Annotated in this window: 48 protein-coding genes and 1 pseudogene; 20 read left to right on the top strand and 29 right to left on the bottom strand. The window is 71.9% G+C overall.

What is annotated here, in order from left to right; all coding sequences use genetic code 11:
• Positions 1-50: 50 nt before the first annotated feature.
• The 3 genes from folB (at position 51) to TU30_RS25930 (ending at position 1,575) form a co-directional block, all read left to right on the top strand.
• A complete protein-coding gene (gene folB, locus TU30_RS25940) occupies positions 51-410 on the top strand; it encodes a dihydroneopterin aldolase (RefSeq protein WP_042174254.1) in 360 nt (119 codons plus the stop codon).
• Positions 407-1,018: a 2-amino-4-hydroxy-6-hydroxymethyldihydropteridine diphosphokinase gene (gene folK / locus TU30_RS25935; RefSeq protein ID WP_042174252.1), complete on the top strand. Its 612-nt coding sequence runs from the start codon at positions 407-409 to the stop codon at positions 1,016-1,018. Before folB ends, folK begins: the two co-directional genes overlap by 4 nt.
• 65 nt (positions 1,019-1,083) lie before the next feature.
• Entirely contained in the window at positions 1,084-1,575 is a 492-nt protein-coding gene (locus TU30_RS25930; protein WP_042174250.1) for a DUF3180 domain-containing protein, read from the top strand.
• A gap of 18 nt (positions 1,576-1,593) precedes the next feature.
• Here the strand turns inward: TU30_RS25930 and folE are convergent, their stop codons facing one another.
• The 6 genes from folE to dacB all read right to left on the bottom strand — a co-directional run bounded on the left by folE (position 1,594) and on the right by dacB (position 9,461).
• Positions 1,594-2,199, bottom strand: coding sequence for a GTP cyclohydrolase I FolE (gene folE, locus TU30_RS25925; protein WP_042174249.1), 606 nt, complete (start codon positions 2,197-2,199; stop codon positions 1,594-1,596).
• Between the two features lie 148 nt (positions 2,200-2,347).
• The gene (gene ftsH, locus TU30_RS25920; protein WP_042174248.1) at positions 2,348-4,387 is read right to left on the bottom strand and encodes an ATP-dependent zinc metalloprotease FtsH; all 2,040 of its coding nucleotides are present in this window, start codon (positions 4,385-4,387) and stop codon (positions 2,348-2,350) included.
• 188 nt (positions 4,388-4,575) lie between these two features.
• Positions 4,576-5,136 carry a hypoxanthine phosphoribosyltransferase gene (gene hpt / locus TU30_RS25915; protein ID WP_042174246.1) on the bottom strand — a complete coding sequence of 187 codons (561 nt, stop codon included), beginning with the start codon at positions 5,134-5,136 and terminating at the stop codon, positions 4,576-4,578.
• Positions 5,137-5,197: 61 nt separating this feature from the next.
• Positions 5,198-6,262, bottom strand: a complete 1,065-nt coding sequence (tilS, locus tag TU30_RS25910) for a tRNA lysidine(34) synthetase TilS (protein ID WP_042174244.1) — start codon at positions 6,260-6,262, stop codon at positions 5,198-5,200.
• Between the two features lie 302 nt (positions 6,263-6,564).
• Positions 6,565-7,722 (bottom strand): zinc-dependent metalloprotease, encoded by a 1,158-nt coding sequence (locus tag TU30_RS25905; RefSeq protein WP_042174243.1) that lies wholly within the window; start codon positions 7,720-7,722, stop codon positions 6,565-6,567.
• Positions 7,723-7,826: 104 nt separating this feature from the next.
• Entirely contained in the window at positions 7,827-9,461 is a 1,635-nt protein-coding gene (dacB, locus tag TU30_RS25900; RefSeq protein ID WP_042174361.1) for a D-alanyl-D-alanine carboxypeptidase/D-alanyl-D-alanine-endopeptidase, read from the bottom strand.
• Positions 9,462-9,540: 79 nt separating this feature from the next.
• Here dacB and TU30_RS25895 point away from each other — a divergent pair, with 79 nt between their 5' ends.
• The gene (locus tag TU30_RS25895) at positions 9,541-10,032 is read left to right on the top strand and encodes an inorganic diphosphatase (RefSeq protein ID WP_042174359.1); all 492 of its coding nucleotides are present in this window, start codon (positions 9,541-9,543) and stop codon (positions 10,030-10,032) included.
• A gap of 150 nt (positions 10,033-10,182) precedes the next feature.
• Entirely contained in the window at positions 10,183-11,892 is a 1,710-nt protein-coding gene (locus TU30_RS25890) for a threonine/serine exporter ThrE family protein (protein ID WP_042174241.1), read from the top strand.
• Between the two features lie 136 nt (positions 11,893-12,028).
• Here the strand turns inward: TU30_RS25890 and TU30_RS25885 are convergent, their stop codons facing one another.
• Positions 12,029-13,054 carry a DedA family protein gene (locus tag TU30_RS25885; RefSeq protein ID WP_042174239.1) on the bottom strand — a complete coding sequence of 342 codons (1,026 nt, stop codon included), beginning with the start codon at positions 13,052-13,054 and terminating at the stop codon, positions 12,029-12,031.
• A gap of 137 nt (positions 13,055-13,191) precedes the next feature.
• On the opposite strand from TU30_RS25885, the gene TU30_RS25880 reads away from it, so the two are divergent.
• On the top strand, positions 13,192-13,557 hold the full coding sequence (locus TU30_RS25880; protein WP_042174237.1) for a YbjQ family protein: 366 nt from the start codon (positions 13,192-13,194) through the stop codon (positions 13,555-13,557).
• Positions 13,558-13,620: 63 nt separating this feature from the next.
• Here the strand turns inward: TU30_RS25880 and TU30_RS25875 are convergent, their stop codons facing one another.
• A complete protein-coding gene (locus TU30_RS25875) occupies positions 13,621-14,382 on the bottom strand; it encodes a MerR family transcriptional regulator (protein WP_042174357.1) in 762 nt (253 codons plus the stop codon).
• A 370-nt stretch (positions 14,383-14,752) separates the two neighbouring features.
• On the opposite strand from TU30_RS25875, the gene TU30_RS25870 reads away from it, so the two are divergent.
• Entirely contained in the window at positions 14,753-16,162 is a 1,410-nt protein-coding gene (locus TU30_RS25870; RefSeq protein ID WP_042174234.1) for a glutamate decarboxylase, read from the top strand.
• Between the two features lie 17 nt (positions 16,163-16,179).
• Here TU30_RS25870 and TU30_RS25865 read toward each other — a convergent pair whose 3' ends face one another.
• The 6 genes from TU30_RS25865 to TU30_RS25840 all read right to left on the bottom strand — a co-directional run bounded on the left by TU30_RS25865 (position 16,180) and on the right by TU30_RS25840 (position 21,900).
• The gene (locus TU30_RS25865; protein ID WP_078878515.1) at positions 16,180-17,001 is read right to left on the bottom strand and encodes an ABC transporter permease; all 822 of its coding nucleotides are present in this window, start codon (positions 16,999-17,001) and stop codon (positions 16,180-16,182) included.
• Positions 16,998-18,020 carry a daunorubicin resistance protein DrrA family ABC transporter ATP-binding protein gene (locus TU30_RS25860; RefSeq protein ID WP_042174231.1) on the bottom strand — a complete coding sequence of 341 codons (1,023 nt, stop codon included), beginning with the start codon at positions 18,018-18,020 and terminating at the stop codon, positions 16,998-17,000. Before TU30_RS25860 ends, TU30_RS25865 begins: the two co-directional genes overlap by 4 nt.
• 117 nt (positions 18,021-18,137) lie before the next feature.
• On the bottom strand, positions 18,138-18,779 hold the full coding sequence (locus tag TU30_RS25855; RefSeq protein WP_042174229.1) for a PadR family transcriptional regulator: 642 nt from the start codon (positions 18,777-18,779) through the stop codon (positions 18,138-18,140).
• Positions 18,780-18,804: 25 nt separating this feature from the next.
• A complete protein-coding gene (locus tag TU30_RS25850) occupies positions 18,805-19,353 on the bottom strand; it encodes a DinB family protein (protein WP_042174228.1) in 549 nt (182 codons plus the stop codon).
• Positions 19,354-19,485: 132 nt separating this feature from the next.
• Positions 19,486-20,946 (bottom strand): aldehyde dehydrogenase family protein, encoded by a 1,461-nt coding sequence (locus TU30_RS25845; RefSeq protein WP_042174226.1) that lies wholly within the window; start codon positions 20,944-20,946, stop codon positions 19,486-19,488.
• A gap of 129 nt (positions 20,947-21,075) precedes the next feature.
• Positions 21,076-21,900 carry a helix-turn-helix transcriptional regulator gene (locus TU30_RS25840; protein ID WP_042174353.1) on the bottom strand — a complete coding sequence of 275 codons (825 nt, stop codon included), beginning with the start codon at positions 21,898-21,900 and terminating at the stop codon, positions 21,076-21,078.
• Between the two features lie 364 nt (positions 21,901-22,264).
• Between TU30_RS25840 and TU30_RS25835 the strand changes: the two genes are divergently transcribed.
• On the top strand, positions 22,265-22,744 hold the full coding sequence (locus TU30_RS25835; protein ID WP_042174224.1) for an ATP-binding protein: 480 nt from the start codon (positions 22,265-22,267) through the stop codon (positions 22,742-22,744).
• 186 nt (positions 22,745-22,930) lie between these two features.
• On the opposite strand, the gene TU30_RS25830 is transcribed toward TU30_RS25835, so the two are convergent.
• Positions 22,931-23,215, bottom strand: coding sequence for a DUF397 domain-containing protein (locus tag TU30_RS25830; protein WP_042174222.1), 285 nt, complete (start codon positions 23,213-23,215; stop codon positions 22,931-22,933).
• A gap of 399 nt (positions 23,216-23,614) precedes the next feature.
• Between TU30_RS25830 and TU30_RS25825 the strand changes: the two genes are divergently transcribed.
• Together TU30_RS25825 and TU30_RS25820 are read left to right on the top strand one after the other, a co-directional pair.
• Positions 23,615-24,244 carry a hypothetical protein gene (locus TU30_RS25825; RefSeq protein WP_370626711.1) on the top strand — a complete coding sequence of 210 codons (630 nt, stop codon included), beginning with the start codon at positions 23,615-23,617 and terminating at the stop codon, positions 24,242-24,244.
• A gap of 95 nt (positions 24,245-24,339) precedes the next feature.
• Entirely contained in the window at positions 24,340-24,879 is a 540-nt protein-coding gene (locus TU30_RS25820) for a DUF4232 domain-containing protein (RefSeq protein WP_042174220.1), read from the top strand.
• 426 nt (positions 24,880-25,305) lie between these two features.
• Here TU30_RS25820 and TU30_RS25815 read toward each other — a convergent pair whose 3' ends face one another.
• Positions 25,306-26,502, bottom strand: coding sequence for a DUF2786 domain-containing protein (locus TU30_RS25815; RefSeq protein ID WP_042174218.1), 1,197 nt, complete (start codon positions 26,500-26,502; stop codon positions 25,306-25,308).
• Between the two features lie 95 nt (positions 26,503-26,597).
• On the opposite strand from TU30_RS25815, the gene TU30_RS25810 reads away from it, so the two are divergent.
• On the top strand, positions 26,598-27,377 hold the full coding sequence (locus tag TU30_RS25810) for a Clp protease N-terminal domain-containing protein (protein WP_042174216.1): 780 nt from the start codon (positions 26,598-26,600) through the stop codon (positions 27,375-27,377).
• A 102-nt stretch (positions 27,378-27,479) separates the two neighbouring features.
• Positions 27,480-29,165 (top strand): bifunctional 3'-5' exonuclease/DNA polymerase, encoded by a 1,686-nt coding sequence (locus tag TU30_RS25805; protein WP_042174215.1) that lies wholly within the window; start codon positions 27,480-27,482, stop codon positions 29,163-29,165.
• 324 nt (positions 29,166-29,489) lie between these two features.
• Here TU30_RS25805 and TU30_RS25800 read toward each other — a convergent pair whose 3' ends face one another.
• Together TU30_RS25800 and TU30_RS36160 are read right to left on the bottom strand one after the other, a co-directional pair.
• The gene (locus TU30_RS25800; RefSeq protein WP_052479910.1) at positions 29,490-31,319 is read right to left on the bottom strand and encodes an HEXXH motif domain-containing protein; all 1,830 of its coding nucleotides are present in this window, start codon (positions 31,317-31,319) and stop codon (positions 29,490-29,492) included.
• A 9-nt stretch (positions 31,320-31,328) separates the two neighbouring features.
• Entirely contained in the window at positions 31,329-31,499 is a 171-nt protein-coding gene (locus tag TU30_RS36160) for a hypothetical protein (protein WP_158719364.1), read from the bottom strand.
• A 202-nt stretch (positions 31,500-31,701) separates the two neighbouring features.
• Between TU30_RS36160 and TU30_RS25795 the strand changes: the two genes are divergently transcribed.
• The 4 genes from TU30_RS25795 to TU30_RS25785 all read left to right on the top strand — a co-directional run bounded on the left by TU30_RS25795 (position 31,702) and on the right by TU30_RS25785 (position 35,263).
• On the top strand, positions 31,702-32,004 hold the full coding sequence (locus tag TU30_RS25795) for a trypco2 family protein (RefSeq protein ID WP_042174213.1): 303 nt from the start codon (positions 31,702-31,704) through the stop codon (positions 32,002-32,004).
• Positions 32,005-32,008: 4 nt separating this feature from the next.
• Positions 32,009-33,118 carry a trypsin-like peptidase domain-containing protein gene (locus TU30_RS25790; RefSeq protein ID WP_042174211.1) on the top strand — a complete coding sequence of 370 codons (1,110 nt, stop codon included), beginning with the start codon at positions 32,009-32,011 and terminating at the stop codon, positions 33,116-33,118.
• A gap of 127 nt (positions 33,119-33,245) precedes the next feature.
• Positions 33,246-33,422: a hypothetical protein gene (locus tag TU30_RS36155; RefSeq protein ID WP_158719363.1), complete on the top strand. Its 177-nt coding sequence runs from the start codon at positions 33,246-33,248 to the stop codon at positions 33,420-33,422.
• Between the two features lie 155 nt (positions 33,423-33,577).
• Positions 33,578-35,263 carry an HEXXH motif domain-containing protein gene (locus TU30_RS25785; RefSeq protein WP_052479909.1) on the top strand — a complete coding sequence of 562 codons (1,686 nt, stop codon included), beginning with the start codon at positions 33,578-33,580 and terminating at the stop codon, positions 35,261-35,263.
• A gap of 105 nt (positions 35,264-35,368) precedes the next feature.
• Here the strand turns inward: TU30_RS25785 and fxsT are convergent, their stop codons facing one another.
• Positions 35,369-39,400: an FxSxx-COOH system tetratricopeptide repeat protein gene (fxsT, locus tag TU30_RS25780; RefSeq protein WP_267889352.1), complete on the bottom strand. Its 4,032-nt coding sequence runs from the start codon at positions 39,398-39,400 to the stop codon at positions 35,369-35,371.
• 303 nt (positions 39,401-39,703) lie between these two features.
• A complete protein-coding gene (locus TU30_RS25775) occupies positions 39,704-41,176 on the bottom strand; it encodes a hypothetical protein (protein ID WP_141713814.1) in 1,473 nt (490 codons plus the stop codon).
• An 851-nt stretch (positions 41,177-42,027) separates the two neighbouring features.
• Between TU30_RS25775 and TU30_RS25770 the strand changes: the two genes are divergently transcribed.
• Complete coding sequence (locus tag TU30_RS25770; protein WP_042174207.1) at positions 42,028-42,270, top strand: type II toxin-antitoxin system VapB family antitoxin; 243 nt, start codon at positions 42,028-42,030, stop codon at positions 42,268-42,270.
• Positions 42,270-42,689 carry a PIN domain nuclease gene (locus tag TU30_RS25765; protein WP_042174205.1) on the top strand — a complete coding sequence of 140 codons (420 nt, stop codon included), beginning with the start codon at positions 42,270-42,272 and terminating at the stop codon, positions 42,687-42,689. Before TU30_RS25770 ends, TU30_RS25765 begins: the two co-directional genes overlap by 1 nt.
• 163 nt (positions 42,690-42,852) lie before the next feature.
• Here TU30_RS25765 and TU30_RS25760 read toward each other — a convergent pair whose 3' ends face one another.
• The 5 genes from TU30_RS25760 to TU30_RS25740 form a co-directional block, all read right to left on the bottom strand.
• A complete protein-coding gene (locus TU30_RS25760) occupies positions 42,853-43,017 on the bottom strand; it encodes a hypothetical protein (RefSeq protein WP_158719361.1) in 165 nt (54 codons plus the stop codon).
• Positions 43,018-43,435: 418 nt separating this feature from the next.
• On the bottom strand, positions 43,436-44,722 hold the full coding sequence (locus TU30_RS25755) for a TIGR02679 family protein (protein WP_042174202.1): 1,287 nt from the start codon (positions 44,720-44,722) through the stop codon (positions 43,436-43,438).
• Entirely contained in the window at positions 44,712-48,854 is a 4,143-nt protein-coding gene (locus tag TU30_RS25750) for a TIGR02680 family protein (protein WP_042174200.1), read from the bottom strand. The genes TU30_RS25755 and TU30_RS25750 overlap by 11 nt, the downstream gene beginning before the upstream one ends.
• Positions 48,851-50,275: a TIGR02678 family protein gene (locus tag TU30_RS25745; protein ID WP_042174199.1), complete on the bottom strand. Its 1,425-nt coding sequence runs from the start codon at positions 50,273-50,275 to the stop codon at positions 48,851-48,853. The genes TU30_RS25750 and TU30_RS25745 overlap by 4 nt, the downstream gene beginning before the upstream one ends.
• Before the next feature lie 40 nt (positions 50,276-50,315).
• Positions 50,316-51,848, bottom strand: coding sequence for a TIGR02677 family protein (locus tag TU30_RS25740; protein WP_042174197.1), 1,533 nt, complete (start codon positions 51,846-51,848; stop codon positions 50,316-50,318).
• A 338-nt stretch (positions 51,849-52,186) separates the two neighbouring features.
• Here TU30_RS25740 and TU30_RS25735 point away from each other — a divergent pair.
• Together TU30_RS25735 and TU30_RS25730 are read left to right on the top strand one after the other, a co-directional pair.
• Positions 52,187-53,215, top strand: a pseudogene (locus tag TU30_RS25735) (ISAs1 family transposase); the annotation flags it as partial.
• Positions 53,216-53,364: 149 nt separating this feature from the next.
• Entirely contained in the window at positions 53,365-53,661 is a 297-nt protein-coding gene (locus TU30_RS25730) for a hypothetical protein (RefSeq protein WP_234307990.1), read from the top strand.
• A 28-nt stretch (positions 53,662-53,689) separates the two neighbouring features.
• On the opposite strand, the gene TU30_RS25725 is transcribed toward TU30_RS25730, so the two are convergent.
• The 4 genes from TU30_RS25725 to TU30_RS25710 form a co-directional block, all read right to left on the bottom strand.
• The gene (locus TU30_RS25725) at positions 53,690-54,565 is read right to left on the bottom strand and encodes a helix-turn-helix transcriptional regulator (RefSeq protein ID WP_042174195.1); all 876 of its coding nucleotides are present in this window, start codon (positions 54,563-54,565) and stop codon (positions 53,690-53,692) included.
• A gap of 422 nt (positions 54,566-54,987) precedes the next feature.
• Complete coding sequence (locus TU30_RS25720) at positions 54,988-55,620, bottom strand: response regulator transcription factor (RefSeq protein WP_042174193.1); 633 nt, start codon at positions 55,618-55,620, stop codon at positions 54,988-54,990.
• A complete protein-coding gene (locus TU30_RS25715; protein WP_042174191.1) occupies positions 55,620-56,891 on the bottom strand; it encodes a sensor histidine kinase in 1,272 nt (423 codons plus the stop codon). Before TU30_RS25715 ends, TU30_RS25720 begins: the two co-directional genes overlap by 1 nt.
• 217 nt (positions 56,892-57,108) lie before the next feature.
• Positions 57,109-57,671: transposase (locus tag TU30_RS25710; RefSeq protein WP_042174188.1), on the bottom strand; the 563-nt coding region annotated here is incomplete at its 5' end.

Here is a 57,671-nt window from a genome sequence, read left to right as displayed (position 1 = left end):
CGCACCCGGCACCGACCGGCCGGACCGACGACTGACAGGAGTGGATTCGTGTGGATCGTGTCGCGCTGCACGGCCTGAAGGCCCGTGGGCACCACGGTGTGTTCCCCAAGGAACGCGAGGAAGGCCAGACCTTCATCGTGGACCTGGTCCTCGGCCTGGACATCCGGCCGGCCGCGACCGACGACGACCTGACGAAGACCGTGCACTACGGCATCGTGGCGGAGGAGGTCGTGGCGGTCGTCCAGGGCGAGCCCGTCAACCTCATCGAGACGCTCGCAGAACGCATCGCACAGGTCTGCCTCAAGCACGACGTGGTCCAGGAGGTCGAGGTCCGCGTCCACAAGCCGGACGCGCCGATCACCGTGCCCTTCGACGACGTGACCATCACCATCATCCGGAGCCGCGCATGACCAGGCCGTCCACCCAGGGCCACACCGACCCGACCGTCCAGCCCGTCCCCGCCTCCGTGGTCGAGCAGGTCGACGCCGCCGACACCACCCTGCACGACCCGAAGCGGGCGGTCGTCTCCCTGGGCGCCAACCTCGGCAACCGGCTGGAAACCCTCCAGGGGGCCGTCGACGCCCTCGAGGACACCCCCGGCGTCCGGGTCAAGGCGGTCTCGCCCGTGTACGAGACGGAGCCGTGGGGAGTCGAGCCCGGCAGCCAGCCCTCGTACTTCAACGCGGTCGTGGTCCTCAGGACCACCCTGCCCCCGTCCTCCCTGCTGGAGCGGGCCCACGCGGTCGAGGAGGCCTTCCACCGGGTGCGCGACGAGCACTGGGGCCCGCGCACCCTGGACGTGGACATCGTCTCCTACGCGGACCTCCTCTCCGACGACCCGCAGCTGACCCTCCCCCACCCCCGCGCCCACGAACGCGCCTTCGTGCTGGTCCCGTGGCACGACGTCGACCCGGAGGCCGAACTCCCCGGACGCGGCCCCGTCGCCGCCCTGCTCACCGCGGTCACCCACGAGGGCGTCACCTCCCGCGGCGACCTGGAACTCCGTCTGCCCGAGTAGCCGTTAAGGTCGACAGGACCGCACACCGGGGCACCGGGGGAACCGAAGGGACACCGAGGGACACCGTGAGAGAGCTGCGCATCAGGGTGCTGGTCGGCGTCTTCGTCGTGGCCGGGATCCTGTCCTGGGCCGGCGCCCGCCTCTGGAACTCCCTCGGCACCCTGCCGAGCGTCCCGCTGGCGGCGCCCGTCGTCCTCGCCCTGATCGCCGTGGTCCTCACGGCCACGGCGCTCTCCCTGCGCGCCCGCCTCAAGGACCAGCGCGAGCGCCGCCCCGACGCCAAGGGCGTCGACCCGATGATGGCGGCCCGCGCGGTCGTCTTCGGCCAGGCCAGTGCCCTGGTCGCCGCCCTCGTCGCCGGGATGTACGGCGGCACGGGCGTCTTCCTCCTGGAGTCCCTCGACATCCCCGCCCGCCGCGACCAGGCCGTCTACGCCGGTTTCTCGGTCCTGGCGGGAATCGCCGTCATAGCGGCGGCCCTCTTCCTGGAGCGCGTCTGCAAGCTCCCGGAGGACGACGACGACCACGACGGCAGGGGCACCGCCCCGGCCGTCTGACGCCCGCTCAGCGCGCTCTCAGCGCGCCATGATCAGGCTCATCGCCTCGTTGCGCGTCGCCGCGTCCCGCAGCTGCCCGCGCACGGCCGACGTGAGGGTCTTCGCGCCGGGCTTGCGGATGCCCCGCATCGACATGCACATGTGCTCGCACTCGACCACCACGATCACCCCGCGCGGCTCCAGAATCCCCATCAGGGAGTCCGCGATCTGGGTGGTGAGTCGTTCCTGCACCTGCGGGCGCCGGGCGTAGACGTCCACGAGCCGGGCCAGCTTGGACAGCCCCGTGATCTTTCCGCTGGTGGCCGGGATGTAGCCGACATGGGCCACCCCGCGGAACGGCACCAGATGGTGCTCACAGGTCGAGTACACCTCGATGTCCTTCACGAGCACCATCTCGTCGTGGCCGAGGTCGAAGGTCGTGGTCAGCACGTCCTCGGCCTTCTGCCGCAGGCCCGCGAACATCTCCTGGTACGCCCGTGCCACCCGGCCCGGCGTCTCCCGCAGACCCTCCCGGTCCGGGTCCTCGCCGACCGCGATCAGCAGTTCGCGGACGGCGTTCTCGGCCCGCTTCTCGTCGAACTCGCCGATCGTGGCCTCGCCGTCCAGCGTCACCGGGTCGGTCATGGGGTGCCTCGTTCCTGTGCCTGCGCGCGTGTCGGACCTGACGCACGCGCTCTCCACTGCGGATACACAAAAAAACCGCGCCCCCCAGGCTAGAACCAGGGGGGCGCGGCATCCATTCCGGGCCCGGTAAGGCCACCGGGAGAGCCGGTCAGCTCTCGGGGCGGTCCTCCGGGATCGGCTCGGGCGCCGGGGCGGGCTCCGCCGCGGTGCTCTTCACGGTGGAGATGGCCGGCGTCGCGCCGTTCGCCCCGTTCGTCAGTGCCAGCTCCTTGGGGGAGAGCACCGGCGGGCGGGTGGACGGCGTACGGCGGGAGGATCCGGTCCAGGCGGGCCTGGGCGGACGCTTGACGATCGAGGCGAAGACCTCGGCGATCTCCTCCTTGCCCAGCGTCTCCCGCTCGAGGAGTGCGAGGACCAGGTTGTCGAGCACGTCGCGGTTCTCGACCAGGATCTCCCACGCCTCGTTGTGCGCGGTCTCGATGAGCTTCTTGACCTCTTCGTCGACCAGCGCGGCGATCTCTTCCGAGTAGTCGCGCTGGTGAGCCATCTCACGTCCGAGGAACGGCTCGGAGTTGTCGCCGCCGAACTTGATCGCGCCGAGACGCTCGGTCATGCCGTACTGCGTGACCATCGCGCGGGCCAGGCCGGTGGCCTTCTCGATGTCGTTGGCCGCACCGGTGGTCGGGTCGTGGAAGACGAGCTCCTCGGCCGCGCGGCCGCCCAGCATGTAGGCCAGCTGGTCCAGCATCTCGTTGCGCGTGGTGGAGTACTTGTCCTCGTCCGGCAGCACCATCGTGTAGCCGAGGGCACGGCCTCTCGACAGGATCGTGATCTTGTGGACGGGGTCGGAGTTCGGTGAGGCCGCCGCGACCAGGGCGTGTCCGCCCTCGTGGTACGCGGTGATCTTCTTCTCCTTGTCCGACATGATCCGGCTCCGCTTCTGCGGGCCCGCGACCACTCGGTCGATCGCCTCGTCCAGCATGTGGTTGTCGATCAGCTTCTGATCGCTGCGCGCGGTCAGGAGCGCGGCCTCGTTCAGCACGTTGGCCAGGTCGGCACCCGTCATGCCGGGGGTGCGGCGGGCGACGGCCGACAGGTCGACGTCCGGAGCGACCGGCTTGCCCTTCTGGTGGACCTTGAGGATCTCCAGCCTGCCCTGCATGTCCGGGCGGTCGACCGCGATCTGCCGGTCGAACCGGCCGGGGCGCAGCAGAGCAGGGTCGAGGATGTCGGGCCGGTTCGTGGCGGCGATGAGGATCACGCCGCCCTTCACGTCGAAGCCGTCCATCTCGACGAGGAGCTGGTTCAGGGTCTGCTCGCGCTCGTCGTGACCACCGCCGAGGCCGGCGCCGCGATGGCGGCCGACCGCGTCGATCTCGTCGACGAAGACGATCGCCGGAGCGTTGGCCTTGGCCTGCTCGAAGAGGTCACGGACCCGGGAGGCACCGACACCGACGAACATCTCGACGAAGTCGGAACCCGAGATCGAGTAGAAGGGGACGCCGGCCTCGCCCGCGACGGCGCGCGCGAGCAGGGTCTTGCCGGTGCCGGGCGGGCCGTACAGCAGCACACCCTTGGGGATCTTGGCCCCGACGGCCTGGAACTTGGCCGGCTCCTGCAGGAACTCCTTGATCTCGTGGAGTTCCTCGACCGCCTCGTCCGATCCGGCGACGTCGGAGAACGTCGTCTTCGGCGTGTCCTTGGTGATGAGCTTCGCCTTGGACTTGCCGAAGTTCATGACGCGGGAGCCGCCGCCCTGCATCTGGTTCATCAGGAACAGGAAGACGACCACGATGAGGACGAAGGGGAGCAGCGACAGCAGAATGCTCACGAACGCGTTCTGCTTGGACGGCGAGACGGTGTAGCCGTCCGGGATCTGCTCGTTCTGGAACTTGTCCTGCAGCGTGTTGGCGATGGTGACGCCCTGGTCACCGATGTAGCTCGCCTGGATCTTCGAGCTGTCCTTGACCTCTTCGCCGTCCTTGAGCTGGACCTTGATGATCTGCTCGTCGCCGGTGGTCAGTTTGGCCGACTCGACTTTGTTCTCGTTGATCGCCTGGACGACCTCGCCGGTGTCCACCGTCTTGTAGCCGCCGGACGAGCCGACGACCTGCATCAACACGACCACGGCGAGGACGGCCAGCACGATCCACATGACCGGCCCACGGAAGTATCGCTTCACGTCCATCCATACGGAGCGGTGCCGCCCCGTCCCTCCTGCCATAGTGAGTTTGATAAAGACTGTTCTTCGGACGGTACCCCAGCATGGCCCACCGAAGCTGCGTGGGACTGCCGGTAATCGCGTCCACGCATGCTCCAACGGCGCGGAGGCCGCCGGGGTTCCCGATCTCCATACGGTGCCCCGGCCACGGTGTCTCAGCCGCCGTAGACGTGGGGCGCGAGCGTACCGACGAAGGGGAGGTTGCGGTATTTCTCCGCGTAGTCGAGGCCGTAGCCGACGACGAACTCGTTGGGAATGTCGAAGCCGACCCATTCCACGTCGATGTTGACCTTGGCGGCCTCGGGCTTGCGCAGCAGCGTGCACACCTTGAGGGAGGCGGGCTCGCGCGAGCCGAGGTTGGAGATCAGCCACGACAGGGTCAGGCCGGAGTCGATGATGTCCTCGACGATCAGGACGTGCCTGCCCTTGATGTCGGTGTCGAGGTCCTTGAGGATCCGCACCACACCGGAGGACTGGGTGCCCGCCCCGTACGAGGATACGGCCATCCAGTCCATCGTGAGGGGGGTGGACAGCGCCCGGGCGAGGTCGGCCATGACCATCACCGCGCCCTTGAGGACGCCGACGATCAGCAGTTCCTTGTCCGCGTACTCCGCGTCGATCTTCGCGGCCAGCTCAGCCAGCTTGGCGTCGATCTCTTCCTTGGTGATGAGCACCTTCTCGAGGTCGGCACCCATGTCTTTCGCGTCCACCCGCATCACTTTCGGTCGTCCCACCGGCTGTCCCGTACCGTCCGCGGCTCTGCCGAGGATACGTTTTTCAGCCTTGCCGAATCACCAGTCTGCCACCCTGACGACGGGCCACGACCCGGCCGGGGAGATTGATGGCCCCCTGGCCGCGCCAGCCGGTGATCAGCCGGTCGACCTCCTCGATGTGCCGGGCGAACAGCGAACCGGCCGGAGCCCCCGCTTCGATGGCCGCGCGGCGCAGTACACGGCGGCGCACCGCGGGCGGGAGGGCGTGGAGTCCGGCGCACTCCAGACGGCCGTCGGCGTCGCGGACGCCGGCTTCGGCGCGGCCGGCCCAGGCGTCGAGGGCGTCGGCGTCGTCGCGGGAGAGCTGCGCCGTCCGGGCGAGTGCCTCGACGACGCCTTTGCCGAGGGCCTTCTCCAGGGCGGGCAGGCCTTCGTGGCGGAGCCGGGAGCGGGTGTAGGCGGGGTCGGTGTTGTGCGGGTCGTCCCAGACGGGGAGGGACTGGGCCATGCAGGCCGTGCGGGCGGTCTGCCGGTCGAGCCGGAGGAAGGGCCTGCGGTAGCGGCCGGCGACCCCCGAGACCGCGGCCATTCCGGACAGGGAGCGGATGCCGGAGCCGCGGGCGAGTCCCAGCAGGACGGTCTCGGCCTGGTCGTCGCGGGTGTGGCCGAGCAGGACGGCTGCCGCCCCGTGCCGTTCGGCGGCGGCGTCGAGGGCGGCGTAGCGGGCGTCGCGGGCGGCGGCCTCGGGGCCGCCGCCGCGGCCGACGGTGACGGCGACGGAGTCGACGGGGCCGAGGCCGAGGCCGCGCAGGCGCAGGGTCACTTCGGCGGCGCGCAGGTCGGAGCCGGCCTGGAGGCCGTGGTCGACGGTGACACCGCCGGCGCGGACGCCGAGGCGGGGGGCTTCGAAGGCGAGGGCGGAGGCGAGCGCCATGGAGTCGGCGCCGCCGGAGCAGGCGACGAGTACGAGCGGGGACGGTTCACACGCGCGCGGGGCCCCGGGGGTACGGCCGGGGCCGGCGGCGACCCGGTCGTGTCCGCCGGGGTTTCGGTGGTGTTCGTCGAGGATGTCGTGGAGCACGCGGCGGACCGCCAGGCGTATCGCCGCGACCGCAGGATGGGGACCCATGTCCGGTTCCCTTCATGAAGTTTTCGGGGGTGAGCCCGGGGTTGATCACTCAGAGTGTGTAGATGGTGACAGAACCGGGGTGTTCCCCGAGCATTGCACGCCTACTCTTCGCTCACGGTCCCTCGGACGGGTGATTGAGGATCCGTCCGACTGCCGTACGCCGGATTCTCCTCGTGCCGTCCCCCCGCAGTCCCGTTCCCCCGCGGCCCCGTCCCGGACGTCGCGCCGCCCCGCGCCCCGCCCGGCGCACGCCGGGCGTCCGGAGGCACGAGCGGCGCACGCCCCACCGGGCGTCCGGGCCGTTACGCCTCGGGTTTGCGGTGCACGCGGGTGACCCACTCCGCGGGCTTGGAGATCTCCGCCTTGGTGGGGAGGGTGTTGGGGGAGGTCCACACCCGGTTGAAGCCGTCCATGCCGACCTCCTCGACCACCGCGCGGACGAAGCGTTCGCCGTCGCGGTACTGGCGGAGCTTGGCGTCCAGGCCGAGCAGTTTGCGCAGGGCCAGGTCCAGGCGGGAGGCGCCCTTCGCGCGCCGCTGCTGGAACTTCTCGCGGATCTCGGCGACGCTCGGCACGACCTCGGGCCCGACGCCGTCCATCACGAAGTCGGCGTGCCCCTCCAGCAGGGACATCACGGCCGTGAGCCGGCCGAGGATCTCCCGCTGGGCGGGGGTCTGCACGAGCTCCACGAGGGAGTGTCCGTCCCCCCCGTCCTCGCCCTCCTCGCCCTCGGGCCGGCCACCGGTGAAGGACTGGACGGCCTGACGGACGCGCTCCAGGACGGTCATGGGGTCGACGTCGGTCTCCCCCAGGAACGACTGGATCTCGCCCTGCATGTGGTCGCGCAGCCAGGGGACGGCGGAGAACTGGGTGCGGTGCGTCTCCTCGTGCAGGCAGACCCACAGCCGGAAGTCGTGCGGGTCCACGTCGAGTTCGCGCTCCACGTGGACGATGTTGGGGGCGACGAGCAGCAGCCTGCCGCCGCCGTTCGGCGCGCCGGGCGGGCCGCCGGCCGGCAGGTCGCGGGCGGCGGGGGCGAAGGTCTCGTACTGGCCGAGGACGCGGGAGGCCAGGAAGGACAGCAGCATGCCGACCTCGACGCCGGTGACCTTGCCGCCGACGGTGCCCAGGAGGACCCCGCCGGGTGAGGTGCCGCGCCGGTCCTGCATCTTGTCGAGGAGCGGCTTGAGCAGTTCGCGGAAGCCCGCGACGTTGGCCCGGACCCAGCCCGGGCGGTCGACGACGAGGACGGGGGTGTCGTGCGTCTCCTCGGTGCCCAGCCGGGTGAAGCCGCGGACGTGCGTCTCGGAGGCCTTCGCGTGCCTCCGCAGTTCGGTGACGATGGCCCTGGCCTCGTCACGGCTCACGTCGGGCCCCGGCCGCATGAGCCGGGTCGCGGTCGCGACCGCGAGATCCCAGTCGACCATCCCGGAAGAGGCAGCACCACCGAAACTCGTCATGCTGCAACGGTACGTGAGGAGCGAGGCGCGGGGCAGAGCTGCGGGACGGCCGGTGCCGGGCGTCCCTGCGGCGCCCGGCACGTGACCGGCGGGTCATCGGCGGGTCACCGGCAGCCGCACGCCGCCAGGGCCGTGGCGGCCTTGTCGAGGGCGGCCTGGGCGGCCGTCGGGTCGGTGGTGCCGGTCGCGAGGAAGGCGAAGGCGAGCAGCCTGCCCTCCCGGTCGACGACGGTGCCCGCCAGGGCGTTGACGCCGGTGAGGGTGCCCGTCTTGGCCCGTACGACACCGGCAGCGCCGTCGGCGTAGCGGCCGGTGAGGGTGCCGGTGAAGCCGGCGACGGGCAGGCCGGTGAGGACGGGGCGCAGTTCGGGGCGGGCGGGGTCGCCGGACTTCACGAGGAGGGTGGTGAGCAGGCCGGTGGTGAGCCGGTTCCTGCGGTCGAGGCCGCTGGCGTCCTTGAACGCGGTGCCCTTCAGGGGGACGCCGAGCTTCTGCAGCTGGGTGCGGACGGCGGCGGTGGCGCCCGCGAAGTCGGCGCGTCGGCCGGTGGCGATCGCGGTCTGGCGGGCGAGGGCTTCGGCGAGGTCGTTGTCGCTGTGGGTGAGCATCCGTTCGACCAGGGTGGCGAGCGGGGGCGAGGAGACCGTGGCGAGGGTGCCGGCGCGGGTCGTGGACTTCGACGGGCCGGGGGGTGTGACCTTGACGCCGTGTTCCTTCAGGAGCGCGCCGAACTTTTGCGCGGCGTCGGCCGCGGGGTCCGGGACGCGGTCCGCGGGGCCGCTGACGGAGTCGTCGGTGCGGGCCTCGTCGGCCATCAGCGGGGTGACGAGGGCGATGTTGGGGTTGACGCCGATCGGGTGCCGCTCGCTGCCCGGGTAGAGGGTGGTGTCGTAGGACAGGGTGACCTCGCGCACGCCGCGTTCGGCGAGGGCGGCGGCGGTGCGGCCGGCGAGGTCGCGCAGGCTCGCCGAGCCGGTGGTGTCCTTCTTCCGGGCGGTGAGGGTGGGGTCGCCGCCGCCGACGAGGATGACCTCTTTCGTGTCGGGTTCGTAGGTGGCGCGGGTGGTCAGGCGGTGGTCGGGGCCAAGCGCGGCGAGGGCGGCGGCGGCGGTGGCGATCTTCGTGGTGGAGGCGGGGGTGAACGCGTCCGCGGGGCCGTCGGCGTACAGGCTCCGGCCGGTGGACACGTCTACCACGGAGGCGGAACGGTCGCCGAACGCCGGGGTCTTCAGCAGCGGGGCGAGGGTGCCCGAGAGGGCCTTGCCGCCGGGCGCCGACTTGACGGTGGTGGCGCCGCCGCCGAGTCCGGTGAGCACGGAGGGGGCGCTGGGAGCCGTACGGGGGCCGCGGGGCGGTGTACCGGCGTTGCCGCGGGTGCCGCCGTGATCTGCGCCACGCGTGGCCTCCAGGGCCACGGCCCGGTCCTGCTCGGCCGTACGCTGACCGGTGGAGTCCCAGGGACCGGCGGCGGTCACCGCGCCTGCGGCCAGCACCGTTCCGGCGGCGGCCGCGACCACGGTGAACCGCCAGGTCCCCGACCAGGTTCCCGGCCGGGCCACCGACCGCGTGATCCGTGGCCCGGCGGTCGTGGCGACACCCGCGGGACGACTCGGCCGCAACCGCGCCAGACGCGGCCGGACAGCCGCCGCGGTCCGTGCCAGACGGGGTCGCACGGCGTCCGCGAACCGCGCCACATGCGGTCTCGCGGCCCGCCAAGGCCTCAGCTCCGGCACGACCACCAACCCCTTTCGCGATCACACACCTGCGTGAGGGACACTTAACCACCAGAACTATGTGCTGATCATGGAGGAGCCACCGGTGGAGTTCGACGTCACGATCGAGATCCCGAAGGGTTCGCGGAACAAGTACGAGGTGGACCACGAGACGGGTCGGATCCGCCTGGACCGTCGACTCTTCACCTCGACCGCCTATCCGACCGACTACGGCTTCGTCGAGAACACCCTCGGCGAGGACGGCGACCCGCTGGACGCGCTGGTCATTCTCGACGAGCCGACGTTCCCGGGCTGTCTGATCCGCTGCCGCGCGATCGGCATGTTCCGGATGACGGACGAGGCCGGCGGCGACGACAAGCTGCTGTGCGTCCCGTCGACGGACCCGCGGGTGGAGCACCTGCGGGACATCCACCACGTGTCGGAGTTCGACCGTCTGGAGATCCAGCACTTCTTCGAGGTCTACAAGGACCTGGAGCCGGGCAAGTCGGTGGAGGGCGCCAACTGGGTCGGCCGGACGGACGCCGAGATCGAGATCGAGCGGTCCTACAAGCGTTTCAAGGAGACGGGCGGCCACTGAGCCCCCGGGCACGAGACGCGAAAAGGGCCGCACGCATATGCGTGCGGCCCTTTTCGCGTCTCGTGCGCATACTGGCCCGTGGGGCCTGCCGGCCGGGCCCCACGGGGGTGCAAGCAGCAGGGACATGTCGTAGCAGGGAGCGCAGCGCAGGTGACGGACGCGGAGGACCGCAAACGCCGGTCGGACGAGGCGAGGAGCGGCTTCGGCTCTCGGGTCGGACTGGTGGCTCCGGTGGATACGGAGTCGTCGACGACGTCGGAGTTCGCCGTTCCGGAAGGGCTGGCGCTCATGAGGGCCCCGCGGGTCCCCACGGAGTCGGAGACGACGTCGGAGTTCGCCCTGCCCGAGGGCCTGGACACGGCTCCCCCACCGCCCGTCGAGACGGAGGGGTCGGCGTTCAACCCGCCGAGTACGTACCAGGTCAAGCAGGCTCCGCCGGCTTTCACCCCGCCCAACGGGATCCCGTCCGTCTCCCTGCACCGGGACGTGCCCTGGCAGGACCGGATGCGCACCATGCTGCGCATGCCGGTGACCGAGCGGCCGGCACCGGAACAGGTGCACCGGCACGACGACGACACCGGGCCCGCCGTGCCGCGCGTGCTCGACCTGACGCTGCGTATCGGGGAGCTGCTGCTGGCGGGCGGCGAGGGCGCGGAGGACGTGGAGGGGGCGATGTTCGCCGTCTGCCGCTCCTACGGCCTGGACCGCTGCGAGCCGACCGTCACCTTCACCCTGCTGTCGATCTCCCACCAGCCGTCGCTGGTGGAGGACCCGGTGACCGCGTCGCGCACGGTGCGCCGCCGGGGCACCGACTACACCCGCCTGGCGGCCGTGTACCAGCTGGTGGACGACCTCAGCGACGACGAGACGCACATCTCCCTGGAGGAGTCCTACCGGCGGCTCGCGGAGATCCGCCGCAACCGGCACCCCTACCCCACCTGGGTGCTGAACGCGGCCAGCGGGCTGCTGGCGGGTTCGGCCTCGGTACTGGTCGGCGGTGGTCTCCTGGTCTTCGTGGCCGCGGCGGTGGGCGCGATGCTCGGCGACCGGCTGGCCTGGAAGTGCGCCGACCGGGGACTGCCGGAGTTCTACCAGTTCACGGTGGCCGCGATGCCGCCGGCCGCGATGGGCGTCGCACTGACGCTGGCGCACGCGGACGTGAAGGCCTCCGCCGTGATCACCGGTGGGCTGTTCGCCCTGCTGCCGGGACGGGCGCTGGTGGCAGGCGTGCAGGACGGTCTGACGGGCTTCTACATCACCGCCTCCGCGCGGCTCCTGGAGGTTCTGTACTTCTTCGTGGGCATCGTGACCGGCGTGCTGGTGGTGCTCTACTTCGGCGTGCAGCTGGGTGCGAAGCTGAACCCCGACGCCGCACTCGTCCTGACCGACCGGCCGCTGCTGCAGATCACCGCGTCGCTCGGGTTGTCGCTGGCCTTCGCGGTGCTGCTCCAGCAGGAGCGGTCCACGGTGCTGCTGGTCACCCTCAACGGCGGCGTCGCCTGGGTGGTGTACGGCGCGATGCACTACGCGGGCGGCATCTCGCCGGTGGCCTCCACCGCCGCGGCGGCGGGGCTCGTGGGACTGTTCGGACAGCTGCTGTCCCGGTACCGGTTCGCTTCGGCGCTGCCGTACATCACGGCGGCGATCGGGCCCCTGCTGCCCGGTTCCGCCACGTACTTCGGTCTGCTGGCGATCGCCCAGAACGAGGTGGACAAGGGGCTGCTGTCCCTCTCGAAGGCGGTGGCGCTCGCCATGGCCATCGCGATCGGGGTGAACCTCGGTTCGGAGATCTCCCGGCTGTTCCTGCGGGTCGGCTCCGCCGAGAAGCGCAGGGCGGCGAAGCGGACACGCGGCTTCTGACCCCGGGCCACCGGGTACACGGGCCACCGGGCCACCGGTTCCTCGGATCCCCGGGCCACCGGGTACACGGATCCCCGGGGTGCGCGAGCGGTCGCGCACCCCGGGGACGTGTTCGGTACGGGTTCGGAACGGCGGTTCAGTAACCGCGGGGGTGGGGCGGCTGCTGGTTGTAGTCCTGGCCGTGCCCCTGACCCTGCGGTGCCTGAGGCTGCCCCTGCGCCCCGCCCTGGCCCTGGCCCTGGCCCTGGCCCTGGGGATACTGCTGCCCGCCGTAGTGCTGGTCGTACCCGCCCTGGCCTCCGCCGTAGGGCTGCTGGGGCTGCTGGGGCCGGGGCTGCTGGTGCGGGTAACCCTGGTTGCCGTAGGGCTGCTGGGGCTGCGGGGCCTGCTGCTGCCGGGGCCGCGGTCCGTCCGGGGTGATGCGGCGGAGCTGGGTCGTGGCGTCGTCCATGACCGGCTGCCGGGCGTACTCGGCGGCCTGCCGGCTGACGTACGCGTCGTACTCGTCCTGCTGCGGGGCGTCCGGGGTCTCGACGGCGCCGCGCTTCTTCTTCGCGCGTTCCCGCAGGTACTCGACGATGATCGGGACCACCGAGAGGAAGACGATCAGGATGAGGATCGACTCGACGTTGGTCTTGATGAACTCGATCTGGCCGAGCCAGTAGCCGGCGAGCGTGACGCCCGAGCCCCAGGCCACGCCGCCGATGACGTTGTACGTGAGGAACGTGCGGTACTTCATCCGGCCCGCGCCCGCCGTGATGGGGGCGAAGGTGCGCACGATCGGCACGAAGCGGGCCAGCACGATCGCCTTCGGGCCGTACTTCTCCATGAACTCGTGGGCCTTCTCCAGGTTCTCCTGTTTGAAGAGCTTGGAGTTGGGACGGCTGAAGATCCTCGGCCCGAAGAACTTGCCGATCGTGTAGCCGACTTGGTCGCCCAGGACTGCGGCGAGCACGATCAGCGTACAGACCAGCCACAGCGGCTGGGTGATGTAGCTGCCCTCGGCCACGAAGAGGCCCGCCGTGAACAGCAGGGAGTCACCGGGCAGGAACGCGAAGAATCCGGACTCGGCGAAGACGATCAGCAGGATGCCGGGAAGGCTGAAGGTCTCGATCAGGTAGTCCGGGCTCAGCCACTCGGGGCCGAGCGCAAGGGTGGTCACGGGGCTGTGGCTCCTGCTGGTTGAGGGGGGCGGGCGGGGGCTGGGTGCCAAAGCTATCAACGCAGCCGTCCCGGCCCGGGTTCCACGGGGCGTACCCAGGATTGCACCGTGCCCCCTCCCCGGCGAAGCTGGGGGCCATGGGAATCGAGGAGTACGGCGGTGGACAGGGCCCCGGGCCCGACGTCCTGGTGGTCACGACGAACGACGTCCCGGGGTACCGGGTGCAGGAAGTGGTCGGAGAGGTCTTCGGGCTGACCGTGAGGTCCCGCCACCTCGGCAGCCAGATCGGCGCCGGTCTGAAGTCGATGGTCGGAGGGGAACTCAAAGGGCTGACCAAGACGCTCGTGGAGACCCGCAACCAGGCCATGGAGCGACTGATCGAGCAGGCCCGCGCGCGGGGCGCCAACGGGGTGCTGGCGTTCCGTTTCGACGTCACGGACGCGGCGGACGTGGGCACCGAGGTGTGCGCGTACGGCACCGCGGTGGTCCTCGTACGCGAGTGACCGCGCGGCGCGCCGCCCGGCCCCCGGCAGGGCTCGGGCGGCGCACCGTGCGGCGGTACGGGCTCAGCCGTCGTGCCGGGCCGCGTTGGCCACGATCGCGTCGCGCAGGTAGACCGCCAGGCCGGGGCGGATGCTCTCGTACGTCCGCGTGAAACGCGGGTCGGCCACGTACATCTCGCCCAGGCAGGTGTGCATCTCGTGCCCGCAGTCGTAGTACGCGCGGGTGACGAAGAGCCGGTGCTCCTCCGCCGCGTCCATGGCATCCCCGGAGTCGGCCGGGGTACCGGCGGACATCAGGTCGGCCATGCGCCGGTGGAGGGAGTCGAGCTCCTCGGTGACGCGCTTCCAGTCCTCCTTGGTGTAGGACGCGGTCCGCTGCCGGGACTGCCGGTAGGCGTCGGTGTCGCCCCAGCGCTCCCGGACCTCGTCCTCGTACTGGTCCGGGTCGTGGTCCCCGAACACCTCGAACCGTTCCTCGGGCGTCAGGCTGATCCCCATCGTGCGTGCCTCCAAGGCGTGCTCCACGGCCGCCGCCATCTTCTGCAGCCTCTCGATCCGGGTGGTCAGCAGGTCGTGCTGCCGGCGCAGGTGCGCGCGCGGATCCGCCTGCGGGTCGTCGAGCAGGGCGGCGACCTCGTCGAGCGGGAAGCCGAGTTCCCGGTAGAACAGGATCTGCTGCAGCCGGTCGAGGTCGGCGTCGGTGTAACGCCGGTGACCCGCGCGGCTGCGCTCGCTCGGGGCGAGCAGGCCGATGTCGTCGTAGTGGTGCAGGGTGCGCACCGTGACCCCGGCGAAGCCGGCCACCTGTCCCACGGAGTGACTCACTTCCGCTCCCTCTTCGTTCTCGGTACGCACTCCACCCTGAGTCCTCACGCCACGTGAGGTGCAAGCCGGTTTCCCCGAACGCTCACCCCGACCGTTCACGCAGCCCTCTCCACACCGATCGTTTCGCACGGCTTCACACCATTGGTCCGTCTATCGTGTGCGCGTGGTCCAGGACAGCGCACGGCAGGCGCCCTCCGCCGCTCCGGCGCCCCGGGCACGCGCCCTGCCGCCGTCCGCCGCCCCCGCGCCGGTCGTGGGGGCGGCAGGCACTTCGTGCTCCCTTCCTCCCGCGCCCCCGCCCGCACGGCCTCCCGCACGAATCCCCGGATCTCCGGATCCCCGACCCTCCCTACGCCCCCCGGAGGCATCCATGCCGTTGCACGATGTTCCCCGGCGCGATGAGCGCCCCCTGTCCGTCAACCCCTTCCTGGGCCCGGCCAACCCCCTCGGGGACATGACCGAGGCGCCGCCCAAGCACCGGCTGCCCGACGCGCCGATGGCGCCCGCGACGGCGTATCAGCTGGTGCACGACGAGCTGATGCTGGACGGCAACGCACGGCTGAACCTGGCCACCTTCGTCACCACCTGGATGGAGCCGGAGGCCGGCCTGCTGATGGCGGAGTGCCGGGACAAGAACATGATCGACAAGGACGAGTACCCGCGCACCGCCGAGCTGGAGCGGCGCTGTGTGTCGATGCTCGCGGACCTGTGGCACGCGCCCGACCCGTCGGTGGCCGTGGGGTGTTCGACGACCGGGTCGAGCGAGGCGTGCATGCTCGCCGGGATGGCGCTCAAGCGTCGCTGGGCGCGGCGCAACGGCGACCGGTACCCGTCGAGGGACGCCCGGCCGAACCTCGTGATGGGCGTCAACGTCCAGGTCTGCTGGGAGAAGTTCTGCACCTTCTGGGAGGTGGAGGCCCGTCAGGTGCCCATGGAGGGCGACCGGTTCCATCTCGACGCGCGGGCCGCCGCAGCGATGTGCGACGAGAACACCATCGGCGTCGTCGGCGTCATGGGCTCCACCTTCGACGGGTCCTACGAGCCGGTCGCGGACCTGTGCGCGGCGCTCGACGGGCTCCAGGAGCGCACCGGCCTCGACGTCCCGGTGCACGTCGACGGGGCGTCCGGCGCGATGATCGCGCCCTTCCTCGACGACGACCTGGTGTGGGACTTCCGCCTCCCGCGCGTGACGTCGATCAACACCTCGGGGCACAAGTACGGGCTGGTCTACCCGGGCGTCGGCTGGGCACTGTGGCGGGACGCGGACGCCCTGCCCGAGGAACTGGTCTTCCGGGTGAACTACCTGGGCGGCGACATGCCGACGTTCGCCCTGAACTTCTCCCGTCCGGGCGCCCAGGTGGTGGCGCAGTACTACACCTTCCTGCGGCTGGGCCGCGACGGATACCGCGCGGTGCAGCAGGCCGCGCGCGACGTGGCGCGCGGGCTCGCCGGACGGATCGGGGAGACCGACGACTTCCGGCTGCTGACCCGGGGCGACGAGCTGCCGGTGTTCGCGTTCACGACCGCGCCCGGGGTGACGGCGTTCGACGTCTTCGACGTGTCCCGGCGGATGCGGGAGAACGGCTGGCTGGTGCCCGCGTACACCTTCCCGGCGAACCGCCAGGACCTGTCGGTGCTGCGGGTGGTGTGCCGCAACGGCTTCTCCGAGGACCTCGCCGACCTGTTCGCCGAGGACCTGACCCGGCTCCTCCCGGACCTGCGCCGGCAGCCGCGTCCCCTGACCGAGGACAGGAACGCGGCCACCGGGTTCCATCACTGAGCGGGCCGCGGGGCCCGCTAGCGGCTGAGCCGCGCGAACCTGCGTACCGCCAGCGGGAAGAACACCGCGAGCAGGGCCAGCGGCCAGGCGACGGCGGCCCCCACGTGCCCCGGCTCCCCGCCGGGGCTGCCGAAGAGGTCGCGGACGGCCGTGGCCGTCTGCGAGAGCGGGTTCCACTGGACGGCCGTGCCGAGCCAGTCCGGCATGGACTCGGGCGCGGCGAAGGCGGTGGACAGGAAGCCGACCGGCCAGACCAGGATCTGCACCGCCTGCACCAGTTCGGGCTTCCCCGCCACCAGCGCCAGGTGGATGCCGATCCACAGCATGGCGAAGCGGAACAGCAGGAGCAGCCCCACGGCGCCCAGGAAACCGGCCGGGCCGCCGCCGCTGCGCCAGCCGAGCGCGGCGGCGACGGCCAGGAGCACCGTGAGGCCGAGCGCCGACTGGAGCATGTCCGCCGCGGAACGGCCCACCAGGACCGCGCCGTTCGCCATGGGCATGGAGCGGAAGCGGTCGATGACGCCCTTGTCGAGGTCCCGGGTGACGGCGACCATGGTGCCCTCCAGGCCGAAGGCCATGGTGAGCGCGAGCATGCCGGGGACCAGGTAGTCGAGGTAGTCGCCGCTCACTCCCCGGCCGCCACCGACCAGGTAGCCGAACATCAGCAGCAGCATCACAGGGAAGACCAGGCCGACCACCGCCGCGACCGGCTGCCGCCGCCAGCGGGAGAGCTCACGGCGGGTCATGGTCCAGGAGTCGGTCAGGGCGTGCGCGGTCCGTACGCGGCCGGTCCGCGCGCGGGCGGCCGTCGGGTGTGTGAGCGGCGCGTGGGTGGTCATGCGGACCTGCCTCCTCGGGTGCGTCCTACGAGTTCGCCGGCCCGGTCGTCACCGGCCCGGTCGTCTCCGGTCGCGGTGAGCCGCAGGAACACCTCGTCGAGCGTGGGCCTGCGCAGGGCGACGTCCTCGGCCTCGACGCCGGCCTCCTCCAGCGCGCGGACGACCCCGGCCAGGGCCGCCATGCGGTCGGTGACCGGGGCGCTGAGCAGCCTGCGGTCGGTGTCCACGGTGATCTCTTCCTTCGGTACGGGCAGCAGGGCGACGGCCGCGCCCAGCTGCCCGGCGTCGCGCAGGACGACGTCGATGCGGTCGCCGCCGGTGGCCGCCTTGAGGTCGTCCGCCGTGCCGTCGGCGACGACCCGGCCGGCGTCCACCACGGAGATGCGGTCGGCGAGCTGGTCGGCCTCCTCCAGGTACTGGGTGGTGAGCAGGACCGTCGTGCCGCCGCCGACCAGGGAGCGCACCGAGGCCCACACCTCCGCGCGGCCGCGGGGGTCGAGGCCGGTGGTCGGTTCGTCCAGGAAGAGCACCTCCGGCTCGGTGATCAGGGAGGCGGCGAGGTCCAGGCGGCGGCGCATGCCCCCGCTGTACTGCCGTACCGGCTTGCGGCCGGTGTCGGCGAGGCCGAAGCGCGCCAGGAGTTCCTCGGCACGCGCGCGTGCCCGTCGCGTCCCCAGGTGGTGCAGGCGGCCGAACAGTTCGAGGTTCTGCCGGCCGCCGAGTTCCTCGTCGAGTGCCGCGTGCTGGCCCAGGAGGCCGATGCGCAGGCGCACGGCGTACGCCTCGCGCACCACGTCGTGGCCCGCGACCTCGATCCGGCCCGCGTCGGGCCGCAGCAGCGTGGCCAGGACGCGGACCAGGGTGGTCTTGCCCGCGCCGTTCGGGCCGAGCACCGCGTGCACCGTGCCGCGCGCGACCGTGAGGTCGAGGCCGGCCAGCGCGGGCCCGCCGCCCCCGCCGCCTCGCGTCGCGCCGTACGTCTTCCGTGCGTCCTCGACGGTGATCACCGCGTCGGTCATGGGAACGACCCCCTTGCTAGTCAAAGTTGACTACAGGTGCCACGGTAAGCCGGGGAAGGCCATGGGTCAAACTTGATTAACGCGTGAGGGGTGACCGGTGACCGGCGCGCGGACGCCTCAGCGGTCGCCCCCCGGGTGGCGCTCCCCCGTCGCGTACGGGTTCTCCTGGTCCTCGGCCAGGATGCCGACGAACGGCTCGCCCTCCCCCGCGAAGGTGTAGGAGCCCGCTTCGATCCGTCCGACCAGGCCCCTGGTCCACTCGGCCTCGGCGTCGGCCGTGTGCATCCACAGGTTCATGATCTCGCCGATGTGGCCCAGCAGTTCGGGACCGCCCTCGGGCACGTAGTGCTCGGTGACCGCGGCCCGCCACTCCTCGATCCGCCGGATCCGCTCCTTGAGCAGCGCCGTCGCCTCCTGCCGGGGCAGGTCGACGACGAAGCCGAGGGCCGCCGACTTCACGTCCGTCTTCTGGTCGTAGGCGACGAGGGCCTCGCGCAGCAGTGTGAAGTACTCCTCGTCGCCCGCCGGGGTGATCTCGTACTCGGTGCGCGGCGGGCCGCCGGCCGTCGAGGGCGCGGTCTCGTGCGCGTGCAGCAGCCCCTGCTTCGCCATCTGTTTCAGGGCGTGGTAGATCGAACCGGGCTTGGCGTTGGACCACTCGTGCGCGCCCCAGTACTCCAGGTCGTTGCGCACCTGGTAGCCGTGGGCCCGCCCGTGCTGGCGCACCGCGCCGAGCACCAGGAGACGGATCGCTGACATGGGCCCCAGCGTAGGCCGCGGGCGGTCACTCCCAGGAGCTGCCCTGCTCCTTCGCGACCAGCTCGAACGCGGTGGCGCCGTCCAGGGACTCGCGGACGATGTCGGCGTGGCCGGCGTGCCGGGCGGTCTCCCGGATCAGATGGAGACACAGCCAGCGCATCGAGAGCCACTCGTCCTTCGGGTTCCAGGACGTCCTCGCCATCAGGAAGGTGTCGTCGAGGCTGGGCACCGCGCGGATGAACGACTCCGTCCCGGCGGCCACCTTCTCGTAGTACGCGAGGTAGGACTCCACCGTTTCGTCGCCGACCAGCCGGAAGCACTCGTGCCAGTTCGACTCGTCCCGGTGGACGGCCGGCGGCTCGCCCTTGGCACGGGCGATCCAGCCCTGCTCGATCTCGGCGACGTGCTTGAGCAGCCCGGCCAGGGACAGCTCGCCGGCGCTGGGCCGCGACGTGGCCTGCTCGTCGGTGAGGCCGAGTACCGACCGGCGGATGCCCCCGCGCTGCTCCTCGATGAACGCCAGCAGCGCCCCGCGCTCGTCGCCCGGGGTCTCCGCGGGAACGTGAGTGACCATGACGGCCGCCTTTCGTCGGTGAGGGCTTTCACCCCGGTTGGCCTGACACCGACGACGCTACGGGCCCTTGCGGACAGGTGCTGTCCGCAAGGGCCCGGGGTGGAGGGGCGGGCTGGAACGGGAAGGGGCGGATCAGAAGGGGAACCCGCTGCGGCCGTGCTGCACCGAGATCCACTTGACCGTGGTGAAGGCGTCCAGCATCGCCTCGCCGTTCAGCCGGCCGCTGCCGGAGTTCTTCTCGCCGCCGAAGGGGACGATCGGCTCGTCGTGCACGGTGCCGTCGTTCACGTGGAACATGCCGGTGTCGATCCGCTTGGCGAAGTTCACCCCGCGCTCGACGTCCCCGGTGTGCACGGCGCCGCTCAGGCCGTACGGGGTGTCGTTGACGAGGCGTACGGCCTCCTCCTCGCCGTCGAACGGGACCAGGAAGGCGACCGGTCCGAAGACCTCCTGCCGCAGCAGGGCGGAGTCGGCGGGGAGGCCGGTGAGCACGGACGGCTCGACCAGGTTGTCGGTCCGGGTGCCGTGTACCAGGGCGGTCGCGCCCTCGGCGAGCGCCTGCTCGACGACACCGGCCAGCGCGTCCGCCTGCTGGGAGTTGATCACCGGGCCGATGACCGTCCCGGGGTCGCGCGGGTCGCCGGCCTTGAGGGACGTGACCTTGGCGACGAACTTCTCGGTGAACTCGTCGGCCACCGAGCGGTCCACCAGCACCCGGTTGGCGGCCATGCAGACCTGGCCCTGGTGGACGTACCGGCTGAACACGGCCGCGTCGACCGCGTAGTCGATGTCGGCGTCGTCGAGGACCACCAGCGCGCTGTTGCCGCCGAGTTCGAGGACCGAGCGCTTGAAGAGGCGGGCGCAGACGGTGGCCACGTGACGGCCGACCGCGTCGGAGCCGGTGAAGGAGATGACCTTCGGGACCGGGTGCTCGAGGAAGGCGTCGCCGATCTCCGCGATGTCCGTGATGACGACGTTCAGCAGACCGCCCGGCAGGCCCGCGTCCTCGAAGATCTTCGCGATCAGCGCCCCGCCGACGATCGGGGTGTTCTGGTGCGGCTTGAGCACCACGCCGTTGCCGAGCGCGAGGGCCGGGGCGACCGACTTCAGCGACAGCAGGAACGGGAAGTTGAACGGGCTGACCACGCCGACGACACCGACGGGCACGCGGTAGACGCGGTTCTCCTTGCCGTCCACCGGCGAGGGGATGATCCGCCCCTCGGGGCGCAGCGCCAGGTGCACCGACTCGCGGAGGAACTCCTTGGCGAGGTGGAGCTCGAAGGCGGCCTTCAGACGCGTGCCGCCGAGTTCGGCGATGATCGCCCCGGTGATCTCCTCCTCGCGCTCCTCGACCAGCGCGAGCGCCTTCTCGAGCACCGCGCGGCGGGCGTACGGGTTGGTCGCCGCCCACTGCTCCTGCGCGCGGGCCGCCGCCCGGTAGGCCTCGTCGACCTCGTCGACGGTGGCCGTCGTGATCGACGCCAGTTTCTCGTCGTCGTACGGGTTGAAGTCGATGATGTCCCAGGAGCCGGTGCCCGGACGCCACTCACCGTCGATGTACTGCTGGGCCAGGTCGGTGAAATACGACGACATGTGATCCCTCAACCCCTCAATCCCTCGCCGCCGAGGCGGGCCCGCCCCGCATCGGCCTCACGGTCCGGCCGCACGGGCCGGTGTCCGTCCGGTCCGCGCGGCCTGATCGAGCGTCATCGTACTGATGTTTCAGGAGAGTTGGCGGAGACCCCGCAGAAGGTCCCGGCTCTCCGAAGGCCCCGGGCTGTCCTGCTGGAGCTCCTTGAGCGCCTTCTCGTACTGGGCCACGTCCTCGGACTTGTCGAGGTACAGCGCGCTCGTCAGCTGCTCCATGTACACGACGTCCGACAGGTCGGACTCGGGGAAGCCGAGGATGGTGAACGCGCCGGACTCACCGGAATGGCCGCCGAACCCGAACGGCATGACCTGCAGCCGGATGTTGGGCCGCTCGGAGATCTCGATCAGATGCTGGAACTGCCCCCGCATCACCTCGCGGTCGCCGTACGGCCGGCGCAGCGCGGCCTCGTCGAGCACGACGTGGAACTCGGGGGCGCTCTCGGAGACCAGGTACTTCTGCCGCTCCAGGCGCAGCGCCACCCGGCGTTCGACGTCGGCCTCGCTCGCGCCGGCCATGCCGCGCCGGACCACCGCACGCGCGTACTCCTCGGTCTGCAGCAGGCCGTGCACGAACTGCACCTCGTACGCCCTGATGAGTGCGGCCGCGCCCTCCAGACCCACGTAGGTGGGGAACCAGCTGGGCAGCACGTCCGAGTAACTGTGCCACCAGCCCGCGACATTGGCCTCTCTGGCCAGGGAGAGCAGTGAGGTGCGCTCCTGCTCGTCCGCGATGCCGTACAGCGTCAGCAGGTCCTCGACGTCCCTGGTCTTGAAGCTCACCCGGCCCAACTCCATCCGGCTGATCTTCGATTCCGAGGCGCGGATCGAATAGCCCGCCGCCTCGCGCGTGATCCCCCGAGCCTCACGCAGTCGCCTGAGTTGTGATCCGAGCAGCATGCGCCGCACCACCGATCCCGGCTCTCCCGCGCTCACGTTCGCCAGCCTCCCCAACGTCTGTCAGGGGCCGAAGTCTGCCACTAAAACACTCCGAGCAGTACTCGCCCGGTTACGGAAAGGGAGCCAGGGGCGAGGTTTCGGGCAGGGAGAGAGGGAGAGCACGCCACGGAAGCGACAGGAGGGGCGTGAATATGGCGGAAAAATTGACCAACAAGCGGTACGGGAGTGCCTATTTCGGTCAGCTGCACGTGCATCTGCCCTTGCATCTGCCGTACGCATCCGAAACCATGGCCTTCGCACCACCGCCGCATCGCTACCACCGCGAATTCCGGGAGTGCCTCGCATGGGGACGAATGGATCGACCATGCTCGAGCCGTTACGGCAGGGCCTTCCGCCGCTGGACCCCGCGGCCGTGTCCGACACCGCCTCCTGCGCCCTCCCCGCCCGCCACGAAGCGGTGCGCGAGGCACGGCAGTTCACCCGGAAGATCTGCGACCAGTGGAGCGCGGAGGACCGTTTCGACGACGTGTGCCTGGTCGTCTCCGAACTGGTCACCAACGCCCTGCGGCACGGCCTGCCGACCGGCGCGCCGCGGCTGGCGGAGCAGGGGGCTCCGGTACGGCTGCATCTGATGCGGTGGACCGGACGGCTGGTGTGCGCGGTGCGCGACCCGAGCCGCGGCAGCCCCGTCGCCCGCACGGCGGACGACTTCTCCGCGGAGTCGGGCCGCGGGCTGCTCCTGGTCGAGTCGTTCAGCGACGGCTGGGGCTGGCAGCCGATGCGGAGCGGACGCGGCAAGGTGGTCTGGGCACTGTTCCTGCTGCGGCCTCCCGGCGGCGCATGACGAGAACGCGGCACCTCGGGACGCCGCGTTCTACGCGCGTCACGCGTGACACGTCACGCGTGACGCGGGGCCACCGGGCGAGGGAGCGGCGGGTGAGGCGCGCGCCACGCGCACGGCGGCGCCTTCGGGCGCGTTCGGGCGCGCCGGGCGCGTAGGGCGTGCTCAAGCACGTAGGGCGTGCCCGGGTCAGCCGACGACCAGGTGGTCGAACTCGCCGTCCTTGATGCCGAGGAGCATCGCCTCGATCTCCGCCCGGGTGTAGACGAGCGCGGGCCCCTCGGGAAAGCGGGAGTTGCGCACCGCCACCTCGCCGCCCGGCAGCCGGGCGAACTCCACGCAGGAGCCCTGCGAGTTGCTGTGCCGGCTCTTCTGCCAGGCCACACCGTTCAGCGCGGTGGCCGCCATGCCGTTGTACACGCGGGGCGCGCCGGCGCCGCCGTACACGTCACCCTCGTACACGTCGTGGTCCACAGATCGCTCCCCGTTGTGCACTGGCTGATGTGGCCATTGATGCAGTGGTCAACTGACCCGGATCATAGCTTTGTTCAAGTGCAAACGCATGGGCAGATGCACGTGCACGCGGGGTGTTCCCGCAGTTACAGCCCTGCGGCCCGGCCTGCCGGACCCCGCGTGAGGGGAGACGCGTACGAGGGCCCTCGTGTTCCCACGTCGGGACCCTCGTGTTCCTCGTTTTCTCCGTCTGTCCTCGCGCGGGCTCCTCAGTCCTGCAAGCGGTCTCCTTTCTCCGCCACCGCACGGTGGCGGAGGAGTGCGAGGCGGGTCACCCGGGCTGGTGGGGCGCCGGGTACGTCCTGTTAGCTGGCAGCGGTCGTTCCGGCCGACGGGGCCGGCTACAGGGAGGGGCCAGCGGTGACATCGGTGGATCAGGACGGTACGGGGGCGCCGGAGGGCCCGGGGGCGGTTTCGGAGGCGGTTTCGGGGACGGACCCGGCGGCGACGCGCTCCCGGCGCCCCCTGTCCCGCCGGCGCGTTCGGCTCGCGGCCGCGGCCGCGGGGCTGGCCGGCGCGCTCGCCCTCACCGGGTGCAGCAGCGACGGCGACTCCGGTGACGACCCCTCCACGCCCACCGCGGCGCCGTCCGCCCCGGCCGACGGCGATCCCGACGGCGGCACCGAAGGCACGGACGAGCCGGACGGTTCGGACGCGAGTGGCGCCCCGGCGGGTGAGCTGGAGGGCAGCTGGCTCACCACGGCCGACGGCAGGGCGGTGGCCCTGATGTTCACCGGCGAGCGGGCCGCCCTCTTCGCCACGGGCGGCACCGTGTGCAGTGGCACGGCACAGGAGGATGCCGGAACCGCGACGACGATCAGCCTCGACTGCGCGGACGGCGACGGGGACCGGGCGAACGGCACGGTCGACTCGGTGAGCGGGTCCGCCCTGAAGGTCACCTGGGAGGGCTCCCTCGGCACCGAGACGTACACGAAGGCCGAGGGCGGCCGGCTGCCGTCGGGACTTCCGACCGCCGGGCTCGGGTCGTAGAGCCTGCCGCGAGGCGTCCGCCCTCCGGGTGCGCCGGGAGGGCTCTTCGGGGTGTGATGATCTGTGGGCTGCTCCACGAACCCAGGGGAATCCTCATGCGCGCCATGCCGATCGCCGTCACCGCTGTCACCGCCCTCCTCCTGCTGACCGCCTGCGGCGGCGAGGACAGGAGTGACGGAGCGAAGGACGAGAACGACGCGAAGCAGGAGAGCGGGGCCTGTTCGAGCGCGACGGTGAACCTGGAGGCCGGTCCCGCGAGCGAGGCCCCGGCCGCCGGTGACACCGGCGAGGTCCCCATGAGCCTCGTCAACCAGGGCGCCGCCTGCGTCCTGGACGGCTTCCCCGAGGCGAGCCTGGTGGCCGGGGGCGAGCCCGTCGCGCTGCCCCCGGCCGAGGGCGCCACGGCGCAGGAGCTGACCCTGGCGGAGGGCGAAGCGGCCTCCTTCACGATCACCTACGTACGCGGGCCGGAGGGCACGGACGGGAGCCTGGACGCCACGTCCCTGCGGATCGGTCTCCCCGGCGACTCCGCCACCCGGGACTTCCCCTGGACATACGGCCCGGTGGCCGTCGAGGAACCGGGCGAGGCCGCGGCCGACGCGTCCGTGAGCGCCTTCCAGCGGACGGGCGACTGACCTGCGGGCGGAACGGGCGGCATCCGGGCAGGACGACGACCGAGACCCACGACCCGCGCGGAGCCCGGCAACCGGCACCCCCGCCCCCGCCCCGCGCGCAGCCGGACGGCCCGCACCCCACCACCACGCGGGGCCGGGCACCCCTCGGCCCGCAACCCGCGCGGGCTCCGGACCGGGCACACGGACCACATCGACCGCAGACTCTCCGTGTCCCGGACTGAAGGCTCCGCCTCCGGGCTCCGGGCTCCGGGCTCCGGACTCCGGACTATGGGCTCCGGACTCCGGGCTGCGGGCTGCGGGCTGCGGGCTATGGACTCCGGACTCTGGGCTGCGGGCTATGGACTCCGGACTCTGGGCTGCGGACTCCGGGATCCGGGCTGCGGACTATGGGCTCCGGACTCCGGGATCCGGGCTGCGCGCTCCGGTTCAGTCGAGTCGTCGGCGGGCTTCGACCTGGGCGTCGTCCGCCGCCCGCGCACCCTCCTCCCACCCCGCCGCGTCGCTCATCCCGCGCAGTCTGCTGGTCGTCGTCTCCGGGAACAGGCGGTCCAGCCGCTCGGTGACCGCGACGTCGCGGGAGGCGAGCACCGGGAGCAGGTCGTCGCTCAGCCCGCTCGTCCGGCCTTCGGCGGCAGCCGCCAGGCGTGCGCCCACGCGGTGGGCGTAGGCCGCGAGGAACGACTGCCGGAAGGTCTTGGTCCGCTTGCGGCCGCCCGCCTTCTGGGCCGCCTCCGCCTTCGTCATGGCCGTACCGGCCTGCACGAGCAGTGAGGTGTAGAGCAGTTCGACCGCTTCCAGGTCGGCGGCGAAGCCGACCACGGTGGAGAAGCCGAGGGGTTCGTTCCACACGGCCCGGCAGTGGTTCGCGGTGGCGATCGCGTCGAGCAGCACGGCCTTGGTCTGCTCGTACGGCGCCTCCACCCCGATCCGGCACGCGTCCGGCGCCGTCGCCGCGTGCGCCCGTACCGCGAGCAGGGCCTCGTCGACACTGTGCCGGGCCATCAGTTCCTGCGCCTTGGCGGTGAGCGCCTCCGCCTCCTCCGGGAAGCCGGTCGCCTCCGCCTTGGCGAGCAGTGCGCGGATGCGGCCGAGCATGCGGGACTCCGGACGCCGGTCGCCCTCCTCGGGGCCCGCCCCGCCGGCCGTCCCGGCGCTCCCCGCCGCCCCGGCCGCCGCCTCGTCGAGGGGCTCGAGCGCGGGCAGGCGCAGCAGCAGTCGGTACAGCTCCAGTACGGCCGTGGCGTGCGAGAAGCGGTCGGTGCGGGGCGGGCGCGGGGGCACGGGAGCGGCGCCGGTTCCACCGAGGGCGTCGAGCGCGTCGAGCTGGGCGGTCCAGCGGGGCCCCCGGGGCCGGTCGTGCGGCGCCTGCGCACGGATCAGCGCCGTGACGAGCCTCAGGTGCACGTCGTCCAGTTCACGCCGGACGATGCGTACGGCGTCGGCGGGCTGCCAGCCGCGCCGCCAGGCGTTCGCCACGAACTCCTGGCCCCGCCGGTCGAGTTCGGCGTCCGCCGCCGGATCGGCGGCGAGCAGGGACGCGCCGGTGTCGAGAGCGTCGTCGGTGGTGGCGTACAGGGCGGCCCGGAAGGCGCGTTCGACGGTGCTGGACGTGCTCGTGCTCACGAGCCGATCGTGCCATGCACCGGAAGTCCGCCGCTTCACCCCCCAAGCGTCAACTCGTGATTGACACCCATCCACTGTCAACCTACCGTTGACGCATGACGAAGAGTCCCGGCATCACCTCATCCGTACGTCTCGACGACCTCATCGCGGCCATCAAGAAGGTCCACGGGGAACCCCTTCAGCAGCTCCAGGACGCGGTGCTCGCGGGGGAGCACCTCGGCGACGTGGCGGACCACCTGATCGGCCACTTCGTGGACCAGGCCCGGCGCTCGGGCGCCTCCTGGACGGACATCGGCAGGAGCATGGGCGTCACCCGGCAGGCGGCCCAGAAGCGTTTCGTACCCAAGGAGTCGGCCGCCCTCGACCCGAACGAGGGCTTCAACCGCTACACGCCCCGCGCCCGCGCGGTGGTGATGGCCGCGCACAACGAGTCCAGGGCCGCGCGCAACGCCGAGGGCCTGCCCGAGCACCTGGTCCTCGGCCTGCTGGCCGAGCCGGGCGGCCTGGCCGCGAAGGCGATCACCGAGCAGGGCGTCACCCTGGACGCGGTCCGCGCGGCCGCCGCCGCGGCCCTCCCGCCGGCCGTCGAGGACGCCCCCGAACTGGTGCCGTACGGCCCGGCGGCCAAGAAGGTCCTCGAACTCACCTTCCGCGAGGCCCTCCGCCTCGGCCATCCCTACATCGGCACCGAGCACCTCCTGCTCGCCCTCCTGGAGCACGAGAACGGCAAGGGTGTCCTCAGCGGACTCGGCGTCGACAAGACGGCCACCGAGCGGTACGTCACCGAACTGCTGGCGCAGGCCGTGGCGACGCGGCGGGAGGACGGCCGGGAGGAGGGGGGCGACCAGAAGCAGGCACCCTCGCCGGAGAACTGACCCCGGCCGGTGTCCGCCCCGCGGCCGGACCGCCCGACCGGACACCCTGGCCGGACCCTCTGACCGGGCCCCGTTGTCAGACCCCCCTGCCACACTCACGTCATGGCCGACCGGTGGGCGCTCGCTCCGGCCGAGGACGGTGGCGTGGACGTCGCCCCCCTCGGCCCGGACGGGCTGCCCGCCGCCGCGGTGCGGCGGGAGGCGGATGCCGCCGAGGCCGTACGGAGCCGTCCCGGTGTCACGCGGTGGGTGTGGCGGTCCACCGCCGAGGTCCATCCGCGCCTGCTCGCCACGGGGGTGCGAGTGGAGCGGTGCTACGACGTCGAGGCCGCCGAGACGCTCCTGCTCGGTCACGAAGGGCGGTACGGGCAGCCCCGTTCGGCCGCGGCCGCCCTGGCCCGGCTCCGGGGCGGCCCCGTACCGCCCGATCCGCCGCAGCGTCCGGCCGAGCCGGGCGCGCAGTCGCCCCTCTTCGAACCCCGGGGCGCGCACGTCCCGCTGGCGGACCTCCTCACGGTCTACGCGGAGCAGCAGCGCCGGACCGAAGCGACCGCGCACCCGGACCGGATACGGCTGCTGCTGGCCGCCGAGTCGGCGGGGATGCTCGTCGCCGCCGAGATGAACCGCGCGGGGGTGCCCTGGCGGGCGGACGTGCACCGCGCGGTGCTGCACGACCTGCTCGGCGAGCGGTACGCGGGCGGCGAGCCCCGCAGACTGGCCGAGCTCGCCGACGAGGTGTCCGCCGCCTTCGGCCGCCGGGTCCGGCCCGACCTGCCCGCCGACGTCCTCAAGGCGTTCGCGCAGGCCGGGATCAAGGTCTCCTCGACCCGCCGCTGGGAACTGGAATCCCTCGACCACCCGGCGGTGAAACCGCTGATCGAGTACAAGAAGCTGTACCGCATCATGGTCGCCCACGGCTGGTCCTGGCTCCAGGACTGGGTGCGCGACGGCCGCTTCCGGCCCGAGTTCCTGGCGGGCGGGACGGTGACCGGCCGCTGGGTGACCAACGGCGGGGGCGCGCTGCAGATCCCCAAGGTGATCCGCCGCGCGGTGGTCGCCGACCCGGGCTGGCGGCTCGTCGTCGCCGACGCCGACCAGATGGAGCCGCGCGTCCTCGCGGCGATCTCCCGCGATCCCGGGCTGATGGAGGTGGCCGGCCGGGAGACCGACCTCTACCAGTCGGTGTCCGACCGCGCCTTCTCGGGTGACCGCGCGCAGGCGAAGCTCGCCGTCCTCGGCGCGGTCTACGGCCAGACGTCCGGCGACGGCCTGAAGAACCTCGCCGCCCTCAGACGCCGCTTCCCCACGGCGGTGGCCTACGTCGACGAGGCCGCCCGCGCCGGCGAGGAGGGCCGTCTCGTACGGACCTGGCTGGGCCGCACCTGCCCGCCGGCGGCCCGTACGACGGACGACGCGGTGGAGGAGGCCGGCATCCCGCTCGCGGAGGAGGAGCCCGACGCCGCCCGGCAGTGGATACCGGGCTACGCCTCGACCGACGCCCGCGCGCGAGGCCGTTTCACCCGCAACTTCGTCGTCCAGGGCAGCGCCGCCGACTGGACCCTGCTGCTGCTCGCCGCGCTGCGGCAGGCGTTGACGGAGCTGGCGGCCGAGCTGGTCTTCTTCCAGCACGACGAGGTGATCGTGCACTGCCCCGAGGAGGAGGCGGAGACGGTGGCGGGGGTGATCCGGGAGGCGGCCGAGCTGGCCGGACGGCTGACGTTCGGCCCGACCCCGGTGCGGTTTCCGTTCACCACGGCGGTGGTGGAGTGCTACGCGGACGCGAAGTGACCACGGAGCCCGGACTCCCCGCCGGGCCCGGGGAGGGGAACGGGGGCGGGTCGCGGGGAGGTCGGCCCGGAGGCGGGCCGGGCGGGGGCGGGCCCGGAGGCGGGTCCAGGAACCGGCTCGCCGGAGAGTTCACGGGTGCATCACGGTGACCGGCCGGACCGGGCCGTCGAGCAGCCGCCGCAGGCGGGCCACACGGTTGTGATGGTGCGGCGGGAACTGCGCGAAGACGAACGAGGGCCGCCCCGGAGGACGTCCTTCAACCCGTCGGCAAAGACGCCGCGCCCGGCGTCGAGCAACGGCACGGCATGCAGGGCCCGGACCCGGTCAGACGCCGTCGGCCTCCGCGGCCACGAGCGCGCGGCCCAGCTCCAGGGGGTCCGCTCGTCCCCCCAGTTCACCGTGTACGGCCATGGCCAGGTGCGGGCGGGCGAGCAGCCCCTCGCCTGCCGGGTCGCCCTCGGCCCGCGCCGCCAGACCGAGCCCCACCCAGGTCTCGGGGTCACCGTCGCCGCCGAGGATGCGGGCACGGAAGGCGCGCAGTGCCTCCGCCGCGCGGCCCGCGACCAGGGCGACATCCTCGGGACGGGCCCCGCTCACGGTGGCGCCGGGGTCTTCCCGCAGTCCGTCGAAGCCCGCCGGGTCGGCGAGCAGCCACCGCAGCAGGACCGCGCGCGTGTCGAGGCCACGCACCGGAGCACCCGGGACGAGCGTCGCCCCGCCCGGGGAGAGGACCGGTCCACCCGACGAGAGGACCGGTCCGCCCGTGACCGCGGAAGCCGGGCGGCCGCCCGCCCAGGCCTCCACGTGAGCCCGAACCATCCGTGGCTCGGGCCGCAGGTGGTAGGCCCGCCAGGTCGCCCGGTGGTCCGCGGTCGCGAGCTCGGCCGCGGACCGGGCCCCGGCGTCCACCGGTTCCTCCAGCAAGGGCTCCAGACGCCGGGTCAGTTCGGCCACCAGCCGCTCTCCCAGGTCGGTGAGCCCGTCCGCCCGGCCGATCGCGCGCAGCGCGTACGCCGTCTGGGACCGCCACAGTGCGAACTCGAACTGCCCGAGCGCATGGTGGCCGCGTCTCCGCCAGAACCCGGTGACGCCGAAGAAGGCGTACACGCCCTGGAGGAGTCCCCCCAGCGGCCGGGGGTCGTCGCGCCACGGTGCGTAGTACAGCCGGGCGGCACCCCGGTCGTCGTACAGCGTGAACAGGTGCATGAAGGCGCTGAGTTTGTTGTGCTGGAACTCGTGCACCAGGGTCGACGCGAGCTGTTCGCCGTCGTCCGGCACCGACGCCAGCGCCGCGCCGTACGCGTCACCCGACGAGGCGCTGTGCGGCCGGAACCGTTCGGCTCTCGGGCCGGGCACCAGCGACACCAGTCCACGCGCGAGGGCCCGCGCCTCCTCCCCGACGCGCGTACCGGAGTCGGCACCGGGGCTGATGCCGGTGCCGGTGTCCCGCAGGATCTCCCAGGCCTCGCGGAACAGCCGCTGCCAGTCGGCGGCGTGGTCGACCGGTTCGGCGGCCGCCGGGGCGCGCAGGGTGCGGTACGGGTCGGAGTCGTCCAGGAGCATGACGCATCCGTCGGCGCGCAGTTCGGTCAGTGGATGCCAGTCCGGCCCCGCCGGCCGACGCCCGGCGATCCGTAGGCCGTCGGTGCGGGCGACGACCTCGGCCACGGACCACTCCGACGGCCCGGGCACACGCATCGTCCCGAGCCCGGGCAGCGCCACCCAGCCGTGCCGTACCGGAAGGGCGGTACGGAACTCCAGGCCGGCGCGGACCGCCGCGCTCGCCGCGATCGCGTGGAGGTGCCCGGTGTGCACCCACAGCGGCGCGTCGTCCTCGGCCGTTCCGCGCAGCCGACGCAGGGTGTGGGCCGCCCACACCCCCACGGCCGGATAGGCCAGCAGCTCTTCCACCGACTCCGCGTCCACCGCCCTGGCCCTTGCCAGCAGCTGCCAGCCCGCGGCCGGCGGGGGCAGGGGGCCGGTGGGCGCCGATCCGGCGGCGTCCAGGAGCGCCCGTACGACGAGCAGCCGCCAACTGCGCTCACTCGCCCGCAGCGCGTCCACCGTCGCCGGGCCGCCCCCGCCTCCCAGCAATTCGTCGAAGGCCGGGGACGCGAGGACGTGCGGGCGGGCCGGACGGACCGTCTGATGCATGGAGGGCGCCTAGGATTCGCGCTGCGGGTTGTAGCCGCCGAGGCTGCTCGCGGGATCGTCGATGCGACCGAGCAGCCGCCGCATGGAACCCTCGGCCGACGGAAGGTCCAGGGCGGGCCAGTCATCCCATGAAATGCCGCTGAGGTCGATCAGCTCCGATTCGACTCCGGACTTCTCCACGGCGCCACCTTTGTGACAATAGAAGGACAATGCGTCCACCTCTGACATGCACCTGAAAATTACTGTTTCAGGTGTTTTCGGATCGCTTCAGTGAAGCTAGCGCATCATCCTCACCCCACAGGAAAACAGTGCCGAATATGCCCGGAACGAGTGACATGAAGGCCGGCCGCGTAAGGAAGGAGGGCGCGGGTATGAACCGGGCGTGATTGAACTCGCGGAAATGATCGAGGAGTTGCGCAGGGAGCTGACGGCGGCGCGGACCGCCTCGGCGGACGAGGACCTCTACTTCGAGGTGGGCCCGGTGGAGCTGGAGGCGGCCGTGGCGGTGGAGCGGTCGGCCACGGCGGGGGGCAAGGTCCGCTTCTGGGTGGTGGAGGCGGGCGCGGACGGCCGGCTGGCGGACAGCGTCACGCACCGGGTGAGGCTGACCCTCGATCCGCGCACCCGCAGCAGTGGCGGCCGGGCGCCGTGGGTGAGCGGCGACGAGGCCGAGCGGGAGCGCTGAAGAGGTGGCTTCGGGACTGGATCCGCTGCGGGTGGCGGAGGTGCTGGTGCGGCCGGCGGGCCGGGGCGCCGGACACGGCGGGTCCGGCGCCCCGGCCGGACGCCGCGGGTCCGGATACCGCGTGGGGCCCCGCTGGGTCCTCACTGCCGCGCACGTGGTCCGCGGGGCCGAACCGACCGACCCGACCGTACGGTTCGAGGCCGACCGCGCCGGCGAGTGGCGCGCGTCCGCCCGTGTCGCACTTGCCTCCGACAAGGCCGACGTGGCACTCCTGGAGATCACGGACCCGGTGCCGGAGGGCGCTCGTCCGGCCGCGGTCGCACCCCCCACGTACGGCGCCGTGCCCGACACGGACGCCGCCCTGCCGTTCACCGCGGTCGGCTTCCCCCGTTTCAAGCTGCGCAGGGACGCCACGTCACTGTCCGCCTTCTACCGCGATTCCTGCCACGCGGTCGGATTGATCTCGGCCCTGTCCAACCGCCGCGAGGGCACCCTCGAACTCGCCGTCACCCCGCCCGGCGCCGACTCCGACCCGGACCGCTCGCCCTGGGAGGGGATGTCCGGTGCGGCCGTCTGGCACGAGGGCACCCTGATCGGCCTGGTCAGCGCCCACCACCGCACGGACGGCCCGGGCCGTCTCGCCGCCGTCCGCGTCGACCGCTGGTACGAGCTGCTGACCAGCGACGAGCTGGACCTGCTGCACCGGCACGCGGGACTGCCCGCGACGCCCGCCGATCCGGCCCTCCCCGCCGAGCCGCAGGACGCGGCCGAGCGGCCGGTCGGCCTGACCGAACTGCCCGACAACCTCCCCCTGCGCGAACTCGATGGTCTGGCGACCGCGTTGACCGCCCTGCCCACCGTCGGTGACCGCACCGCCCTGGCGCTGGTGCTGAACAGCGTCGACCCCGTGGTCGCGGCCATGAGCCCCCGCTCCTCCGCGGTGCGCCTCGATGTGCTCGGCATCCTCAGAACCTGTCTGCGTTATCGCGGCACCTTGGACCAACTCCTGGAGGCGATACGGTTGGTGGAGGGCGACTCCGTCGGGGTGGCCCGTATGGACCAGGAGGCGGTGAAGCTGGCCCGGCGTCACCGCGGAGCAGACGACGGACGCTGAGCGGACGGCTGACCTGATATCGCGGCGCCACCGGGGTACGGGGTTTCATTCCCTGTACAACGGGCCATTATCAGGGGGATGCCAGCAGCCCGCACGACAAGAAGCCGGGGGAAGGGGTTTGGCTGTCATGGAGCCGTCACTGGCCGCCGTCGAGTCCAGCCTAGTCGATCTCGCGGGGGTGTCCCTTGAAACGCTGCGCTCCCTTGACGGCAGAACCCTCGCCGCGTCGTTGGAACAACTGCGGCAAGGAATCGACCACCCACTCGCCAGCGTCAGCGATTTCGGAACCCCGGAGCGGACCTGACGCCGCCAGGGGCATCCGTGCGTGCTGAACAGCCGCTCCCGCACCACCGCCTCCCGCCCGCCGGTCTGGCCGAACTCGTCCTCGGGGAGGGAGGCCCGGACACCGTGGGCCTCCTGCTGAGGTCCGAACGCAGCCGTCGGTTATTACTGTTGCGCATGCTCGACGAGGACACGGACCTCGGCCCCGCGTGGGACCTCCTCAGTGCGGCGCAACGACGCTCGCCCGCCACCGTCGACCACGTGCTCGTGTACCCGCAGACGGGCATGTGGCTGGCCACCGCGCTGCGCCGGCTGCGCGGAACGACCGCCCATCGGGACGAAACCCCCCTGTGGGTGGTACTCGGCCACGTCTCGGCACTCGCCGCAGCGGCCGCGCTCCGCGCGGGACTCGACTTCACCATCGACGTTCCGATGCGTCACGGCCGGGTGCCCCTGCCCACCCTCGGCTGCGCGGAGCTGCCCGCCACCGCGCCGTGGACGACGGCCACGGTGCGGTCCCAGGCCGGACGCGCCGTCGTCGAGGCCGCCGGTGCCACGGTCGCCGTACCGTCGGCGCCGGAGTCCCCGGGGCCGGGGTGGTATCCGCTGCGCCGGCTCGAGGTCGGACCTGCGGGCCGCCGGCTCGAAGTGGCACTGGACGACGTGGATCCGTACCGGACGTACTCGCAGCCGACCGAGCCGCGCCCGCTGTCCCACAAGACGGCGGCGCAGTGGCGCCGGGTACTGGAGCGGGCCTGGGAGGTGCTCCTGCGGGAGCAGCCCGAAACGGCGGGAGCCATGCGTCGGGGAATCCTGTCGATCAGTCCGACCCCGCCAAGGGAAAGGTTTCGGCCGCGCAGCGTGACATCGGGGGACGCCTTCGGCGGGATCGAGGCCTCGGAGCCCGACGACCCGGTGCAGCTCGCCGCCACGCTCGTGCACGAGTTCCAGCACACCAAGCTGGGCGGGCTGTTGCATCTGGCCCCCTTGCTGACGGGCGACGCCGACGACGGGAAGCTGTTCTACGCGCCCTGGCGGGACGACCCCAGGCCGCTGGCGGGAATGCTCCAGGGCGTGTACGCCTTCACGGGGATCACCCATTTCTGGCACACCCACCGCCGGTCCGCCGGCGAGCGGACCGCCGTCGCCCACTTCGAGTTCGCCCTGTGGCGGACGCAGACGGCACGGGCGCTGGAACAACTGCGGGACCACCCCCGCTCCACCCCTCTCGGCACCACCCTGCTCACCACCCTCCGCGACCGCTGCACCCGGTGGCTGGACGAACCGGTTCCCAGCGACGCGTCGGCGCTGGCCCGGCTGTGCGCGGCCGACCACGCGGCCCGCTGGCGGTGCCACCACCTCCGCCCCCCGGCGCGGGCCGTGGCGGAGACCGTACGCGCCTGGCTGGCCGGGGCGGAGAGTCCCCCGGCCTCCCTGACGGCCCGGCCCGAGGTCGTGACCGACACCTCCGCCCGCTGGCTGGACAGCCTGGCGATGCTCGTCCGTCACCGGCTCGGCCCCACGTCCGACGACCGTCCCTGGGCCGAGGAACCCGGCAAGGCCGCGGCAGGAGTCACCGGAGCCCTCCCCGCCGACGTCCTCCTGGTCGATGTCCTCCTGACCGGCGGCAACGCCACTGCCGCCGCCCGGGCCTACCCGGCCCACCTCGCCGAGGAACCGCGCCGGCCCACCGCGTGGGCGGGCCTGGGCCGGGCGCTGGCCCTCACGCGGACCGCGCCTGCCGCGGCCCGGCTGCTGTGCCACCACCCCGAACGGGCCCGAGCGGTGCACGAGGCCCTGGTCGACGCCACGGGCACCCCACCGGACCCGATCACGCTGGCCACCTGGCTGGGCACCCGCTAGAGCCTGCCGCGGCGGAGCATGCCGGACAGGGCAGGAGCCCACCGCCGGCGCCCCGGAACCGGCTTTGCCCACGGGACGGTCACGAGGGTTTCGCCGGCCACGCCGTCACAGCGGCATCGGATCGACGTCGCAGTTGGCCCGCTGCCGGGCGCGTACGTGCAGGGTCGCCGGGTGCGGCGCCGCCTCGGACGAGCGCAGCCGCGGCTCGTCCAGCACCCGGACCATCCGCTCCAGCGTCGCGGTCCGCAGTTCCTCCCCCTCCGCCTCCCGGCCCTGGACCTCGAGGTCCAGGGCGACGTTGGCCGCGCACACCAGGGTCGTGGGATGGTCCTCGCCCAGCCGTTCCCGGCACAACGCCAGCGTCCTCACGCCGAGTTCACGGGCCTCCTCCGAACGCCCCAGCGCGCTCAGGTCGCTCGCCAGGTTGATGGCACAGGCCAACGCGATCGGATGGTTCTCTCCGAGCCGCGGGACCAGCAGCTCCATCGCCGCTTCGTCCAGTTGCCTGGCCTCCTGAGCCCGCCCGAGCAGCCGCAGCGTCACCGCCAGGTCGATGTCGGCGGCCAGGACATTCGGATGGTGGGGCCGGAACAGCCTGCGGAACCGCTCGCACGCCTTCTCGCCCCGGTCCCGCGCCTCCTCCAGCTCCCCGTTGTGCCGTAGCGCGATCGACAGTGCGAGAGCGGCCGTCAGCGACTCCGGGTGGGTGTCACCGTAGCGGCGCATGAACTGGTTGAACGCCTCACGGCCCAGTTCCAGCGCGGTGGCGTGGTCGCCCTCCTTGCGACAGGACTCGCTCAGCTGCCGCAGGGTCTGCAGAGTGGTGGGGTTGTTCGGTCCGAAGACGACGCGATAGCCGTCGACCACCGCCTGCTGCAGGGAACGCCCGGCGACGTAGTCGCCCGTCTCCCGTACGTCGATGGCGATGCTCGCCTCGGTCTTGAGCGACAGCTGGTGGTCCCGGCCGAACAGGCGCGCCTTCATCGCGTGCGTGCGCCGGTCCAGTTCCAGCGCCCGCTGGAACTCGCCGACCAGCCGCAGGCTCACGCCGAGGTTGTGCGCGGTGTTGAGTGTGGTGGGGTCGTCCTCGCCGAAGGCGCGGCGGGCCAGGTCGTGGGACCGCTCGTCCAGTTCCATGCCGAGGGTGAAGTCGCCCTGAACGCGGCGGACGGCCGCTTCCAGGTTCATCGTCTCCAGCGCGTCCTCCCGGACGTCCTCCCGGTCCGTGGGCGCCGTACGGGCGTACACGTCCTTGAGCCTGGCCACGATCTGCGACGCCTCGTCGTGGCGGCCCACCTTCAGGTAGAGGAAGCCCAGCCACCACCCCATCAGGCAGGTCTGCTGGTCCTCCTCGCCGAACAGGCCCAGCCAGGTCTCCCAGGCCTGCTCGGAGAACTCGCGGGCCACCTTGTGGTCGCCCCAGAACCACAGGTACTTGGCGATGTTCATCACCAGCTCGCGCACCCACGGCTGGTCGGACTCGATCGCGCCGGAGGCGATGACGTGACCGTACAGCTCCGCGTAGCGGGACCAGTTGGCCGACTGGTTGGGCCCTTTGGGGTCGGCTGCCGCCAAGAGGGTGTGGGCCCCGTTGCGCATGCGTTCCTGTTCCTCGGGAGTCATCCGGTTGACGAGCACGGCCTGGACCAGGCGATGCATCTCGATGGAGTTGGTGCGGTGGTCTATGCGGGCGAGGGAGTAGCGGTTGATCTCCCTTATGGCCCGCGCGAGCCGCATCGGGTCGTTCAGGGCCCGGTCCAGTTCGGAGTCGATGCTGCTGCCGCCGAGGCCGGAGAAGATGGAGCGGGAGATGGGGTCCGGCGCGAAGTACGAGCACAGCTGGAGCAGGCGCAGGGCGGTGACGCTGCGGGTCTCCAGGTGGTCCAGGGAGACGTTCCACGCCGCCGCGACCGGCAGCTGGTAGTCCGGCGGCGGCGAGACCTCGAGCAGCTCACTGCGCTTGTGTTCGAACAGCCGCAGGTATTCGGACACCGGCATCCCGGTCTCCGCACGCCACGCCGCGGCCTGCTCCAGCGCCAGTGGCAGGTCACCGAGGGCATCCGCGAGGAGGTCCGCGTCGGTGTCGGCGAGTTCCTCCCCGTAGGCGTTCGTACGGCGCAGCAGTTGCCTGCTTTCCTCCCGGGTGAAGACGTCGACCTCGAGGGAGGGGCCGACCACACTCCAGCGGCGGTTGCGGGAGGTGACGAGGATGGTGCCACTGCCACCCGTCGGGAAATAGTCACGGACGCGCTCGGGGGTGTCCGCGTTGTCGAAGATCAGAAGCCAGCGGGAGTACGGCCGCCCCTCGCGCAGCGCCTCGCGCACCGCGGGCCCTGCGATGTTGGCCTCGGCGCTGGTGGACAGTCCCAGCCGCTGCGCGAGTTCCACCAGGGACTGGCCGATCTGGCCGGGACGCTCGGCCGGGATCCACCACACGACGTCGTACTCGGACTGGTGCCGGTAGGCGTACTCCACAGCCAGCTGGGTCTTGCCGACACCACCCATGCCGTGGATGGCCTCCGGCAGCACCGTGGTCGTGCCTTCGCGGAGGCGCTCGCTCAGTCGTTCCAGAAGGTCCACGCGTCCGGTGAAGTTCGGATTTCGCGGAGGGATGTTCCCCCAGACGCGCGGCGTCGATCGCACGCTCCCCACCGTGGGCTGCTGCGTGGTGGCACTCATCGCCGTGGCTCCTTCTGAAGTTGTCCCGGCCCCCCTCGGGGCTTGCTCGCCGTCCTGAGCCGGCCGGGGAGCTTGGTCCCGGTGCCCGGTGCGCAGATCCGCGCCCTTGCCCAGGCTGACGCTGTTCCGCCGGTCGTACGCGTCCAGTGCTTCGGCCAGCCGCCGCGCCCTCGGCAGGAACCTGCCGGACAGGGCCCGAAGCGCTGCCAGTTCGATGCGCAGGAAGGCCAGGTTGCGCCGGGTCACCGACGGCACCTCGGCCGTCCCGAACCGCTCCTGCGGGGTGAACGGAGCAGGCTCCACGCCGTCCTGGGCGGTGGCCAGCAGTGCCCGTACGTCGTGCAGCACGCGGAGGGTGTCCCTGCGTCGGGACAGCGCCAGTAACTCCTGGCGGATGTCCGGGCCGAAGGCGAAGGCCACGCCCGCCGCCCGTTCGACGTCCGTGCCCGCCGGCCGCACCAGGCCGCTCATCAGCAGTTCCGTGAGGTGGTCCGGCCCGGCGCCCGGCACCGACGCGGTCACCGCCCTCATCACCGGCAGGGTCAGCGGCGCCCCGGCGAGCCGGGTGGCCAGCGCGAACGCGGTCGGCGAGGCGACGGCCCGGAACTCCAGGACCCGCTCCCGCGGCTGTACGGCACTGTCGGGGTCGGGTACGTCCTCGAGCCACGGAACGGCCCTCGCGGCGTCCGCCCGCCGCTTCCAGGCACGGGCCCGGACGCCCGACGCCTCCAGCCGTCCGCCGGCCCGCCCGGTCACCAGGCCGACCCAACCGGGCAGGGAGCGCCCGGTCATCTCCAGGACGGGAACCGGGACCACGCCGGTGCGAGCGTCCGGATCGTCGACGGGCTCCAGCGGGGACGTGCGCAGTTCCCAGCCCAGCGCCTCGTTCGGCGCCCAGGGGCGGGGGGCCCTCAGCCGCATGCGGTGAACGTTCAGACCGGTGCGGTACCACAGCTGCTGCGGCAGCAGGTGCAGCACCGCGAGCGGTTCGGTCCGGCCGATCTCGCGCAGCAGCGGCAGCACCGCCTTCGACCGCCAGCCCGCGGCCAGCCCGTCGGTCAGCACCAGCACCACCCGGTGCCCGGACGGGGCGGGGGGCAGGTCCTCCAGCCGGACCCGGGTCGGCTCGGTGTCGTCCGAACCGCGCAGCCGTACGGTGGCGACCTCACCCAGCTGCTCCTGGCGGCGGAGTTCGTCGACCAGCCGGTCGACCGTCCGGTTCCAGACCCCCATCGTCACGTGGTCGTCGACGACCAGCAGGACGGCGGGGTGCTCCGCGCCGGCCGACCGCTCCAGTTCGTTCAGCGCGCGCGGAACAGCGCGGAGCGACGCTTCGTCATGCTCCGGTGCCGCCAGTGGTGGTGGGACGTCGTCAGACTGCATAAGCGCTCTCAGAGCGTCCGGTAGGGACCGAGGACGGAGGGAGTGCCGGCGAGGAGTCCCGCAGTCCGCGGGCATGCGTGACATCCACGTGCCAAGCCTGGCAGTGGTACGCATGCACTGCAAGACGGCAGGCCACGAGGGGAGAGGGCACAAACAGGACAGTTGACCACGCGATCGAACACGCGCCGTTCCGACGTCGAACACGCTGGGCGGCCGGTGATCCCCTCCGGGCACCGGCCGGGCATCGCACCCCGCGGGGTGAACGTCCCGCCACACGGTGTACAAACCTGTCCGCCGGCTTCCCCGGCCTGCCGCGGGGACGCCCGTGACGGCCCGTGACCCGCTCCGCGGAGGCCCGCCCTGCGGGGCCACGGCACCCTACACCGGTCCCGCTGGGCCCGGCTTGCGCTCCGGGTCGTCGAGCAGAATGGCGAGGTGGCGGCCGACGTGCCCGTCCCAGGCGTCGGGGCCGAGAGCCAGCGCTTCCTTGCGCCACCCGCCCACCCGCTCCACGAGACTGCCCAGACCCCGGTCCTGCAGGATCTCACCGATGGCGTCCTGAAAGGAGGGGTCCGCGCAGTCGCTGCGATGCCAGACCATGGCCGGCACCCCGGCCCGCAGCCCGGCGAGGATCTCGCGGCGCCCGGTGCCCGAGTCGTCGGTGGGAGGCTCGCTCAGCACCAGACACACCGCGTGCCGGTCCTCCTTCAACTCGCGTTCCAAGTGGAAGAAGTACGCCCCGTCCTGCGTCTGCCGGCCCCAGTGCGAGTGGCTGTCCGCCGGACGCTCGCGCAGTTGCCGCCATTTGGTGTGCCAGTGCCGGTGCCACGCCGCCCTGTGCAAGCGCTCCAGACTGCGCACCACCACCTGGTAGTCCATGGCCAGCGGGGTCGGCTCGGGGTGGTCGGACTCGGACGGCCACCACTCCACCGGCTCGTTCAGCAGCTCCCAGGGCAGCACGAACTCGAGGATGACCGGCTGGCTCAGTTCGGCCCATTTCGCCTCGGCCTCCCCGATCAGCCGTTCCACCGTGCCGGGCAGTTCCGCCCGGTGCAGGTTGACCGTCTCCCCGCGTACGGGGTGCCATCCCTCGGAGTCGGACTGGTGCCAGTGCGAGACGTTGTAACGGTCGGCCACCACGAGGTCCGGCTCGAACTGAATCATCAGATAGGCCGGGACCAGGGAGGGTGCGGGCTGCGGGAACTCCGAGTGCTGCCACTCGGCCAACAGGTCGTCCAGGCCGAGGGCCTGGGCCTGGACGCGGTTGAACCGGCGCAGTACCTCGGCATGCTCCACCTGCCCCTCGCGCACCAGCCGGTCGGCGGACAGGGCCAGGAAGGCCATGCTGAAAGGGAGTTCACCGGCCGAGGTGTTCTCGCCGGCCAGCCGCAGAAAGATCTGCCAGCCGCTCGTGCACCACCCGGGGAGTTCCTGGACCCTGGATCTGCTCGCGCGCCGGGCCATGGCGGCCAGCTCCGAGGCCGGCAGGGACTGCAGGGCGGGCCGCAGATGGCCCAGGTCCGCGCTGTTGAAGAAGTCGACGGCCTCCCACTCGTCCACGAGCGGCCACAGCGCGGCCACCGTCACCGACTGCTGCTCCACGTACTCGAGCGAGCGCACCAGACAGGCAGGCCCGTCACCGACCTGCGCGCACGCCTTCACCACCTGCAGCAGCCAGGGCCGCAGCGCCACCCCGCCGAACGGCTCCACGGGACCGTCCAACTCGTCGGCCAGCATCTCCCGCCACAGCTCACGGCTGCTCGCCTGGTTCACCGTGGACGAGCCCTGCAGGGCGTCGACGATGGAGACGACCAATCTGTTGCGGGCCCGTTCCGGACTGTGCCCTCTCACCCCGTTAACCTCCGGCCGGCCGACATGGTTCCCTGGTGGTGCCGACCAGCGTACGGCCGGGAAAGCCCGTACGGCAGAGGAAGCGCGGGCCGGGCGTGGCCCCCGTCCCCGCCCCGGCCGGGAACGGGGGCCTCCCCCCTCCCACGGGCATCACCCGCACGAGTTCACGCCCACCGGCGCACCGGCCCGCCGGGGCGCGCACTGCCCCGGTCAGCGCCGCCACCCACTCCCCTCGCCCCCTCGCCCCCTCGCCCCCTCGCCCCCTCGCCCCGGCCATCGTTGCCACCCCGACGTCCGCGTCATCACCAGCTCCACCGCCTTCGTCGAAACCCGCGCCCCACGACCGACCAGGCCCGCCTCGACTACGCCGTCCCACGCGTCAACGTCATCCCGCCCGTGCGACCCACCCTGTCCCAGGCAACAGAAAACCCCAGGTCAGCAACTATCTGACCTGGGGTTCGACGAAGCCGCCTTCGGGATTCGAACCCGAGACCTACGCATTACGAGACCATGAGCGATCATGTCGCCGGATGCCGCGTGATGCCGCCGAGCGTTGCCGTGCCTGATCAGAGCACTTGCGGCAGGTTGCCCCCTGCTACCTCGTACTGCACCGTCCAAAGGCGTCCGGCCACCGGGCGGCCACCGGATCGGGTACTCCCGAAGCAAAGGGCTCAAATCATTGAGAATGTCGGACTCGGACAAGACCCTCACCCACTGGGCGGCCGAGCCACCGCCGCCCAGCTAGCCGGGTGCATGGGCCCGAGAGAACAACCCACAGTGAAACGACATCACCTAGTTCGATGAAATGGTATCGTTTAGTAGGTCACTGTGACTATCCGGGAGGTGCCTTCGTGGCTCGTACTGTGATCGACCTCGACGAAGACATGGTCATCGAGGCCATGCGCATCTTCGGCACCAAGACCAAGGCCAAAGCCGTCCGTCTGGCCATGGAAGATGCCGTCAAGCGGCACCTGCGGCAGGAGGGCTTCGACGCCATGGAAGCCGGCGAGCTCGACTTCAGCGAGATCATCGAGAACACCGGCCCGCGCAACGCCGACGGAACCCTCAAGCGCCACGGCGGCCAGGCCGCCTGATGCAAGACCGTTACCTGATCGACAAGTCCGCCCTCGCCCGCTGGACGAAACCCAGCGTCCGAGAGGTGCTGAAACCACTTCACGAGCGCTACCTGCTCGCCGTCTGCCAACCCACCGAGTACGAGATGATCCACTCGGCACGGGACAGCGCGGAAGCAACGCGCATCAGCACCTGGCTCCACGCATTCGATTACCTGCGCACCGACGACGACGGCTTCACCCGCGCCCTGGAGGTCCAGCGGCACGCCCTCAACGCAGGCTTCCACCGCGCCCTGTCGCTCCCCGACCTCCTCATCGCCGCCACCGCCGAGCAGAACCGCGCCACGATCCTCCACTACGACGGCGACTTCGACATGATCGCCTCCCTCACCGGCCAACCCACCCAATGGGTCGTCCCGCCAGGCAGCGCCGACCACTGACCCCGCCGGCCCGACATCTTGACGCCAGCCCGAAGTGTTCCTGGTGTCCAACCAAGCGGTCGGGGTGCACCGGACGGAACCCCCCTGCTCAACGACCTCGGACAGCTACCCGGCCACCCTGCTGAGCTGGCGAGCCGTGCGGGGCAGGTGCGGCATGGCCCGGTCATCTCGGGCCGTCCTCGGAGCCCCACGGCAACGACCTGATGGCGGTGACGGTGAGATGGCGGCAACGGATGCGCTCGTCCAGCCACTTCGCTGTCTCGGGGCGTTCCAGCACCCCGAGCAGTTCCCGACAGCGATCGATCCCCGCGGACTTGGGGCTGGCCACAATCAGACGATTGTCCACCGCCACGGGCTCGTCTCCGAGCACGAGCACCCCCGCCCCCTGCGTCCACCCCTACTGCCCTGACCAGGGCGTGAGGTACGGCACAGGACGACGAACCCGTCTCCCCCTGAGTGGCACGTGGAGGGCAAGATCGTCGCGCTCGACGCAGGGAAGCTGAACCACCTCCGTCAACGGCTCGCCCCGGCGCTTGGGGGGAAAGAGGCTGCCTTGGCCGCACTCGGCGCCACGGGCATGCTCGTGCACCCGGCGAGGGCAACGGGGCATCCGTCACCAGCGGCGAATGGATCCTCGACAAACTCAGCGTCCTCCTTTTCGGTGACCCGGACGAGGACACCGGAGACGAAAGTGACGACAGCGGAGACAGGTGACGCTGTTGCCACCGACAACGCGACTCGCCGGGTCAGATGCGGGAGAGGTCGGACAGGAGCGCGGGCAGGAGCCGTTCCTCCATGACCGCGCTGCCCGACTCCTCCATGGCTCGAGCCAGTTCGGGGTCCCAGGAGCTGGCCGCGGGCGGTCCCGCGAGCGCAGTGGACTCGCCCTGGCCGAGTGCCGCCGTGTAGTCGGCGGCGGTCATCCGCCAGGGGCGGGCACTGTGGCGAGCCACGGCATCCGCGGCGATGCGCAGGCCGGTCCAGTCGAAGTCGGCACGCCAGTGCAGCCGGGCTCCCGCGCGTACGGCGTCGCCGAGCAGCTTGTGGCAGGCGGCGGACGGCACGCCCTCGGTACAGACGAGGGCCGCGCTCGTGTCCTGGAGTTCGCCGGCCGCGGCGCGCAGTACGGCCGGGTTCTCGCAGACGAAGATGGTGCGGGCGGCGGGGACGACGGGGTCGGTGGTGAGCTGGTGGAGGGTGAGCCGGAAGGGGATGCCGAAGTCGGCGGCGTCGCGCAGCCAGTCACAGACCACGGTGTCCCCCTCGGCACCGATGTTGAGGACGAGGACCTGGCTGGCGAGGTCGTCCGCGATGGCGCCGACGCTCTCCCACAAGGCGCGCCGCCCTGCCCGCTGGCGAGGGACGGCGCACCCGTCACCGGCACGCTGGGCGAGAGCGCGCAGGACGAGCTGTTCCAGCGGAGCGCCGGGCACGAGGGCCTTGGTGTCGCCGGTGGCCCACTCGGCGAGCACCGGAAGCGGCAGGACACCGGGGACCCGGTTCGGGGAGCCCGCGGAACGGTCCCCGTCAACGGTCAGCCTTTCCAGGACACGTACCGCCGCGTCGAGAAGCGGCGCGTCCCCCCGGCGTACTAGACGGGTGAGAGTGCCGTCGGCGGCGACCCGCTCCAGCCAGGCGGCGAACCACCCCTGCCCGGCGAGCCGGCTGGAGTGGGCTGACTTCAGGGCCTGGTCGCGGCGCGCTTCCTCGTCGGCCCGTTCGGCCGGCCGGTCACGCAGCGGCCCGTGGAGACGGCCGAGGGTCTGGAGGAGACCGGTGCCGTAGCGGCCGTACAGATACCCGTCCAGATCACTCAGGGGTACGGCGAGGCGCTTGGCGGTCTCGGGCCGGTAGCGGCCGGTGATCCCGATGACGGTGCGGCGCTCGGCCTCGCTGGGCCCGGTGAGCCCGATGTCGCCGTCGAGCGCGCCACCGGTGTGCTCCAGCCTGCGGCGGGCGGCGGCGAGCAGCCGGGTCCATCCCTCGCCCCGCAACTCGTCGTACCCGTCGTCTTCGCGCCGCTCAGTTGGCAACCGCGGCCTCCTCGGGCGTCGGGACGCGCCGGGTGCCGGGTGAGCCGAGGGCGGTGGTCAGGTCGCCGGTGTCGTCGGCGAGGAGCCGGGCGCCGTCCCAGACGAGCAGCAGCGCGGAGACGGTGTGGTCGACGGCGGTGTGCGCGAGGTCGTAGTGGGCGGCGGCGGACACGGAGGCGTGGGCGGCCCACAGGTCGTAGCCGGTCATGAACAGGTCCAGGTCGAACTGCGCGGCCAGCGACATGAGCTCGCCGCGCCCGGTGTCGTCCACGCCCGCGAACGCCTCGTCCAGGGCGAGCAGACGCGGGGCGTGCGGGTCTGCGGAATTGAGCATGGCGTGCGCGGCTGCGAACAGCGGCAGGTGCAGCGACACGGACTGCTCACCGCCGGACAGGCGGCTGTGCCGGGCGCGGGTGAGTCGCTCCTCGCTCTTGTCCGGGCGCACGAGCTGGAACGCGAACTGCCGCCAGCGCCGGTAGTCGAGGGTCTCGGCGAGCAGTTCGCGGTAGGGCTGGTCGCGGTGACGGGCGCGGACGGTCTTGATCTGCGCGGCGAAGTGGACGCGCACCCGGGCGAGACCGTCCGGACCGAGGCGGGCGGCGTCGGCGTCGAGGAGGGCGCAGACGGCGCGCTGCTCGTCGTCGAGGTGGTCGGCGAGCAGCCAGCTCACCCCGACCGTCGTCCCCGAGGACATCGTGCGCCGGCGCATGTCGGTGTTCATCCGCCGGATCAGGTCGCGGGCGTCGACGGTGCGGTCGTGGATCTGCTGGGCGAGCCGGGTGAGCAGGGCGTCCTCCAGGATGCGCTGCTCGGACTCGGAGAGCAGTTCGGCCTGGTCACGGCGGTGGGAGGAGATCTTCTGGGCGAAGGCGGCGACGGGCAGCGGGCCCTCCTCGTCGGCCACGCGGACGAGAATGACCCCGTCGGATCCGTCCCATTCGGGCCGGTAGTCCTGCCCCGCGGCGGCGAGTTGCGCCTGGAGGTCGTCCAGGGCCTTGGTCAGGCGGGTGACGGACTGCTTGAGGCTGGTCTCGGTGGGAGTGAGGTCACGGGTCGCGGAGAGGATCGCCTCGTGCACGGCGGCCACGGCCGGCGGGAGTGCCTCGCCGGCCCAGTCGGCCTCCTGGGCGGGCCAGGCGAGACCCGGCGGACAGCGCAGGATGTCGAGGAGTTCACGGGTGGCGTACGGACGCAGGGAGCGGGCGGTGTCCTTCTCCTCCGCCGCGGCGACCGCCCCGGCGGAGGCGGCGGCCGTACGGCGGGCCTCGGCCGCGGCGGTGCCCGCGATCGCGCCGTGCTGGGCGGTGCGGGCCGCCTCGGTCTCCCCCACCAGTGCGTCGACGCCGTCCTCGGTCTCCCGCACGTGGCGCATCACCTCCTGCGCCTCGGCCCCGACGGCCTCCTGAAGGGCCTCAAGTCCCGCGGCCTCCTCCGCGTGCCGACGGCGCGCCGCGCGCTCGGTGTCAGCCGCCGCCTCCTCGTCCTCGGCGGCGGCGGTGAGCCGGTCGGCGCCCACGTGAGCGGCGTCGAACTGCCGGGCTTGTTCGCGGCGGCGTGCGGCGAGTTCGCGGGTCGCCGTCTCGAAAGCGCGGGTGGCGGTCTCGACGGCGTCGACCTGTTCTGGGCGCCCGGTCTCGATGCCGTGCTCGGCCGCCGTGCGGCGCAGGGCGCGCTCGGCGACCGAGCAGGCGGCCACCGACTCGTCGTACGCGCCCTGGGCGGCGTCGGCGGCATCGCGGGTGGCGCGCAGCCTCGCCGCGGCCCGGTCGAGTTCGCGCAGCGCCTGTGTGATGCCGGTGGTGCGGGGCAGGGCGGCGCGGGCGGCGGCGTACGCGTCGAGGGCGGCGTCCGTACGGGCCTGTGCGCGCGCCGACTCGTCGAGCTGGGAGGAGAGTTCGGCCAGCAGAGTCTCGCAGGCGGCGATCCGGGCGGCACGCCGACGGGCGCGGGCAGTCGCGCCGACGTACTCGGCGTGCTCCTTGGTGTGGGCACCGACCAGGACACCGGCCGCGTACCGGCCGTCGGGGCTGATCTGCGGGATGCCGGTGTCGACGTCTCCGGTGACTGCGACCGAGCTCAATACGGCGGTGATCCGGGCGGCGGTCGGGATCGCCGCGGCGCCCGCCGGGTTGTCGGGGTTGTCGGGGTTGTCGGGCCGCAGGAGATCGGCGAGGCTCGGTCCGCTCACCGGGGTGCCGGCACGGAGGTAGCCCTCGCTCTGCCCGGCCGTCACGGGGGTGTCCTCGGCCGTGACGAGTGCGTCGAGGAGGCCCGATGCCTCTAGGGCCGCTTCCAGGTCCGCTCGTTGACGGTCCGTCAGTTCGTTGTCGAAGTCGACGAGCCGCCAAAGGGGAACCCCGCCGCCGGGCGCCCGGGCGGCGGTGCGGCCACGGGCCGGGGGCGGGGCGTCGTCGTGCTCGGCGGCGATCCGGTCGCGTTCGGTCTCCGTCTCCGCGCGGCGGCGCTCGACTTCGGTGCGCTGGGCGCGCAGGGCGGCGAGGGTGTCACGCAGTTCCTGCACAGCGGGGGCCGTCGCCTCGGTGAAGGCATCGGTGAGAGTGAACGCATCGGCCTCGCCGGCGAGTTCGAGGGTCTCGGCGAGTCGGCCGGTCCCCTCCTCGGTCAGCAGCTCGCCGTGCGTCCCCACCCACTGTCGTAGCGCCTCACGGGCCTGCTCTCGGGCGGATTCGAGGGCCGACTCGGCTGCGGATTCCGCAGTTTCGGCATCGGTGACGGCCTCCTGCGCGCGGTCGAGCGAGACGCGGGCGAGGGCGCGGGTCTGCTCGGCGCCGCGTGCCGTCTGCTGGGCGGCGCGCACGGCCCGGACGTCCTCGTGACGGGCGGCGGCCAGCGCGGCGGAGCGGTCGGCGAGGCGGGCGGGCTCGGCGTCGGCCGGTGTCCAAGGCAGGCCCGCGGTGTGGGCGTGGTCGGCGACGGTCGCCGCGTCACGGGAGACGGCGGCGTCGAGTTCGGCGGCCAGCCGCGCGGCGTGTTCGGCCTCGGCGCGGGCGCGGCCGGTGGCGGCGCTGCGACGTTCGCGTTCAGCACTCGCCTGCCGGGCTGTCTGCTCGCAGGTGCGCACCAGGCGTTCCAGGTCGGCCAGTTGCTCGACGGCCTGGTAGGCGGCGGAGGAGCGCAGCTGGTCGAGCCGGGAGCGCTGGGCGGCGAGCGCCGCGTCGGCGGACTCGGCTCGCGTCTCGGCGGCGGCCTGCCGTTCGCGGGCCGCCTCGAGATCTGCCGCGGCGGCGCGCAGGGCGGCGGCGCGCTCGGCGGTCTCGGTACGGCGGGCGGTGAGCCGGTCGGCGGCGGCACGGGCGTGGACCCGCAGATAGGTGGAGTAGCTCGCGAGGAACGCGCGGGTGGCGTCGTCGGCGGCGACCAGCCCCTCCAGGGTGCGCTGCACGGACTCCATGTCGTCGAAGGAGCGGGCCGCCTCGGCGATCAGGTCGTCGTCCAGCGGGCGCAGACCGGCCGTGAGGGTGTCGGAGAGCTTGGCCGGGTCGAGGTTCTTGGCCAGCTGCGGGCGGCGCAACGTGAGGATCAGGGTGAGCAGTTGCTCGTACCGCTCCGGGCCGAGACCGAACAGGCGCTGGTCGACGGCGGCGCGGTAGTCGGTCGTGGAGGCGATCAGTTCGCGTCCGAGTTCGGCGGCGAGCTGCTTCCTCGTCATCGGCCGGTCGTCGTGGGTGAGGAGGGAGAAGTCCTCGCCGACCCGGCCCTCGGCGACGAAGTGCCAGCGAGCGGGGGTGTCGCGGTGCCGCTGGGCGTGCAGCCCGATGCCGCAGGTGACGGCCTGGCCGGTCTCCCGATGGGTGAACTCGATCCAGACGTAGCCGAGTGCGCTGTCCTGGCCGCGGAAGAGCAGGTTGGACTTCATCGTGCGGTCCTCGGCGGCGAACGGGTTGAGCCGCTTGGGGTCGATACGGCCGTCGAGGACGAACGGGAAGAGGACTTCGAGGGCCTTGGTCTTGCCCGATCCGTTGGGGCCGCGCAGCACCAGCCAGCCCCCCGCGAAGGAGAACTCCTCGTCCCGGTAGTCCCACAGGTTGATGATCCCGGCACGGGTGGGAACGAACCGGGCGGCGGGGGCAGCGGCCGAGAGGTCGGTCGGAGTGGGAGCGGGGGTGCTCACGGAGTCGAGTCCTTGGCGGTGGGGTCGGTGAACAGAGGTGTCTGGGAGGGCGGCCCGGCCGCCGTACGGGTTCTCACCCGGGCCGTGACCCCCCGGTAGCGGGCGACCAGCGGAAGAGCGAGAGCCCCGCCGTCGACCCGGACGATCAGCGACATGGCGGCCAGCAGGTCGAGAGCCTGACCGAGCAGCCGGTCCGGGTCGCCGCGCAGATCGGCGGCGAAGCCCGCGCCGTACTCGGCGGTGATCTCCCTGAGCCGGCCACGGAGCCAGGAGTCCGTGACGAAAGGGTAACGGGTCTCCGTCGGCTCCTGCCCCTCGACTCCGAGCGTCTCGTACGCCGACTCCTCATCGGACGGGGTGAGTTCGGCGAGTTCGGCGATCAGTCCGCGCGACGGCAGGGCGCCGTCGATACGCCGGGCGCGGGCCGCGAGGCGTTCGGCGGCGGTGGGCGCGGGCAGCAGTTCGAGGGCGTGCCGTCCGGAGCGCTGCACAGCGGCGCTGATCCGGGCGGCGAGGAGCAGCGCGGCCTGCGCGACGGTTCCGCCGCCGGGGAAGCGGATGTCGGACAGCCTGCCGGAGGTGTCGATGAGCGCCACGCCCTCGGCCCGCCGCTCCACCGTCAGCCCGGTCAGCCGTTCCAGGTCCTCGGCGAGGGCTGGGGCCCTCAGCTGGCCCAGGAGTTCACTGTCGGCGTCGGCGTAGTACGCGACCGGGTTCTCCAGCACCAGCCGGCGGGCCCGGCGTGCCTGGTCGCGGCGCTGGGCGGCGCGGCCCGCGGACAGACCCAGCGCGCCGGAGGAGTCGAGGAGCGAGGTGACCGAGGTCAGGTGCTGGAGCACGCGGGTCGGGTGGTGGACGGCGAGGAGGATCTCCCGGTCGATGTCGTACAGGGCCTCGGCCCGCTCGGGATCGCCTGCCCAGGCGGTGGCGGAACCGTCGGCGAGGGTGAGCGCGCCGCGTTCGGTGAGCCAGGTGACGGCGTCGACGAAGGCGTCCCGGTCGGGCTTGCGTGCGGTGTCGAGCCCGAGTCCGTCGATGCGTACGGCGTCGGCGGCGACCGCGTCGGCCAGTTCGCCCAGCGCCACCTGCGCGCCGTGGCGGCCCAGGGCGGCGAGGGCGAGGACGAGGTAGGCGTAGCGGCGGCGGTCGAAGGGGCGGCCCGCGCGGGTGAGGGCCGGGCGGGTGGCGTCCAGGCCGTCCTGGGCGCGCTGCAGCCGGGCGGTGTCGGCGGTGGTCACGAGCCGGTACCCGAGCACCTCCATCAGATCGGTGCGCAACTGATCGGCCCAGCGGCGCACGGTCGCCAGCGCCGCCCTGTCCGGATACCCGGGCGTGACCAGCGGATGCCGCAGGACGAGCCGTACCGCCTTCTGATAGTCGGCGAGTTCGAGCGGGGAGACACCCTCGGCGGCACGGCTCATACGGTCCCGCCTCGGCAATGACTCATGCGGCGAACCTCTCTCATGCGGTGACCTCCAGGCGCAGCCCGTCGAGATGGAGGCGGCCCCGCACGGTGTCGACGGTGGTGGAGCCCTCGGCGGGGGTGAGGGTGAGCCGCACTCCGTGGGCGGAGCCGGAGGCCGCGGTGACCCGGCGGCTGGCGGGGACTCTGGCGGCGAGGGCCACGTCGAGGAGGGCGAGCAGCGCCCGCGTCTCGGGCTCGTCGAGGGTCCGGCCGTACACGCCGTCCGACGCGAGGGAGTTCGCGGCACCGCGCCGCTCTGCCTGCTCCTTGAGCTGCTCGGCGCGCAGCAGCGCCCGCCGGTCGTCGTCGCGTTCGATGCGGCCGGGGCCGTGCAGGGTGGGGGTGCGGCCGGACTGGACCAGGGTGCGGGCGAGTTCGACCGGTTCCGCCTCCCACCAGGACGTACGCCCCGGGATCCGCTCGGGGTCGGCGTACGGGACGGCGATATGGCGCGGCGCGCCGAGCCCGAACACCGCCTGGAACAGGGCGTGCGCGTCCTCGTCGTTCTCGCAGGAGGTGAACCACTGTGCGAGATGGCGCAGTTGGCTCTCCCGGCTGACCCCGCCCCGGCGCGCCTCGGTGACCCGGCGCAGCAGGGCGAGGACGGAGCGGATCGCGGTGACGGTGGCGTCCTGCAGCCGCTCGGTCTCGCTGTGCTCGCGCTCCGCGAACCAGTGGACGATGCCGTCCCACCGGTGCCGCCAGTCCGCGAGGCGCTCGGCGGGGCTGCGGAAGAGCCGCTCGTCGGCCTCGGCCGCGTACTCGATCATGCGGTCCACGCCGGTGGCCGCGGCCTTCTCGACCGCCTCGGCGAGCAATGGAGCGTAGCGGCCGAGTTCGGCGGTGAACTCCCGCATGTGCGCGAGCAGCGTGTCCTTGTGGGCGAGGAACACCTCGGGGCGGGTGTCGTTGGTGCGCGCCAGGTCGCCGAGCATGAGGTAGAAACGGGCGGCACGCTGCGCCATCTCGTTCAGCACCGAGTCGAGACGGCCGAGCTTGCGGTACACCTCCTCGCCGTCGCCCGCGGTGTTGGCCTCGGCCAGCGCACGCAGGTCCCCGAGGATGTCGGGGAAGACGAGGCGCGAGAGCTGGGCGTCCTCCAGGCTCGCGCCGAGCACGTCCTCCACCGCCCGGTACGCCCGGTACCCGGCCTGGGTGAACTGGTACACATAGTGCCGGTTGCGGTACTCGGCGAGGTTCGCGGCGCGCGTCCCGTCGTACGACCGGTCCAGGACCTGCCACTCCGCGAGCGCGTCGAGCAACGACTGCACACCCGCCTGCCCACCGACTGCGCTCGCGGCGGGGTGGTCGGCGGCGAGCCGCTCCAACAGCCCCACCGCGTCCGAAGCATGCAGCAGCACCTGGTAGTTGGCACGTCCGCGGTCGAAGGCCCGCAGCAGCCACAGGTACTCGTGGCGCTTCTCGGCGGCGGCGAAGTGGAACAGCCGCAGCCGGTCGTCGAGGGAGAACGCGTCGATACCGAACGCGCCCTCGTCGACGGGGTCCGGGGCGTCGGGCTCGTCACTCACGGATCTGGCGGCTTCCTCGCTGCGGCTGGACACGTACTCGCCCCGGCCGGACAGCCGAGATTCCGCACCAGTCTGCCGCACTCGCACCAGTGCAGGTATCCCGCTCTCCGACCCATGCCATCTGTGCTATTTTGCGCCGCTCTCCCACTCGTCCCCGTGACGGCGGCCGGTCGATGACAACAAGACCCGAGCGCGCCGCCCTCAGGGCAGGGCTTCGGCGTAGTCGCGTGACGCCCGGTTCGTGGCGAACTGCCTGCTCAGCGGTGCTCTCGGAACGTGACAGGCACGGCTTCCAAGATCATGGAGTTCTCTACGCCCCGTGATCCAAGTGGAAGACCGTGCCTGCCGACGCATCATCTCTGATCCCGCCTGCCCTTGACCAACTGCGTGAGAATCCGCAGGTCGGCCCCGAGGAGGTCCCGGGCCTACTGGAGCGGCTGGCCGAGGTGCCGGACCCGCGTGATCCGCGTGGGGTGCGCCACCGCCTGGCTGTCGTACTCACTCTCACGGCGTGCGCGGTGCCGGCCGGTGCGGCCTCGCTGCTGGCGGTCGGCGAATGGACCGCCGATGCCCCCGGCTACGTGCTGGAACAGGTCGGTGCCGACCCCGATCCGCTTCTGCCCAGGCGGGTCCTGCCCGCAGAGACCACGGTCCGCCGGCTGCTGGCCCGCATCGACGGCGACGCGCTGGACCTGGCTGTCGGGAGCTGGCTCGCCGACCGCCGCCCGAAGGTGACCGGATTGCGCGGCCTCGCAGTGGACGGCAAGAGCCTGCGCGGCGCGGCCAAGGCGAAGGGCCGCAAGATCCATCTGCTCGCTGCACTGGAGCACACCACCGGTCTGGTCCTGGGCCAGCTGGACGCCGGCGAGAAGACGAACGAGATCACCTGCTTCCAGCCGCTGCTGGATACCGTTGCCGACCTGGTCGGCGTCGTCGTCACCAGCGACGCCATGCACACCCAGCGCGAGCACGCCGACTACCTCCTCGGCCGGGGTGCCCACTACATCGTGATCGTCAAGGGCAACCAGAAGAAGCTGCGCCGCCAGCTGAAGTCCCTTCCCTGGAAGGACATCCCGCTTCAGGGACGCACCCGGGGCATCGCCCACGGCCGCTCGGAGATCCGTCGGATCAAGGCCGCCACCGTGAACAGCCTCCTCTTCCCCGGAGCCCGCCAGGCCGTCCAGATCAAGCGTCGGCGCACCGACCGCAAGACCGGCAAGACCACCGTCAAGACGGTCTACGCCGTCACCAGCCTGACCGCCGAGCAGGCCACCGCTGCCCAGCTCGCCGAACTCGTCCGCGACCATTGGAAGATCGAGGCCCTGCACCATGTCCGCGACACCACCTTCGCCGAGGACGCCTCCCAACTGCGGACCGGCAACGCGCCCCGCGCGATGGCCACATGGCGCAACCTCGCCATCGGAGTCCTCCGCATGGCCGGAGTGAAGAACATCGCGTCCGGCCTCCGCCGCAACGCCCGCGACCCTCGCCGCCCCCTCACACTCCTCGGTCCCGGATGATCACGAACCGGACGTCACGTGACTACGCCGAAGCCCTGAGGCGCCTCCTGCTGTCCGCCTACGTGCACACTACGGACGGCGCACACATCTACTGGGTGTTCGACGGCGGAACGCTCACCACTGAGCAGCAGCACGCGATCGTGCTGCAGGAAAGCGAGCTCACAGCCTTCCGCTTCAGCGCACCTGGTGAGATCTCCCGGGACGAGATCCCACCGTCACGCAGGCCCCTGTGGGGCGCGGCGCTCGGCGCGCTCACGGACGGCAGTACCGTCCACCTGGAGGTCGTGGGCTAGGAGAAGACACCGACGGCGGGGGCAACTGCTACGTCGGCACGTCGTCGGCATCGGAGCCGAGGATCTCCGCCATGGTGTCGCTGATGAAGTCCCGGAGTTCGTCCTGCACTTCCTGCGGAATCTTCTGCTCTCCGCCACGCGCGGCCATGACCGTGAACTGGCTGCGCACGGCGCGCGCTGAGACGACCAGGCGGCCGATCTCCGGATCGCTGCTACGGAAGAACACCGGAGGGACGTCGAAAGCCAGAGCCAGGGCTTCGAGAACGTCGTCCGGGGCGGTGGGCAGTCTACCCACGCGCAAGTCCCTTACCAGTTCTTCCGTCAGGAGAGACCGGCCACTCTTACGGTTGCCGGACGAGGCGAGGTCTGCGTCCGAGGGCACAGCCCCGTCGTAGACCTCCGCCTGCAAGTACTTGATCTTCCCGGCGATAGTGCTGACGACCTGTGGTGCCGACGTCGTCTTCTCCGGCCTTACGGCTGGCACGTCGTGACCGAACGATCGCCTCTGCGCGGCCAGCAGTTCCGCGCGGGTGACGTTGTAGGCGGCTGCCAGCGCCGTCACCGCCTCATCGGACAGTGCTCGCCTTCCCTGCTCGGCCGCGCGGATCGGCATCGGCGACGCGGTATTGGTGTAGCGCGTGGTGTCCGACTGCCTCATGCCAGCGTCGCAGCGCAGATCGGCGAGGTTGGGTGACCCCAGCCGCGGAAAGAGCTCGTCGAGTTCGGCCTCGACCATCGCGGCGATCGCCGGCAGGCGTTCCTGCGGCGGCGTGGCCAATTGGTTCTCCCAGCGGTAAACGGCGTTTGTCTTGACGTTCAAGCCTGCGGCCAGGTCGGCCTGGGACAGGCGCTTGGCCAGGCGGCGATCGCGCAGCTTGCTGCCGTCGAAGACGCGGTCGGGCATACAGGTACTCCATGGGGTTCGCGTAAGCACTCTGGCCACTTGATCGGATCACCGAAAGGCGATAGTTTCGCCTTTTAGTGATCGGCGGGGTGGCTGGCCTACGGCTCGACTGCCCAATTTACTCACTGTAGAACAACCGGTTTCCTGCAGGGAAGCGGGTCGGCCCCGGCCACCGAAGGTTGCGGCGACGGCGTCCGGGTTGCCGCCCATGCGCATCTACGGGCGAGAGACATCACCAGCACGGGTCATCTCAACCACGGCCAGGACCGCATCAGGGCTCCACAAATGTCAGTACAGCTCAGTCAACGGGGGTGTCGCATTTGGAGATCGAAAGGTCGGACACGAGATCGGGCCTGGCTGCAGCGAGAGCCTCCGGCTGCTCTCAAAGGCCGTACGGTGACCCGTTACGCCCGGGCCGCCGGTCAAGCCCGCAGATAGGTGAGGACGGCCAGCACCCTGCGGTGGGTCTCATCCGTCGGAGGCAGGTCCAGCTTGGTGAGGATGCTGCTGATGTGCTTGCCGATCGCGGCCTCGGAGACCACCAGCCCCTTTGCGATGGCGCCGTTGGACTTGCCCTCCGCGATCAGCGCCAGCACCTCACGCTCGCGCGGAGTGAGCCGCTCCAGCGGATCGCGGCGGCGGCGCAGCAACTGGCGCACCACCTCGGGGTCGACCACCGTCCCGCCGTCCGCGACCTCGTGCAGTGTGTCGACGAACTCCTCGACCTGGCCGACGCGGTCCTTCAGCAGGTAGCCGACCCCCGAGCCATCACCGGAGTCCAAGAGCTCGGAGGCATAGGTCCGCTGCACGTACTGGCTGAGGACCAGGACCGGCAGAGTGGGCCGCGTCTCGCGCAGCCGCACCGCCGCATGCAGCCCTTCGTCCTGGAAACCGGGCGGCATGCGCACGTCCGTCACCACAATGTCGGGGGCGTGCTCCTCGACTGCAGCGACCAGCGCCTCCGCGTCCCCCACCGCCGCCACCACCTCGTTTCCACAGCGGCTGAGCAGGCCGATGAGCCCTTCCCGCAGCAGCACGCTGTCCTCGGCCAGCACTACACGGAGCGGTCGGCCGCTTTGGTCAACTCGCAAGGAAACTCCACAAGTAACAGGGTCGGTCCACCCGGTGGGCTGGACAGGGCAAGTCTGCCATCGAGAACCGATACCCGATCCCCGAGACCGGTGAGTCCGCTGCCCGCCGAGGGGTCCGCGCCGCCCCAGCCGTCGTCGCGCACCTGGAGGAACAGGCGGCCGTCGCGGTGACCGCCGCTTACCTGCGCGCGGTCGGCCCCGCTGTGCTTGGCAACGTTGGCGAGCGCCTCGCAGACCACGAAGTACGCCGCGGACTCGACCGCCTGGGGCAGCCGGCCTGGCAGTTCGAGGTCGACGTCGACGGGAACCACGGAGCGGTCCGCGGCATCGGCGACGGCGGCCTCCAGGCCGTAGTCCCCGAGGATCTTGGGATGGATGCCGTGGATGAGCTCGCGCAGTTCCGCGAGCGCCTTGCCCGCTTCCTGGTGGGCCTTGGCGAGTTGGTCGGCGAGCGGGCCGGGTGGTGCGTCCAGCCGGGCCAGACCGAGGGCCATCGTCAGGGCCACCAGCCGCTGTTGCGCACCGTCGTGCAGATCGCGCTCGATGCGGCGCCGCTCCGCCTCGAAGGCGTCCACCAGACGGAAACGGGAACGGGCCAGTTGGACCACCTTGGCGTCGAGCTCGCCCTCGCGGGAGGCGATCAGCAGCCGGGTCAGTTCGGCGCGGGCGCCCGCCGCGATGCCGAGCACATAGCAGCACAAGCCCATGAGGAGCAGACCGAGCACGGCAACACCGAACGCGGTCGGCCATGTGGTGATCGTCCACTGTTTGAGTACCTTCGTCTCGTGGCCGTCGCCGACCGTGGCCATCATCAACGGGGCGGCGACCATGGACGCCGGGAAGAGCAGGGCGACCGTGACTACCAGCGCGTCGACCGGCCACAGCAGTCCGGCGAACAGCAGCGCGTGTCCGAGCTCTCGCCAGGTCGCCTGCTCGCACAACCGGGTGGTCACCCAGGCCCACAACCCCGGTGCGGCCGGCTCCTGCTGCTGGCCGACCGCCGGATCGCGGTCGATCAGGCGCAGTCTGCGCCGCTCCACCCAGGCCACCGGAATCCCGCTGAGGGCGACCACGACGAGCAGGGGCAGCCCCACCAGGACAATGGCAAGTGCTCCGCAGACAGCCGTCACCGTCACGATCGCCACCAGGGCGGCGGCGCCGGTCACCGCGCCGGTGAGCAGATACGCGACGGAGCGCCAGGGCCAGACCGACAGCAGGAATCCCGGATGGGACATGGCCTGCCACACATTCCGAGAGTGCATGGGGATCACCGTAGGTGGGCGAACCCATCCGGTGCCATCGGTCCAGGGCGTGGATCGGGGGTAGGGCCAGCCCCACCCCCGTACCGGACCTGGAGGTCACGGGGCGGAGAGTGCAGGGGCTCGCCACCGCAGACTGCTTCCAACAGGAAGGCTCAGCTTGACTCTGTCGGGGATCTTGGAGTTGCCGAGGTCAGGTGCCCAGGGTGCGCCAGGACTTCGGCCGGGGGATCTCGTGCTGATCGAGGTAGGTCTGGAAAGCGGTCGGTCGGCGTGGCCGGGGTGCTTCCTCGGTCGGTGGGAGGCCGCTGAGGCGCTCGATGTTGATGGCGATGGCGGTCAGGACGTGCTGGAGGTGGACCTTGCCCTGCCCTCGGTAGCGGCAGCGGCGCATGCCGTGGCCGTGGGCGAACTCGTTGACCGTTCCCTCCACTCCGGAGCGGACCGCGTAGCGGGTTTTCCACTCGGGTGTCTGTTGCTCGGCACGGATGCGGAGTTGCAGGTCGCGGAGTTCTCGCGGAGGAAAGCCGACGGTGCGGGTGCTTTCGCGGGAGGTGGTGCACCGGGCGCGGGCCGGGCAGGGGTGGCACTGACTTTTGGTGAACCGTGCCACGATCAGCGGAGCCGCGGTGGGCGAGGAGGTCGGGTAGGGGCCGTGCCAGCCCTGGCTGACCTGCCCCTGGGGACAGGTGACCTGCCGGCGGTCGTAGTCGATGTGGAAGTCGTCCCGGGCGAAGCCCTCGCCTCGGCGGTGCT

Source organism: Streptomyces sp. NBRC 110035 (assembly GCF_000829695.1).
Lineage (GTDB): Bacteria > Actinomycetota > Actinomycetes > Streptomycetales > Streptomycetaceae > Streptomyces.
The sequence above is the reverse complement of the archived record's forward strand: the minus strand, read 5'-3'. Positions and strand labels throughout refer to the sequence as shown.

Excerpts from the sequence above, each read along its gene's own strand:
- folK (WP_042174252.1), top strand. The coding sequence starts at position 407 with ATGACCAGGCCGTCCACCCAGGGCCACACCGACCCGACCGTCCAGCCC.
- folE (WP_042174249.1), bottom strand. The coding sequence starts at position 2,199 with ATGACCGACCCGGTGACGCTGGACGGCGAGGCCACGATCGGCGAGTTC.
- ftsH (WP_042174248.1), bottom strand. The coding sequence starts at position 4,387 with ATGGACGTGAAGCGATACTTCCGTGGGCCGGTCATGTGGATCGTGCTG.
- hpt (WP_042174246.1), bottom strand. The coding sequence starts at position 5,136 with ATGCGGGTGGACGCGAAAGACATGGGTGCCGACCTCGAGAAGGTGCTC.
- tilS (WP_042174244.1), bottom strand. The coding sequence starts at position 6,262 with ATGGGTCCCCATCCTGCGGTCGCGGCGATACGCCTGGCGGTCCGCCGC.
- TU30_RS25905 (WP_042174243.1), bottom strand. The coding sequence starts at position 7,722 with ATGACGAGTTTCGGTGGTGCTGCCTCTTCCGGGATGGTCGACTGGGAT.
- TU30_RS25880 (WP_042174237.1), top strand. The coding sequence starts at position 13,192 with ATGGGAATCGAGGAGTACGGCGGTGGACAGGGCCCCGGGCCCGACGTC.
- TU30_RS25870 (WP_042174234.1), top strand. The coding sequence starts at position 14,753 with ATGCCGTTGCACGATGTTCCCCGGCGCGATGAGCGCCCCCTGTCCGTC.
- TU30_RS25865 (WP_078878515.1), bottom strand. The coding sequence starts at position 17,001 with ATGACCACCCACGCGCCGCTCACACACCCGACGGCCGCCCGCGCGCGG.
- TU30_RS25860 (WP_042174231.1), bottom strand. The coding sequence starts at position 18,020 with ATGACCGACGCGGTGATCACCGTCGAGGACGCACGGAAGACGTACGGC.
- TU30_RS25855 (WP_042174229.1), bottom strand. The coding sequence starts at position 18,779 with ATGTCAGCGATCCGTCTCCTGGTGCTCGGCGCGGTGCGCCAGCACGGG.
- TU30_RS25850 (WP_042174228.1), bottom strand. The coding sequence starts at position 19,353 with ATGGTCACTCACGTTCCCGCGGAGACCCCGGGCGACGAGCGCGGGGCG.
- TU30_RS25845 (WP_042174226.1), bottom strand. The coding sequence starts at position 20,946 with ATGTCGTCGTATTTCACCGACCTGGCCCAGCAGTACATCGACGGTGAG.
- TU30_RS25840 (WP_042174353.1), bottom strand. The coding sequence starts at position 21,900 with ATGCTGCTCGGATCACAACTCAGGCGACTGCGTGAGGCTCGGGGGATC.
- TU30_RS25835 (WP_042174224.1), top strand. The coding sequence starts at position 22,265 with ATGCTCGAGCCGTTACGGCAGGGCCTTCCGCCGCTGGACCCCGCGGCC.
- TU30_RS25820 (WP_042174220.1), top strand. The coding sequence starts at position 24,340 with ATGCGCGCCATGCCGATCGCCGTCACCGCTGTCACCGCCCTCCTCCTG.
- TU30_RS25810 (WP_042174216.1), top strand. The coding sequence starts at position 26,598 with ATGACGAAGAGTCCCGGCATCACCTCATCCGTACGTCTCGACGACCTC.
- TU30_RS25805 (WP_042174215.1), top strand. The coding sequence starts at position 27,480 with ATGGCCGACCGGTGGGCGCTCGCTCCGGCCGAGGACGGTGGCGTGGAC.
- TU30_RS25800 (WP_052479910.1), bottom strand. The coding sequence starts at position 31,319 with ATGCATCAGACGGTCCGTCCGGCCCGCCCGCACGTCCTCGCGTCCCCG.
- TU30_RS36155 (WP_158719363.1), top strand. The coding sequence starts at position 33,246 with ATGGAGCCGTCACTGGCCGCCGTCGAGTCCAGCCTAGTCGATCTCGCG.
- TU30_RS25785 (WP_052479909.1), top strand. The coding sequence starts at position 33,578 with ATGCTCGACGAGGACACGGACCTCGGCCCCGCGTGGGACCTCCTCAGT.
- fxsT (WP_267889352.1), bottom strand. The coding sequence starts at position 39,400 with ATGCCCGCGGACTGCGGGACTCCTCGCCGGCACTCCCTCCGTCCTCGG.
- TU30_RS25765 (WP_042174205.1), top strand. The coding sequence starts at position 42,270 with ATGCAAGACCGTTACCTGATCGACAAGTCCGCCCTCGCCCGCTGGACG.
- TU30_RS25745 (WP_042174199.1), bottom strand. The coding sequence starts at position 50,275 with ATGAGCCGTGCCGCCGAGGGTGTCTCCCCGCTCGAACTCGCCGACTAT.
- TU30_RS25730 (WP_234307990.1), top strand. The coding sequence starts at position 53,365 with ATGATCACGAACCGGACGTCACGTGACTACGCCGAAGCCCTGAGGCGC.
- TU30_RS25725 (WP_042174195.1), bottom strand. The coding sequence starts at position 54,565 with ATGCCCGACCGCGTCTTCGACGGCAGCAAGCTGCGCGATCGCCGCCTG.
- TU30_RS25715 (WP_042174191.1), bottom strand. The coding sequence starts at position 56,891 with ATGTCCCATCCGGGATTCCTGCTGTCGGTCTGGCCCTGGCGCTCCGTC.